At 43.3% G+C, this 57671-nt stretch carries 47 protein-coding genes and 1 tRNA gene (2 of these 48 cut by a window edge); 27 read left to right on the forward strand and 21 right to left on the reverse strand.

The annotated features are described in order from the left end of the window. Together AV939_RS07685 and AV939_RS07690 are read left to right on the forward strand one after the other, a co-directional pair. Window positions 1–2217: the 3' portion of a TonB-dependent siderophore receptor gene (locus tag AV939_RS07685; RefSeq protein WP_061997479.1), read on the forward strand. The gene continues 213 nt to the left of window position 1, outside the view; the window shows 2217 of its 2430 coding nt (coding positions 214–2430); the start codon falls outside the window, past its left edge; its stop codon occupies window positions 2215–2217. 96 nt (window positions 2218–2313) lie between these two features. Then, a complete protein-coding gene (locus AV939_RS07690; protein ID WP_061997480.1) occupies window positions 2314–3396 on the forward strand; it encodes a purine nucleoside permease in 1083 nt (360 codons plus the stop codon). Window positions 3397–3441: 45 nt separating this feature from the next. On the opposite strand, the gene AV939_RS07695 is transcribed toward AV939_RS07690, so the two are convergent. From AV939_RS07695 to AV939_RS07705, 3 genes are all read right to left on the reverse strand, one after another. Further along, window positions 3442–5454 (reverse strand): hybrid sensor histidine kinase/response regulator, encoded by a 2013-nt coding sequence (locus tag AV939_RS07695; protein WP_061997481.1) that lies wholly within the window; start codon window positions 5452–5454, stop codon window positions 3442–3444. A gap of 144 nt (window positions 5455–5598) precedes the next feature. Further along, window positions 5599–6516, reverse strand: coding sequence for a GGDEF domain-containing response regulator (locus AV939_RS07700; RefSeq protein WP_061997482.1), 918 nt, complete (start codon window positions 6514–6516; stop codon window positions 5599–5601). Between the two features lie 136 nt (window positions 6517–6652). Then, window positions 6653–8749, reverse strand: coding sequence for a GGDEF/EAL domain-containing response regulator (locus tag AV939_RS07705; RefSeq protein ID WP_061997483.1), 2097 nt, complete (start codon window positions 8747–8749; stop codon window positions 6653–6655). Between the two features lie 347 nt (window positions 8750–9096). Here AV939_RS07705 and AV939_RS07710 point away from each other — a divergent pair, with 347 nt between their 5' ends. Beyond that, window positions 9097–9447 (forward strand): Hpt domain-containing protein, encoded by a 351-nt coding sequence (locus tag AV939_RS07710; RefSeq protein ID WP_061997484.1) that lies wholly within the window; start codon window positions 9097–9099, stop codon window positions 9445–9447. Window positions 9448–9487: 40 nt separating this feature from the next. Here the strand turns inward: AV939_RS07710 and AV939_RS07715 are convergent, their stop codons facing one another. Continuing rightward, on the reverse strand, window positions 9488–10492 hold the full coding sequence (locus tag AV939_RS07715) for an adenosine deaminase (protein ID WP_061997485.1): 1005 nt from the start codon (window positions 10490–10492) through the stop codon (window positions 9488–9490). Window positions 10493–10780: 288 nt separating this feature from the next. Here AV939_RS07715 and AV939_RS07720 point away from each other — a divergent pair, with 288 nt between their 5' ends. Further along, the gene (locus tag AV939_RS07720) at window positions 10781–12112 is read left to right on the forward strand and encodes an NCS2 family permease (protein ID WP_061997486.1); all 1332 of its coding nucleotides are present in this window, start codon (window positions 10781–10783) and stop codon (window positions 12110–12112) included. A 105-nt stretch (window positions 12113–12217) separates the two neighbouring features. On the opposite strand, the gene AV939_RS07725 is transcribed toward AV939_RS07720, so the two are convergent. Genes AV939_RS07725 through AV939_RS07735 form a run of 3 tightly spaced genes read right to left on the reverse strand, consistent with a single transcriptional unit; the run spans window position 12218 to window position 14102 of the window. Next, window positions 12218–12475, reverse strand: a complete 258-nt coding sequence (locus AV939_RS07725) for a hypothetical protein (protein ID WP_061997487.1) — start codon at window positions 12473–12475, stop codon at window positions 12218–12220. Between the two features lie 51 nt (window positions 12476–12526). Beyond that, window positions 12527–13453, reverse strand: coding sequence for an allantoinase PuuE (gene puuE / locus AV939_RS07730; protein ID WP_057796222.1), 927 nt, complete (start codon window positions 13451–13453; stop codon window positions 12527–12529). Beyond that, window positions 13443–14102 carry a TetR family transcriptional regulator C-terminal domain-containing protein gene (locus tag AV939_RS07735; protein WP_057792606.1) on the reverse strand — a complete coding sequence of 220 codons (660 nt, stop codon included), beginning with the start codon at window positions 14100–14102 and terminating at the stop codon, window positions 13443–13445. Before AV939_RS07735 ends, puuE begins: the two co-directional genes overlap by 11 nt. 308 nt (window positions 14103–14410) lie before the next feature. Between AV939_RS07735 and xdhA the strand changes: the two genes are divergently transcribed. The 7 genes from xdhA to AV939_RS07770 are packed head-to-tail and all read left to right on the forward strand — an operon-like array spanning window position 14411 to window position 22481. Beyond that, complete coding sequence (xdhA, locus tag AV939_RS07740) at window positions 14411–15886, forward strand: xanthine dehydrogenase small subunit (protein WP_057792608.1); 1476 nt, start codon at window positions 14411–14413, stop codon at window positions 15884–15886. After that, window positions 15879–18242: a xanthine dehydrogenase molybdopterin binding subunit gene (gene xdhB, locus AV939_RS07745; RefSeq protein ID WP_057792609.1), complete on the forward strand. Its 2364-nt coding sequence runs from the start codon at window positions 15879–15881 to the stop codon at window positions 18240–18242. Before xdhA ends, xdhB begins: the two co-directional genes overlap by 8 nt. Next, complete coding sequence (gene xdhC, locus AV939_RS07750; RefSeq protein WP_057792612.1) at window positions 18239–19108, forward strand: xanthine dehydrogenase accessory protein XdhC; 870 nt, start codon at window positions 18239–18241, stop codon at window positions 19106–19108. Before xdhB ends, xdhC begins: the two co-directional genes overlap by 4 nt. Beyond that, window positions 19105–19623: a 2-oxo-4-hydroxy-4-carboxy-5-ureidoimidazoline decarboxylase gene (uraD, locus tag AV939_RS07755; RefSeq protein WP_057792614.1), complete on the forward strand. Its 519-nt coding sequence runs from the start codon at window positions 19105–19107 to the stop codon at window positions 19621–19623. Before xdhC ends, uraD begins: the two co-directional genes overlap by 4 nt. Beyond that, window positions 19623–19943, forward strand: a complete 321-nt coding sequence (gene uraH, locus AV939_RS07760; RefSeq protein WP_057792616.1) for a hydroxyisourate hydrolase — start codon at window positions 19623–19625, stop codon at window positions 19941–19943. Before uraD ends, uraH begins: the two co-directional genes overlap by 1 nt. 5 nt (window positions 19944–19948) lie before the next feature. Continuing rightward, window positions 19949–21265 (forward strand): guanine deaminase, encoded by a 1317-nt coding sequence (gene guaD, locus AV939_RS07765; RefSeq protein WP_057792619.1) that lies wholly within the window; start codon window positions 19949–19951, stop codon window positions 21263–21265. Further along, the gene (locus tag AV939_RS07770) at window positions 21252–22481 is read left to right on the forward strand and encodes a urate hydroxylase PuuD (RefSeq protein ID WP_057792621.1); all 1230 of its coding nucleotides are present in this window, start codon (window positions 21252–21254) and stop codon (window positions 22479–22481) included. The genes guaD and AV939_RS07770 overlap by 14 nt, the downstream gene beginning before the upstream one ends. Before the next feature lie 90 nt (window positions 22482–22571). On the opposite strand, the gene AV939_RS07775 is transcribed toward AV939_RS07770, so the two are convergent. After that, window positions 22572–24017, reverse strand: coding sequence for a GGDEF domain-containing protein (locus tag AV939_RS07775; protein WP_082604936.1), 1446 nt, complete (start codon window positions 24015–24017; stop codon window positions 22572–22574). Between the two features lie 340 nt (window positions 24018–24357). Here AV939_RS07775 and AV939_RS07780 point away from each other — a divergent pair, with 340 nt between their 5' ends. After that, entirely contained in the window at window positions 24358–25488 is a 1131-nt protein-coding gene (locus tag AV939_RS07780) for an MBL fold metallo-hydrolase (RefSeq protein ID WP_171008956.1), read from the forward strand. Between the two features lie 167 nt (window positions 25489–25655). Here the strand turns inward: AV939_RS07780 and AV939_RS07785 are convergent, their stop codons facing one another. Together AV939_RS07785 and AV939_RS07790 are read right to left on the reverse strand one after the other, a co-directional pair. Continuing rightward, window positions 25656–27284 carry a hypothetical protein gene (locus AV939_RS07785; RefSeq protein ID WP_423781686.1) on the reverse strand — a complete coding sequence of 543 codons (1629 nt, stop codon included), beginning with the start codon at window positions 27282–27284 and terminating at the stop codon, window positions 25656–25658. A 102-nt stretch (window positions 27285–27386) separates the two neighbouring features. Next, window positions 27387–29252 (reverse strand): alkaline phosphatase PhoX, encoded by a 1866-nt coding sequence (locus AV939_RS07790; RefSeq protein ID WP_061997489.1) that lies wholly within the window; start codon window positions 29250–29252, stop codon window positions 27387–27389. A 387-nt stretch (window positions 29253–29639) separates the two neighbouring features. On the opposite strand from AV939_RS07790, the gene AV939_RS07795 reads away from it, so the two are divergent. Next, window positions 29640–31562 (forward strand): tetratricopeptide repeat-containing diguanylate cyclase, encoded by a 1923-nt coding sequence (locus tag AV939_RS07795; RefSeq protein WP_061998182.1) that lies wholly within the window; start codon window positions 29640–29642, stop codon window positions 31560–31562. A 10-nt stretch (window positions 31563–31572) separates the two neighbouring features. Here AV939_RS07795 and AV939_RS07800 read toward each other — a convergent pair. Both AV939_RS07800 and AV939_RS07805 read right to left on the reverse strand, forming a co-directional pair. Beyond that, window positions 31573–31649 (reverse strand) — tRNA-Val (locus AV939_RS07800). Window positions 31650–31792: 143 nt separating this feature from the next. Beyond that, window positions 31793–32875, reverse strand: coding sequence for a patatin-like phospholipase family protein (locus AV939_RS07805; protein ID WP_082746043.1), 1083 nt, complete (start codon window positions 32873–32875; stop codon window positions 31793–31795). A gap of 257 nt (window positions 32876–33132) precedes the next feature. Between AV939_RS07805 and hmgA the strand changes: the two genes are divergently transcribed. Beyond that, complete coding sequence (gene hmgA / locus AV939_RS07810; RefSeq protein WP_197427702.1) at window positions 33133–34434, forward strand: homogentisate 1,2-dioxygenase; 1302 nt, start codon at window positions 33133–33135, stop codon at window positions 34432–34434. A gap of 320 nt (window positions 34435–34754) precedes the next feature. Next, window positions 34755–35831: a 4-hydroxyphenylpyruvate dioxygenase gene (hppD, locus tag AV939_RS07815; RefSeq protein WP_061997491.1), complete on the forward strand. Its 1077-nt coding sequence runs from the start codon at window positions 34755–34757 to the stop codon at window positions 35829–35831. 130 nt (window positions 35832–35961) lie between these two features. Here the strand turns inward: hppD and AV939_RS07820 are convergent, their stop codons facing one another. Next, window positions 35962–36327: a VOC family protein gene (locus AV939_RS07820; protein ID WP_061997492.1), complete on the reverse strand. Its 366-nt coding sequence runs from the start codon at window positions 36325–36327 to the stop codon at window positions 35962–35964. A 404-nt stretch (window positions 36328–36731) separates the two neighbouring features. On the opposite strand from AV939_RS07820, the gene AV939_RS07830 reads away from it, so the two are divergent. From AV939_RS07830 to AV939_RS07855, 6 genes are all read left to right on the forward strand, one after another. After that, entirely contained in the window at window positions 36732–37121 is a 390-nt protein-coding gene (locus AV939_RS07830; protein ID WP_061997494.1) for an ACT domain-containing protein, read from the forward strand. Beyond that, entirely contained in the window at window positions 37121–37624 is a 504-nt protein-coding gene (locus tag AV939_RS07835) for a PTS sugar transporter subunit IIA (protein WP_061997495.1), read from the forward strand. The genes AV939_RS07830 and AV939_RS07835 overlap by 1 nt, the downstream gene beginning before the upstream one ends. 96 nt (window positions 37625–37720) lie before the next feature. Continuing rightward, entirely contained in the window at window positions 37721–38056 is a 336-nt protein-coding gene (locus AV939_RS07840; RefSeq protein ID WP_061997496.1) for an ArsC family reductase, read from the forward strand. Beyond that, on the forward strand, window positions 38050–39183 hold the full coding sequence (gene dapE / locus AV939_RS07845) for a succinyl-diaminopimelate desuccinylase (protein WP_082746044.1): 1134 nt from the start codon (window positions 38050–38052) through the stop codon (window positions 39181–39183). Before AV939_RS07840 ends, dapE begins: the two co-directional genes overlap by 7 nt. Continuing rightward, entirely contained in the window at window positions 39180–39863 is a 684-nt protein-coding gene (locus AV939_RS07850) for a M15 family metallopeptidase (protein WP_057792642.1), read from the forward strand. The genes dapE and AV939_RS07850 overlap by 4 nt, the downstream gene beginning before the upstream one ends. Window positions 39864–39969: 106 nt before the next feature. After that, window positions 39970–40137 carry a DUF2897 family protein gene (locus AV939_RS07855; protein WP_082605049.1) on the forward strand — a complete coding sequence of 56 codons (168 nt, stop codon included), beginning with the start codon at window positions 39970–39972 and terminating at the stop codon, window positions 40135–40137. 129 nt (window positions 40138–40266) lie between these two features. On the opposite strand, the gene AV939_RS07860 is transcribed toward AV939_RS07855, so the two are convergent. The 7 genes from AV939_RS07860 to seqA form a co-directional block, all read right to left on the reverse strand. Further along, window positions 40267–40593 (reverse strand): heavy metal-binding domain-containing protein, encoded by a 327-nt coding sequence (locus AV939_RS07860; RefSeq protein WP_013784663.1) that lies wholly within the window; start codon window positions 40591–40593, stop codon window positions 40267–40269. A 144-nt stretch (window positions 40594–40737) separates the two neighbouring features. Next, window positions 40738–41139, reverse strand: coding sequence for an HIT domain-containing protein (locus tag AV939_RS07865; RefSeq protein ID WP_057792646.1), 402 nt, complete (start codon window positions 41137–41139; stop codon window positions 40738–40740). Next, on the reverse strand, window positions 41132–42169 hold the full coding sequence (gene astE, locus AV939_RS07870; protein ID WP_057792647.1) for a succinylglutamate desuccinylase: 1038 nt from the start codon (window positions 42167–42169) through the stop codon (window positions 41132–41134). The genes AV939_RS07865 and astE overlap by 8 nt, the downstream gene beginning before the upstream one ends. Before the next feature lie 91 nt (window positions 42170–42260). Continuing rightward, window positions 42261–43562 carry a putative bifunctional diguanylate cyclase/phosphodiesterase gene (locus AV939_RS07875; RefSeq protein WP_057792649.1) on the reverse strand — a complete coding sequence of 434 codons (1302 nt, stop codon included), beginning with the start codon at window positions 43560–43562 and terminating at the stop codon, window positions 42261–42263. 251 nt (window positions 43563–43813) lie between these two features. Continuing rightward, entirely contained in the window at window positions 43814–46291 is a 2478-nt protein-coding gene (locus AV939_RS07880; RefSeq protein ID WP_057792651.1) for a glycogen/starch/alpha-glucan phosphorylase, read from the reverse strand. 217 nt (window positions 46292–46508) lie between these two features. Beyond that, the gene (gene pgm / locus AV939_RS07885; protein ID WP_057792653.1) at window positions 46509–48161 is read right to left on the reverse strand and encodes a phosphoglucomutase (alpha-D-glucose-1,6-bisphosphate-dependent); all 1653 of its coding nucleotides are present in this window, start codon (window positions 48159–48161) and stop codon (window positions 46509–46511) included. Window positions 48162–48188: 27 nt separating this feature from the next. After that, window positions 48189–48926, reverse strand: a complete 738-nt coding sequence (gene seqA, locus AV939_RS07890) for a replication initiation negative regulator SeqA (RefSeq protein WP_061997497.1) — start codon at window positions 48924–48926, stop codon at window positions 48189–48191. 218 nt (window positions 48927–49144) lie between these two features. Here seqA and AV939_RS07895 point away from each other — a divergent pair, with 218 nt between their 5' ends. The 6 genes from AV939_RS07895 to cynS all read left to right on the forward strand — a co-directional run bounded on the left by AV939_RS07895 (window position 49145) and on the right by cynS (window position 56769). Next, window positions 49145–50056, forward strand: coding sequence for an AAA family ATPase (locus tag AV939_RS07895; protein ID WP_061997498.1), 912 nt, complete (start codon window positions 49145–49147; stop codon window positions 50054–50056). A gap of 3 nt (window positions 50057–50059) precedes the next feature. Then, window positions 50060–51139, forward strand: coding sequence for a DUF58 domain-containing protein (locus AV939_RS07900; RefSeq protein WP_061997499.1), 1080 nt, complete (start codon window positions 50060–50062; stop codon window positions 51137–51139). After that, window positions 51136–53163 (forward strand): transglutaminase family protein, encoded by a 2028-nt coding sequence (locus AV939_RS07905; protein ID WP_061997500.1) that lies wholly within the window; start codon window positions 51136–51138, stop codon window positions 53161–53163. The genes AV939_RS07900 and AV939_RS07905 overlap by 4 nt, the downstream gene beginning before the upstream one ends. A 415-nt stretch (window positions 53164–53578) precedes the next feature. Continuing rightward, on the forward strand, window positions 53579–54427 hold the full coding sequence (locus AV939_RS07910) for a formate/nitrite transporter family protein (protein ID WP_057792662.1): 849 nt from the start codon (window positions 53579–53581) through the stop codon (window positions 54425–54427). A gap of 44 nt (window positions 54428–54471) precedes the next feature. After that, complete coding sequence (locus AV939_RS07915) at window positions 54472–56280, forward strand: bifunctional protein-serine/threonine kinase/phosphatase (RefSeq protein ID WP_061997501.1); 1809 nt, start codon at window positions 54472–54474, stop codon at window positions 56278–56280. A 39-nt stretch (window positions 56281–56319) separates the two neighbouring features. After that, a complete protein-coding gene (gene cynS, locus AV939_RS07920; protein ID WP_057792666.1) occupies window positions 56320–56769 on the forward strand; it encodes a cyanase in 450 nt (149 codons plus the stop codon). 133 nt (window positions 56770–56902) lie between these two features. Here the strand turns inward: cynS and fusA are convergent, their stop codons facing one another. Next, on the reverse strand, window positions 56903–57671 hold the 3' end of the coding sequence (gene fusA / locus AV939_RS07925) for an elongation factor G (protein ID WP_057792668.1). It continues 1316 nt past the right edge of the window; 769 of the gene's 2085 nt are visible here — the last part of the coding sequence; its start codon lies beyond the right edge, outside the window — the gene reads right to left on this strand; it ends in the stop codon at window positions 56903–56905.

Raw genomic sequence — 57671 nt, forward strand, 5'->3', positions numbered from 1 at the left:
CCACGTTCTGCATCAACTATTTCTCAAGAACAAATGGAACGTTTCAACGTTTCAGATATTGATGAACTAGTAGCATTTGCACCTGGTACCTTCACTCAGTCATTCTTTGGTGTTGCAGGCTCACTTGATGTACGTGGTACACCTGGTGAAACCTATTTCCGTGGCGTTAAACGCCTAGATAACCCAGGTAACTACCCTACACCTATTGGTGCGTCAAGCCGGATTGATATTGTTCGGGGCCCAGCGTCTCCAATTTACGGCCCGTCTAAAATTGGTGGTTACTTAAACTTTAACCCTAAATCTGCCCGTGCTTCTTCTGGTCAATATTTAGAGAAGCCTGAAGGTCAAATTTCTTATACTACGGGGTCGTGGGATAAGAGCGTGTTAACTGCAGAGGTTGGTGGTCCAGCACAAGTTGGCGACAAAACCGTAGGTTATTACCTGTACGGTGAAGTTGAAAACTCAGATAGCTACTACGAAAATACGCAAACTGACCAAACTATTCTACAAGCCGCTTTCAACGTTGATATTACCGACAACCTTCGTGTTGAATTTGGTGGTATGTACCACGACTACGACGGCAACCAAGTTGCTGGTTGGAACCGCTTAACACAAGACCTTATTGATGACGGTACATACATTACCGGTACTGCGCAGCCGCTAGATACAGATGGCGACGGTTCAATTAGTCATGAAGAGTATGGTGCAGTAAACATTGCGGGTAACAGCTTCTTCTACGTGCCTGGTGCATCATTTACCGATGATGAAGCCACTGCTTTAATGGCACTAGAAAATGTTGGTACTACCACATTAAGCGGCAGCCAAGTATTGGTTGCACCAGATGACCAACTTGGTAACGAAGCTATTACGTTCTACTTCGATACCATCTATTACGCAGACAACTGGGAAATTCGTAACCAGTTCTTCTACGATTCATACGATAACATCAATGAAAATGCGTATGGTTTCTCTCAGTTCCATGATAGCTGGGTTATTGAAGACAAAATTGTTTTCGCTACAGAGTACGAAAACGATAGCTTGCTAGCACAACTTCAAGTTTCTCCGTCAATTCGTTATACCGACTTCTTACACGGTGATGACTTTACGTACGAGTACTTTAACCGTCGTGATTTAACCATGGCTTCTTCAGCATTAGACAGACGTTTGCTTTCTACCCGCTCTGGTACAAACTTCGATAACTACGATGAAGGTAATTACCTTGATTTAGGTATTGGTGTAATGACCGACCTGACTTGGGATTGGGGCTTGAACCTTGTTCTTGGTGCACGTTATGACACCATTGATATTGAAACCACCTCACGTCAAGATCTGTTGTTGCCAGGCGCTCGCATTGAAGGTAATGAAGGTACACCTGTCTATGCAGAGGATACTGTGGGTGGTTGGTCTTGGAATGCCAGTATTTCTTATGAACTACCATTTGGCTTAATTCCTTACATCACAGCCGCTGAACAAGCGACCATTATTGCTGGTCAAGGTGCTGAGATTGGTGTAGGCCAACTTGAAGACGGTGCGTTTGATACTTCTGACCTATTTGAATTTGGTGTGAAAGGTTCACTGTTAGATGACACGCTTTACTTTGCACTTTCATCGTTCGAAATGGAAAGAACTGACTTTAGCAGTCAGAACACCGTAACTAACAACACCACAAACAACAAAGGCACTGAGTTTGAACTTCGCTGGGTTGTGAACGAAAACTTAGTTATGTCTGCGGGCTACACTAACATTAAGGTTATCAATCTTACTGCACGTGAAAATGGAAACCAGTTTGGTTTCTTAGGCGCTGAAGATTTATCTAGCCTAACCGATCCTTCATTGGTATTCGGTGGTAACGTAATTGGCTTGAACTTAATTGGTGAAGGCTTTGCTAACACTGATGCACGTAAAGCGGGTATTCCTGAAAACGTGTACACCGTAACGGCCACTTACGACTTCCAAAACGGTTATGCGGCTAACGTAAGTGTAGTTGACGTTGAAGAAGTAGCGTCAGGTTTCTCTGCTTCAGTAATGCTTCCAGCGTACACACTTGTAAACGCGGGTGTTTCTTACCAAGCTGAAGACTGGACTGTAAACTTCACGGTCAAAAACTTAACAGACGAGCGTTATTTCCGCGCTAACTTCCCTGACTTGTTCGGTAGCCAGGTGGTATTGCCTGAATTACCACGTCATTGGAGCGCTAAGTTCGCTTATAAGTTCTAAGCTACTGTAATATATGTTGTTGTAATACATAACGTTGTAAAGGTAAATCTACCCCCGTAGATTTACCTTTTTTTATACCTAAGAGGACAATTATTAATGCGCTATTTTGCTAATGCTATTCTCGCCCTTTCTTTTTTCGCTTCTGCTGGGCACTGCGCTGAAACAACCGATACTCCCCCTATTGAGATTAAAGCCGTTGTGGTTGCCATGTTTGAAATTGGTGAAGACGAAGGTGATAAACCCGGTGAGTTCCAACTTTGGAAAAAAGGCCAAAAGCTGTCAACCCGCTATGCCTTGCCCCATGCTCACCATGATATTTTTGTTAACGAAGAAACCGGTGTATTGGGCATTGTAACGGGTATGGGTATCGCTCGTGCCTCTGCCGCTATAATGGCGCTTGGGTTAGACCCAAGATTCGATTTAACTCATGCTTACTGGCTTGTAGCCGGTATTGCAGGCATGGATCCTGCCGATGGCACTATTGGCTCTGCTGTATGGACTGACTATGTGGTTGACGGCGATCTAGCCCATCAGATTGACGCACGTGAAATTCCAAGCGATTGGAAAACCGGTTACTTCCCGCTTTTCACTCATTCACCTTATGCTAACGCAGCGTCAGTAAACCCCGAAGAAGCGCCTAACGGTGAAGTCTATATTTTAAATGCAAGTTTAAGAGATTGGGCGTTTAATCTTACTAAAGATACGGCACTACCTAATACTCCCGCTATGGATAAGTTACGTGCTACCTACACTGGATACCCTAAAGCTCTTGGCGCCCCAACTATTATGACAGGCTCACATCTGTCGGCATCGACGTTTTGGCATGGCAAACTACTCAATGACTGGGCAAACGATTGGGTGGAATACTGGACGCAAAGCAAAGGTAACTTTGTTACTTCAGGCATGGAAGACTCTGCCACCCTACAAGCCCTGACTTATTTAGATAATGCTAAATTAGTAGATAAAAACCGTGTGCTAATTCTACGTACCGCAAGTAACTTCACCATGCAGCCAGCTGGGTTAACAGCAGCTAAAAACTTAGAGCTGGAAAGCTCAGGGGAAGGCTACGCAGCACTTCAGTCAGCAGTAGAAGCGGCTTATGCTGTAGGTTCGGTAGTTATTGAGGAAATTATGACAAACTGGGATACGGTGAAAACTGACATACCGGCTAAGAAATAGTAAAACTGCAAATATTCGCCAACTTGTGACAGCGGGCTTCCGCTGTCACTGATGTATTTCTAGTGACTTACTCAACAAGGCTTTCTTAAGCTCTAAGGTGACATTGCGTTGATCGACAGGTTTACACAAGAACGCTGACATCCCCGCCTCTTTACACGCTTTTCTGTCTTCTTCTGACGTATTGGCCGTTACTGCTACAATATTACCTTGGCTGTGCATCAACCCCTCTTCAAGTATGATTTTAGTGGCTGACACCCCATCGAGCACTGGCATGGCACAATCCATGAAAATAAGATCGTAGTCTTTCTCTCTAGTTTTTTGTATTGCCACTTCACCATCTTCAGCTTCATCTGCAATGAAATTGTATTTTTCCAACATGGAAGCAAGCACAATACGGTTAATATCGTTGTCATCCACCACCAGAATAGACAATGGGATAGTAAGTAAACTTGATGATAAGGCATCGTCGTGTTCAAGCAGGCCTTGTTTAACATCAGTTAGGGTAACAGGGAGGACAATATCAAAGCTAGTGCCTACATGCATTTCAGAACGAAGCTCTATCTCGCCATCCATTTTCTCAACTAACTGTTTTACGATAGAAAGCCCTAAACCTGTTCCACTGCCTTTAATGGCCGACTGCTTTTGCCCTTGTATGAAAGGCGTAAATAACGATGTTTTAGTTGCCTCATCCATTCCCTCACCAGTGTCTTCTATGGAAATAAGCAAGTTAGGCACATTAAACGCTTCTCTTAGCGTTAGTTGTATGGAAACGTGCCCTCGTGAAGTAAATTTAATGGCGTTGTGCAATAGTTTGGAAATGATCTGCCCTATTCGATTGGCATCACCATTTATATAGGTATCCTCAGGAAACGACAGTACCGCGAATAACCGAAGGCCTTTTTCTTTGCACAAGGGTTTAAATACATCTATCAACTCTTCTGCCATTGCCCGTACGCAGAAGTCATTTTTCTTCAGTACAAGTTCACCACTGGAAATTTCGGTGTAGTCTAAAACATCGTCTATAAGCGACAATAAACGGTCGGCGCTCTTAAGCGCTAAATCAGTTTTACGCTCGCGAATATTTACACGCTGCTCGAACTTTATCGCCTGTAGCATGCCCGTAATACCATTAAGCGGCGTTCTCAGTTCATGGCTGATACGAGATAACAAGTGACCCCGTTCTTTCAATGCCGCTTCTGCATCTTTTTGTCTAGCCTCTAGCTCTAAGCGAAGCTTTACCGATTTATCAACATTTTGAAACGTACCGAAAAGCCGAACACATTGGCCTTGAAACATTTCAACCATACCGTGGTTTTCTACCCATACTGGGTTTCCCTTTGCGGTAATTATCTGCAAAGTAGCACACCATGGCTCGCCTGTTTCTTTCGCATGGTTAACCAACCTTGTGATTTCATCGCGATCTGTGCCCTCTTTATAAAACTCGATGGCTGAACCAAGTTCTGGCGTATAACTTTGAGGCACTTCATGAATAACACGGGTTTGAGAAGACCAAAAAAGTGCATTCTCGACAATATCAACTTCCCACACACCTATGTTTGCCACGGACTGCAGCTTTGCAAACAACTCAGCATGCTTTATAGAATTATCGTCAGCACCACGTTCTTTTTGTAAAACGCTTTCTAACCAATTATCAAGTAAGGATGACTTCCCTTTATCGTAAGAAGATTCTATATCTTCCATACTGTTTACCAGTATTAACACAACGTGATAGTTACCAACACGGTGAACGCGGCCAATAATGAAGTCTTTTGCCAATAAGTTTTGTTTCGCCCACAGTTTAACCTCAGCGCAGCTTTCTAACTGGCTGGAAGGAAGAGAAGCTATATCAACAGGAAAAGGGGGCAATAGTAATTGATGGGGAGCTAGAGAGGCATCTGCTTTAGCAATAACATCGATATGTTCACACGTAACGTGCAAGAGTATACCTTGCTGCATGGATAAAATGTCGCAACCAGACTTAAGCACTTTTTCAAAGTTAAGTACCGTTGAAGAAACGGAAATAGGATACTGCTCTTTACTATCGAATTGTTGAGACATAGCAAACCGCCATTAAAATCAAGAAGCCCTCTAAGGGAGAGAGGAGCTACTACAGTTTTTAAACTGCTCCATTACGGCAATAATAATGGTTGTTGCAAATAAAAAAAATTAAACAATAGGCTATTATTCTAAGGGAGAAGCGGTTTAACCTATTGCGCGATTACGCCCAGATTCTTTGGCTTCAAAGAGAAAGATATCAGCAGATTCGATAAGTGAAGATACGCCTGTGTCCTGTAATTCAACGGCAGGTCTGACAGCATAGCCCGCGCTAAGGCTTAGCATTCCACCTTTACCGGCATAATGCGTTATGCTTTCACTTCTTATTGCAGCCACAATGTCTTCTGCAATTTTCTTAACCCCATTCACATCGGTATAAGGTAATACCAACATAAACTCTTCACCACCAAATCGAATGGCAGCATCTTTAGGGCGTCGAGCATGTTCAGCAATAAGCCCTGACACTTGTTGAAGGCAGATATCACCTTGAAGATGGCCATAGTTATCGTTGTAGAGTTTAAAAAAATCGATATCAATCATGATGACACCTAGGGTGCCATGGTCGCGAGCAACTTGCTTTACTAATAATGGAATTTCATTACTTAAGTACAGTCGGTTGTATAGACCTGTTAACTGATCGTGAAAGGTCATTTTTTCAAGCAGCTCTGTGCGTAGCTTACCTTGTAAGTGGTTTTTTATACGGTGCACGAGTGTAGAGGCAGTAACTGGCTTTAACACAAAATCGGAGGCACCCACTTCCCAACACATATTTTCAGTTTCAACATCAATAGTGGAAGTAACAAAAACAACCGGTATGTGAGCGGTATCAGCATTGTCTTTTAAGGTACGACAAACCGTAAGTCCATCGACATCAGGCATGTTCATATCTAACAGAATGAGATCGGGCTTGTGCATAACACATTGGCCAATTGCCTCTTCGCCGCTTGAAGCAGAAATGCAAGCAACGAAAGGCTCGAGTATTGAGGTTAAAAGCAGTCTGCTAATAGGCTCGTCATCGACCACTAATACTTTGCATGCCGAGTATGGTTTTAGTTCTAACTGCATAAATTTAACAGGACTATCTTGAGATTGAAGGGTAAATCATAGAAATGTGATTCTACAGCATCCCTTAATAAATATTAAACTAAAAATGAGAAACTTCCATCTTTTCAGGTTTTTAAATTTGCTATTAAATAGTTAGCTATTTTTGATTTAAAAATCGTGAGGTAAATTCATCTTCTGATATAGGTTTACACATGTAGTAACCTTGGCCATATTCACAGCCTAACTGCCTCAGCGTGTGAAACTGCAATTCGGTTTCAAGCCCCTCAGCCACCAAAGTCATGTTAAGACAATTGGCGAGGCGAACGATAGCTGTAACAATATCAAGCGCCTGGGGTTCGTGATCCATATCCTTTACAAAAGAGCGGTCAATTTTAAGTACGTTTAAAGGAAACTGGCGTAAGTAAGATAAACTTGAATAGCCAGTGCCAAAGTCATCTAACGCTAGTGAAAGCCCTAACGAGGAAAGCGCTAGTAACATTTTTCGCGTTTGGTCAAAATCGTCCATTAATGCAGATTCGGTTACCTCTAACTCTAACAGACTTGGGTCGATTCCGGTCGAAATAATAACTTCCTCAACGTCTTTAGCAAAGCAAGGGTTCGCTATTTGCTGGGCAGAAACATTAACCGCAATCACGAGCGGTTTATTTGCTTCAACACACTTAGCAATAAACTCACAGCTTTTTACCAAAACTTGCTTACCTAGCCGATGAATTAACCCCGTTTCTTCAGACAATGGAATAAATTCATCCGGTGAGGTTATATTGCCATCCTCGTCGATGAGTCTCACAAGGCTTTCCGCGCCAACGACCTTGTTTAAATTTAAATCGTATTTAGGCTGGAAAAATACCGCCAAGCCATTGCTATCAAGCGCTGTGCGAAGCTTTACTTCGGTTTCAACCCGCCTGCGCATGGCCAGTTGGAGATCTTTTGAGAAGAAGCTGAACTTGTCTTTACCTGTGGCTTTTGCGCGATACATGGCGGTGTCTGAATGACGCATCATTTCTTCTGCGCTAGAAGCATCTTGAGGATACAAACTTATGCCAATACTCAAACTTAATTGGTGATGCCGACCATCAATATGAATGGGCTCTCTTGCACTTTGCAAGCAACTCATTGCCACCCCGTCGGCACTTAAACCACTACCTACATGGGTCAACAAACATGCAAACTCATCCCCGCCCACCCTTGCTAGTGTTGCTGATGCTCCGCATGCTTGTTCAAGGCGCTTCGAGATAGATAATATAATGGAATCGCCGACTTTGTGCCCAAGCGCATCGTTTAAATATTTAAAATTATCAATGTCTATGAGTAACAAGGCGACACTATGCTGCGCTTTATCGGTGCGATTAATAGACTGAACAATTCTGTCGTGCAAAAGCACGCGATTAGGTAAGCCAGTAAGTTGGTCGTGGTTAGTGACGTGGGTCATTTGAACGGCCATTGCCACCGATTCAGACACGTCTTGAAACACCACAACGGCCCCTCTAACATTGCCTTGCGTATCCAAAATTGGAGATGCCGTATCTTCTACCCTGCACTCTTCACCTTGCTTGCTCACTAACTTTACGTTAAACGCCATTGCAACAGGTCGCTTAACCTTCATGGTGTATAACGCAGGATTAATCATTACTGCATTCGTAGTGTCGTCTCGTAACTCCATGATGTCATCAACCATGCGCCCGCATGCTTCAAATTCATTAAAGCCCGTTAAGCGCTGAGCAACCGGGTTAATAAACGTTACAATACCTTCTGCATCTGTGGCGATAACCCCATCAGCAATAGCATTAAGCGTAATATTTAGCTGCTCTTTTTCTTCAAGAATTCTTTCGTTGTAAATAGCTAACTGTGATTTTTGACGTTGAATTAAAAGGTGATTCTTTACCCGCATCCTGCAAATTTCGATGTCAATGGGTTTAGCAATGAAGTCGATAGCACCCAATGCGAGTGCTTTTCGCTCATTTTCACTGTCGGTAAACGATGTAACGAAAAGTATCGGTGTTTCTCGTAAACCTAAATCTGCCTTCACCGCTCTGCAGATGTCGAAACCTGAGCGCTTGGGCATACTAATATCAAGAATAATTAAGTCGGGTTTGTGTATTTCGATAAGATGAAGGGCTTCTACACTGTCGCTGGTACTAATTACGTTCGCTAAACTGCTTACCGCTGACTCTAAAATGACGATATTGACGGGTTCGTCATCAACAATAAGCACTTTTTGTGCGCGCATATCCATAGCTGTCGTTTTTCCTATTAACTTTTTCTATAAACTCTTTTCTATATCAAGTATCGACCTCCCCATCTTTTTCGTTATTAGCCTTTAGTATATATTCAGCTACACTTATATTGTTAGTAACTTGAATGCAGATTTTCTGCGCACGGTTTTACTGGCAAGTCGACGCCGTAAAAAATGCCATACGATAAACACCACATTAAGTTAAAGCAAAATTTAAATGTAACTTTAAATAAACAGGCGAAACCTTCCTGTAATTGGGTTCACAATTAAGTTTATTTAATATAAAGTTTTGCGAGTAGGCTACCTACTTGCACTTTTCACATAGTTTATAAGGCGAAGATATCGTTATGAATTTTGATAGTACGTCGTTATGGCAACGTGAAAAAGCTTTGCAACGCTTAGCGGGAAACCATGCGCTATTGAAACGCGTTGTTAAAATGTTTGTTGAGCAAATCGATGAAAAATATTTAACGCTTACCACTGCGCTTTCAAATAAAGAGCAAGAAGAAGTCCGCTTTATTAGCCACGCTATTAAAGGTGTATCAGGAGATGTGGGTGCCGAACTGTTGCGTCACAAAGCTTCATCTATTGAAATATTATCTGCATCCGATAATTGGGATGAAATTGAAGTACAGGTTAACGGGTTAGCAGAAGTGATTGATGCCACTAAATCTGAAATGGTTGCCGCCCACGCATAAATGCTATAACAAGCTAAGATACAATGAGCGGCATATCAGCTTAGCTTGTTAAAGCATGTATGTGATCAATGTGTTGTTGCTTAATGTCATCCGGTAAAAAACTCGCCTCGAAACTATTAATAGCCAGTTGCTTCACGTGTGCTTCTGTTACAGGTAGCGCATCACACAAGGCTTTATAATTATCATTTAAAAACCCACCAAAATACGTTGGGTCGTCTGAATTCACCGTAACCATCAAGCCCTCATCAAGAAGCGATAATATATTGTGTTTGGCTAAGTCATCTACCACACACAACTTCAAATTACTTAATGGACACACGGTTAAAGGAATTTGATTGGCCTTAATATAAGCCATCAATTTATTGTCTTCTTGGCACCGTACGCCATGGTCAATCCGGTCTACGTTAAGCAAGTCTAGTGCTTCCCAAATGTATTCTGGGGGTCCTTCTTCACCGGCATGGGCGACTATTTTAAAGCCCAACGCTCGCGCTTCTTGAAACACCCGTTCGAATTTAGACGGTGGGTGACCCAATTCAGAACTGTCTAAGCCAACCGCATCTATTACACTGTAATAAGGCTTGGCAGCTTCAAGCGTAGCGAAGGCGTCGCTTTCTGGTAAATGCCTTAAGAAAGACATAATTAAGTAACTAGAAATACCATACTGCCTTTGTGCATCTTTCATAGCCCGCAAAAAACCGGGCATGAATACATCAAATCCTATACCTCTTGCGGTATGGGTTTGTGGGTCAAACATGATTTCGGTGTGAACGACATTGTCTTCATGACATCGGGTGAAATACGCCCACATTAACGCGTAAAAATCATCTTCATCAATGAGCACGCCCGCACCGGCGTAATATATATCAAGGAAGCTTTGCAAGTTAGTAAATTGATAGGCGGCAGCTATCTCTTCAATGCTTTTATATGGCAACGTGATACTATGTTTACTTGCCAGGTGCCACATAAGCTCAGGTGTTAGGCTGCCTTCTATATGTAAGTGCAGTTCAGCCTTCGGGAGTTTTTGAATTATTGTTGATAGCGACATGGCCCCTCACAGTTAGAAGCGCACCATTTTGATGCATTTTGATCTTAATTAGTGCGCAACTTCTTTTCTAGCGTTGATTTAGTCAGGCGTTGTTATAACGCTTCCGATGTGAAATACACGGTTTTTAAAACCTTTATTAGTTAATTTCACTGGCGTACCACTGACTTTGCGTATTCTGGCTATGATTACCGTAGCACAAAACGCACCAACAAACTGACTAAGTGGTCAAGTTTTTGCTTCATGCAACATCAAATAATGATAAATGACTCAACGCATAGAGAAATCTACATGTCCAATAACGTATTAGAGCGCCTGTTTAAGCTTCAGGCGCATGGAACCACAATAAAAACAGAAGTGGTAGCGGGGCTAACTACTTTCGCCGCCATGTCATATATCTTAGTGGTAAACCCAGGGATCCTTGGTTTAAGTGGCATGCCTATCGAAGGATTAATCACGGTAACCGCGTTAGCTGCCTGTTTGGGTACTTTGCTGATGGCGTTTATGACTAACTATCCCATTGCGCTTGCGCCTGGTATGGGGTTGAACGCATTTTTTGCTTTTACTATTTGTTTGTCGAGAGAAATTCCTTGGGAAGCAGCCCTAGGAATTGTGTTTTGGAACGGTATTTTATTTTTGCTTCTTTCCCTAACTGGGGTTAGGACAAAAGTAGCCGAATCTATTCCCCCTGCACTGAAAATTGGTGTGCAATGCGGCATAGGATTATTCATTGCCTTTATCGGCCTTAAAAATGCTGGGCTAATTGTAGATAACCCAGCTACTTTCGTGAGCCTTGGTGATTTATCTAACCCTGCAGTGATGCTGGCTTTACTAGGCATCATTTTTACCATTGTAATGGTAGTAAAAAAGGTGACCGGCGGTATTCTTATTTCTATCGTATTGCTTACCGTAATTGGTGCGTTTGTGCCCACAGAAAACGGCATGTTAACCGCAACCCCTGAAGCCATTATTGGCTTACCAGAACCTATATCAAACACCTTTATGGCAATGGACTTTTGGTACCCTATTGATCATATCGCTGAAACATGGGACCTAATATTTGCGCTTATGTTCGTGAATATGTTCGACACCATCGGCACCTTAATTGGGGTTTCTCGCCGTGCGAACCTGCTAGATAAGAACGGGAAATTACCTAAGATTGGCCCTGCTATGACTGCAGATGCTTCTGCCAGTGTGGTAGGTGCATTTATTGGTACATCACCGGTCACCAGCTATGTAGAGTCTGCTACTGGGGCTTCAGCTGGAGGCCGGACAGGATTAACCGCGGTGGTCGTTGCGCTGTGCTTCGTGCTCGCATTGTTCCTAACGCCATTAATGAAAGTTATTCCGTTGATGGCAACAACCCCTGCTCTAATTATGGTGGGCATATTAATGATGGAAGCCATACGTCAGATAGATTTCGACGATTTAGGCGCGCTGGCTACCGCAACAGTTGCGCTAATAGCTATGCCACTCACATTTAGTATTAGTGAAGGTATTGCCCTTGGCTTTATTACCTATGTGGGTATTAAGATGGGAACCGGGAAATTCAGAGAAGTAAGCGGGTTAACCTACGCATTGGCAGGTGTGTTTATACTGCGCTATATATTTGACCTAAAATAGTAAACACAGCCCTATGCTTAGCATATAAAAAAACGGTGAAGATAATCTTCACCGTTTTTTGTTTTACTTAACAGATTTAGGCTATTTGGATTGGTCTTGCTAATCCTACTCTAAACCATCGTAATTAAAAGTAACGGCTTTATCGCCCATAAACACTATCTTTACGTGCTTTGCTTCTTCGTTACCCCAAACGCACGACACTGCGCCCATGGTTTTTGCGCAATTATCTGCAGCCCCTATCACCGATGATACTTCATCTTGAGACATACCCATTTTTAGTTTGTCGTAGTTTTCTTTATTTAGCTTCGAACAGCCCGTTAACACGAGCGCTGTTAATAAACATAAGGCAATTTTTACTTTCATTTTTATTTCTCCAGTTTATATAGCGTAGCTTGCTTCTTATAGCTTTACACTTTACTGGGATTTTTCAACTAAAGGATGTTCGGCTAGCCAATGGCGCGCAATGTCTTCACGGGTAGCAAGCCACACTTTGTCGTGAGATTGCACGTATTCTATAAAACGTTTTAATGCTGCCATTCTGGCCGGGCGCCCTAAAATACGGCAATGCATGCCTATTGATAGCATTTTAGGCGCTTCACTGCCCTCGTCGTACAACACATCAAACGCGTCTTTTAGATATTGAAAGAATTGCTCGCCACTATTAAAACCTTGTGGCGCAGCAAAGCGCATATCATTGGTATCTAGCGTGTAGGGCACCATTAAAAGAGGTTTGCTGTAATGATTATCAAAATAGGGTAAATCATCGGCATAAGAGTCGGCGCAGTAAAGTATGTCATCACGCTCAGCTATTAATTTGAGTGTGTTAGGGCTGGTACGCCCCGTATACCAGCCAACCGGCTTCTTGCCAGTAAGCTGCTCATGCAAAATGATAGCGTCATCTATTTCTTTGCGTTCAGTCTCTTCATCCATATCTTGATAGTGGACCCAACGCATGGCGTGACTAGCAATTTCCCATTTGGCATCTAACATGGCTTGTACGGCATCTGGATGACGCTGCATGGCCATAGTGACACCAAACACCGTTACCGGAATATTGTAGCTGGTGAGTAAACGATGAAGTCGCCAGAACCCTGCTCGACTCCCGTATTCGTAAATAGACTCCATACTAAGATGTCTGTCATTAAATGCTTGTGCACCAATAATTTCAGACAAAAAGGTTTCAGAGTGCTCATCACCATGAAGCACGCAGTTTTCACCACCTTCTTCATAATTCAATACAAACTGGAGGGCAATTTTAGCGCCGTTCGGCCAGTTTGCTTTAGGTACATCAGCCCCGTAACCAATAAGATCGCGAGGGTAAGTATGGGAATTATTCGACATCAACATTCTCAATATAACGACTTGGCACTGGCAGGTTGCAACCTCCTAGCACCAATTGAATTAACTGGCGTGTGGCCGTTTCAAAATCGGCCTTAATCATTTTACGACCACGAAGACGGGTAATTTGAGCAGAGAAGTCTGCATAATGCTGGGTACTGGCCCAAATGGTGTAAAGTAAGTATTCGCCATCAAGCTGAGGGAGTTTGCCTACTTTAATCCACTGGTCGATAAGCGCTAAGCGCCCTTCCATCCATTTGGCATGTTCTTCATCAAAGTAACCGGTTAAGTTCTGCGCACCGTTAATAATTTCCATCGCAAATATTTTAGAAGCTTGGGGATGGGTGCGAGATACTTCCATTTTTTCTGTAATGTACGCCGCTAACACTTCAGCAGGATCGTCATCTACAGTGGCTCTGTCGAAATGGGAATTCCACAACGACAATGTTTCTTCTAACACTGCCACATACAATTCTTGCTTCGTTTTAAAATAATAAAGCACATTGGTTTTAGGCAGGTTCGCTTCATCTGCAATTTTTTGAACCGCCGTACCTTTAAAGCCGAACTGGGCGAAACATTTTTCAGCAGCTTGCAGTATGTTTCTTTTATTTGTGGCGCCTACGCCTGCGTCCGTGTCTCTTAATTTGGTCATCGCTATTTTTTTATCCTTCACTACACATCTGGCATCCGTTTGTATTACGTTATCACGGTTTTAGAATAAAACAGAAAACGTAAACACTATACGTTACCTCTACTTAACTTTGTGTTCTCTATATTCAACCTTGCACGATTCTTGCCTGTATTACACCGACAAGTATGCAGTTTTGCTTACCAGATCAGGGGCTATTCTCAGGGAAGCCTTTTTTTTAAAGCAATTATTTGACCAAATGGTCTACTTTTCTATCAAGAATACCGCTATATTAATGGATATATCAATGAAAATAGTGATGAGGTGCGGGTATGATTCGCTTTCTTATTAATCAACAACTCGTTGAATTGGACGATACCCGGGCTGACCTGACGTTACTCCAGTTCTTACGCGAGCACAGAAAACTTACCGGTACTAAAGAAGGCTGTGCTGCAGGCGATTGCGGTGCATGTACCGTAGTGATTGCCGAGCCTACCCAACAGTTCGATGGGTTGCATTACCGTACGGTAAACAGTTGTATCACCTTGATGTCGGCTGTACATGGCAAACAACTCATTGCCGTAGAACATTTAACTCAAGACAATACATTACACCCTGTACAACAAGCACTTATAGACTTTCATGGTTCTCAGTGCGGCTTCTGTACGCCAGGGTTTATTATGTCTATGTTTGCTTTATATCATCAAGATGGCACGCCAAATCGAGATGATGTGTTACATGCGCTATCGGGCAACTTATGCCGCTGTACCGGCTATCGCCCTATTATTGATGCAGCATTATCTGTGTGTGGGAACACGCCTGATGACACCTTCGCGCGTAACGAATCATCAACGCTAAGTTCGTTAAAGCAACTAGCTGGAACGTCAGTACTTGGCACCAATAATTTACTCGTTCCAGATTCTCGCGCTGCGTTGGCCAGTGCTATCGCTCAGCACCCAGATGCGCTCTTGGTAGCAGGCAGCACCGATTTAAGCTTGATGTTTACTCAACAATTGAAAGACGTGAGCACGCTAATTAGTTTAAGTGGCGTAAAATCACTAAATGGATGCACTACAGATGAGCATTCGATCACCTTTGGTGCAGCCACACCACTTAGCGATTTGACGCAACCTTTGCTAGGGCATTTCCCACAATTGGCAGAATTAATCACTCGCTTTGCTTCGTTGCCAATACGCAACCAAGCCACTTTGGGTGGTAATGTAGCTAACGCTTCACCTATTGGCGATATGCCGCCGGTACTGCTAGCCCTGAACGCGGTATTACATATAGATAACGGAACACAAACGCGCACTGTTCCTGTAAACGCTTTTTTTACCGGCTATCGCCAAACGGCCCTACAAAAAGGCGAATGGTTATCTGCCATTGAAATTCCTTACCTAACAGCAAATGAGTTAGTGGCCGCGTACAAAATTTCAAAACGTATGGAAGATGATATTTCTGCCGTGTGTGCCGTGTTCAAAGTAACCTTGAATGAAGGCAAAGTGGAAGATGTTAGCACAGGGTTTGGCGGTGTTGCCGCAACCCCTGCTAGCTGCGAAGCACTGAATAGCGCATTAAGTGGTAAACAATGGGCAAGTAGCGAATGCTTAAATATTGGTAAGCAAATTTTAAGCGAAGCGTTTTCACCAATTGATGATGTGAGAGCTAGCGCAGAATATCGTAAAACTGTACTGGCTAATTTATGGCATCGGTTCTGGCTAGAGCATCAAAACGCTAGCCAAACTGGCAGTGCTACAAGCAGCCATGCAAGCAATAAAATTGAAACTCGGGTGGTGCAACATGCGTAAACTTATCGATAGCGCAAAAGACTCAGCCTCAACTCAGGTTGTTCATACGTCGGTAAAGCATGAGAGCGCTGCAAGGCAGGTTTCTGGTAGTGCGAAATATATTGACGATTTGGTAGAGCCGCAAGGCACGCTTTACGCCGCAATAGGCACAAGCCAGTGCGCGGCAGGTATTATTGAATCTATGGATTTATCTGCCGTACGCGCAAGCGAAGGTGTGGTAGATGTTATCACCATCGATGATGTGCCTGGCCATAAAGACATTGGGCCGGTTTTTGAAGGCGATCCGCTCCTTGCTAATGGCGAAGTGAAATTTTACGGTCAGCCTTATTTTGCTGTACTTGCTACATCGGTACATTTAGCCCGTAAAGCGGCATTAAAAGGTAACATTAAGGTTATTCCTACGGCAGCGGTATTTACCACCGAAGAAGCACACAAACATGAACGTTTTGTGCGCCCTACTCATAGGTTCGGCCAAGGTGATGCAGATACCCAACTTGCCGCTGCACCTTTACGCTGTAAAGGAAACCTTTCTATTGGCGGCCAAGAGCATATGTATCTTGAAGGGCAAGTGTCGCTAGCTATTCCTGACGAAGATGGACGCATGAAGGTGTATACCTCAAGCCAACATCCTAGTGAAGTGCAAAAACTAGTGGCCGAAGTGCTCAATATTAAGCTGCATCATGTGATGGTAGATATGCGCCGCATGGGTGGCGGGTTTGGTGGTAAAGAAACCCAAGCTGCTCAGTGGGCTTGTTTAGCATCTTTGTTAGCTTCTCGCAATCAGTGTGCAGTGAAGTGTCGTTTACCTCGCAGTACTGATATGCACGTAACAGGTAAACGCCATCCTTTCGATAACAGCTTCGAAGTAGGCTTCAATGAAAACGGTAAAATTGTTGCCACAAAAGTAGATATTAATGGCAATTGTGGGCATTCGCCTGACTTGTCTGACGCTATTGTCGACAGAGCTATGTTTCATGCCGATAACGGCTACTTTTTAGGTGCAAGCAACATTGTAGGTCATCGCCTGCAAACTAACATGGTATCGCACACGGCTTACCGTGGCTTTGGCGGCCCGCAAGGAATGATCATGGCAGAAGCTATGATGGACGCCATGGCACGCAAACTAGAAGTAGATCCGCTAACCGTACGTAAACAAAATTTATACGGGCCGGAAACTGGCACTACTACCCCTTATGGAATGGAAGTAGAACATAACTTACTGCCCGAAATGATAGCGAAACTAGAAAAAGACACCGACTACTGGGCACGTAGGGACGAGATTACCGAGTTTAACCGCAACAGCCCTGTGATTAAAAAGGGCCTTGCGCTAACGCCTGTTAAGTTTGGTATTTCCTTTACCGCAAAGCACTTGAACCAAGCGGGCGCGCTGGTACACATTTATACCGACGGTAGCATTCAAGTGAATCATGGCGGCACCGAAATGGGCCAAGGCTTACACACCAAAATTGCCCAAATTGCGGCGAATGAATTCGGTGTGTCGATGGACATGATAGAAGTGACTGCCACCCGTACCGACAAAGTACCGAACACGTCACCAACCGCGGCGTCGAGCGGCACAGACCTAAACGGTAAAGCCGTTCAAAATGCCTGTATTACCTTGAAGGAACGCTTAGCGCTATGCTTTGCTACCGAGCTAGGTATGCCAGAGCAAGCCGAAAAGGTCCAGTTTACTGCAGGTAATCTTGTATTAGGCGAACATCAAAAAGCGTTTAGCGATTTAGTTCAGGTGGCGTATTTCGACCGCGTGTCTTTATCAGCTAATGGATTCTATAAAACGCCGAAACTGCATTACAATCGTGAAACTGGCGATGGCCGACCGTTTTTTTACTTCTCTTATGGCGTGTCGGTTAGTGAAGTGTCTATTGATACCCTAAGTGGTGAGTACTCGGTTGATAAAGTAGACGTTCTGCACGATGTGGGTAATAGCTTGAACCCCGCCATTGATATTGGCCAAATAGAAGGTGCTTTCATTCAAGGCATGGGCTGGTTGACTACAGAAGAACTGGTTTGGAATAACGATGGTCGCTTAACCAGTGAAAACATGGCTACGTATAAAATTCCTGCTATTGGCGATACTCCTAAGCATTTTGATGTGAAACTTTTTGGCAGAGAAAACGCGGAAGACAGTATTTACCATTCAAAAGCGGTAGGTGAGCCTCCGTTCATGTTAGCGATTTCGGTATGGTGTGCTTTGAAAGATGCTATTTCAAGTATTTCTGGTTACAGCCAAGATCCACAATTAGATACGCCAGCAACACCAGAACGCGTATTAAATGCAGTAATGCAATTGCAACAAGCCGTACATGTGCAGAACGCGCAACAGGAACACCAATGAAAGCGAGTACCTGGTATGAGGCAGTAGCGCAGTGTCAGCAAGACGGTGCGCCTTACGTTATTGTAACGGTTATTAGTATTGCTGGCTCTACTCCACGTGAAGCCGGTAGCAAAATGGTGGTTACCGATGCACAAAGCATTGATACGATTGGCGGCGGGCATTTAGAGTTCGACGCTATTAAAACCGCTAGAGAGATGCTAAGTACTGGAACTGGTTCTGTTGGCGAGCAGGGTAAAAATAATGCGAGTACCGAAATACGTTCATACCCCCTTAGCAGTAAGCTAGGGCAATGCTGTGGCGGTGCGGTTAAAGTGTTGTTTGAAGTCTGCAATCGCCATGCGCAGCACATCGCAATTTTTGGCGCAGGGCATGTGGCAAAAGCGCTGGTTCCTATTTTGGCGCAACTTCCCCTTCGCATTTCGTGGATTGATAGCCGTGAAGATTTGTTCAGCCACCCGCTGCCAGCAAACGTTAAAAAGGTGGTAGAAGAAGCACCAGAAACGGAAGTGCGTGGGCTTGAAGAGAACACCTGGTTGGTAATATTGACCCACGACCATCAACTCGATTACCGCATTACCGAGCAAGCCTTGAAATACCCTGCGTTGCCTTTTGTGGGGCTTATTGGTTCACAAACTAAAGCCAAGCGTTTCATTACTAAATTAGAACACCGTGGTTTTAATGAAAGTGATCTAGCGCGATTAGCAACCCCTATTGGTGATACTTCAATACCCGGCAAGCGTCCTATTGAAGTGGCGGTGTCTATTGCTTCACAAATTATTCAACGTTTACACGCCAGTGAAGACAATAATCAAGATACTGCTGTTACTAAAGCCGCGACATTTAAAAATAAGGAACATAATGTATGACCTTAAACGAACTTAATACTCTTTCGGCCAGCACTGCTACCGATTGGTTTCAACAAACCTGCGCAGCACAGTCGTGGATTTACAGCATGGTTAACGGCCGCCCTTTTGGCACCATCAACGATGTAAAAGAATATGCAAAAACCGCATGGTCAAAATGTGGCAACGAAGACTTTTTAGAGGCATTCACCGCTCATCCTATGATTGGTGATGTAGATTCGTTACGTAAAAAGTTTGCCAATACGAAAACCATAGCCAGTGGCGAGCAATCAGGCACTGCCGGTGCATCAGAAGCTACGCTGCTTACGCTAAAAGAAGCCAATCAAGCGTATCTTGAAAAGCACGGTTTTATTTTCATCATTTGTGCCACCGGGCTATCTGCTGAAGCAATGCTTAGCGCCTTGCAAGCACGATTACCAAACAGCACCGATGAAGAAATTCGTAACGCTGCCCAAGAACAAATTAAAATTACCCTGTTACGCATAGACAAAGCGTTAGCTGCCAAGGACGAACATTAATGAATACCTTATCTAGTCATGTATTAGACACTACATCGGGCAAACCTGTTGAAGGCATTGCACTTACCCTTACCTTACCTAATGGCGACGTACTTACCGGTAAAACCGATAACGATGGACGTTTCAATCAATGGGGTCAGAAATTCGAAGCGGGTGTGTATACACTGCGTTTTCATAGCCATGACTACTTAATTGCCACCCATGGAAAGAGCTTTTACCCGCATATAGATATTGCGTTTGAACTTGAGAGTAATGGCGGTCATTACCATGTGCCTTTACTTATCTCTCCTTTTGGCTTCAGCAGTTACAGAGGCAGCTAATTATAATGCAGCTTTTTCGTGCGAATATTGCACACTTCCCAACGCCTAGTACTGTGTCATCTTCTTTTGCTGAAGATATTGCCATTATCCACGATGGTGGATTAGTGATAGAGGGCAAAAAAATTATCGCAACCGGCTCGTTCACAAGCATGCGTGAGCAATACCCTAATGCCGTGCTGCATGATCATAAAGACAGCTGGATTTTACCTGGGCTAATAGACAGCCATTTGCACTACCCTCAAACTGAAAGCATTGCCAGTTATGGCGAACAACTATTAAGTTGGTTGGAAAACTATACATTTCCTACCGAAAAACAGTTTGCTAACGTGGAACATGCCCAGAAAATTGCCAAGGTCTTTTTGCAACAGTTATTGAAAAATGGCACAACCACTGGCTTTGTTTTTTCTTCGGTTCACCAAGGGTGTTGTAACGCCCTGTTTAGTGCTGCCAGTGAAATAGACATGGCGATAGTGGCAGGTAAAGTGTGTATGGACAGAAACTGCCCTGCTGACTTGCAAGACTGCCCAGACACCGCACAAAAGGACAGCGCCATATTAATTGAAAAATGGCATAACACAGGCCGAAATCGCTATGCGATTACGCCTCGGTTTGCGCCAACCAGCTCTGAAGCGCAGTTGGCGGCATTGGGCGAATTAGCAACCCAATACAAAGATGTATTTGTGCAAACCCATTTATCAGAAAATGTAGATGAAATTGCATGGGTTAAAACCTTGTTCCCGAAGGCATCTGGTTATTTAGATGTGTACGACAAGTACAACTTGGTGCGCCCCCGCGCTGTGTTTGGCCATGGTATTCATCTTTCTAGCGAAGAATGGCAGCGTTTAGGCGAAGCAGAGGCTACTTTGGCGTTTTGCCCCACATCTAACCTATTTTTAGGTAGCGGGCTGTTTGATTTGCAAACCGCAAAAGCAAACAATGTGCATGTTGCACTGGCCACTGATGTTGGCGCAGGTACGAGTTTTAGTATGTTAAAAACCTATGGCGATGCCTATAAGGTTAGCCAGTTGCGTCAGGCGCCTATCGATCCTATCGAAGGGTTTTACTTAATGACCCAAGGCGCTGCGGTAGCACATAAACTTGATGACGAAATTGGAAACCTAAATCCGAATACGGTTGCCGATTTTATCATTGTAACGCCCCGTTACGATGAACTCATGGAATTACGAATTAAGCCCAATGCAGAATTTGACGATGTCTTTTTTGCACTTAGTATTTTGGGCGACGACCGCGCTATTGCAGAAACCTGGATAAGCGGTCAATGTTGTTATAATAAGAAGGAAACACACTATGCCATGGCTTGATTGGATAAGCTTATTTGTTCGCTGGTTTCACGTTATTGCCGGCGTGGCGTGGATTGGCGCATCGTTTTATTTTGTCTGGTTAGACAATAATTTGCGCACCCCACCTAAGTGGAAAGAAGATAAAGGCATAAAAGGCGATTTATGGGCTATACATGGCGGTGGCTTTTATGAAGTGGCTAAGTATGCTTATGGCCCAGAAAAAATGCCTGAAACCTTGCATTGGTTCAAATGGGAAGCCTATACCACTTGGCTTTCGGGCTTTGCACTTCTGATTATTGTGTATTACTTTGGCGCTTCGGCGTACTTGATTGACCCTCAAGTTAACGATATGTCGCCCACGATGGCGATATCTTTAGGTCTTGGACTTATTTTTGGTGGCATTGCCATCTACGAATTTGCCTGCAGAAGCCCGCTAGCTAAATACCCTATCGTGTTTGCATTATGTTTAGTTACCCTTATTTGCGTAGTGACCTACCTGTCAACACAATGGTTTAGTGGTCGCGGTGCTTACATTCATGTAGGTGCGTTAATTGGTACCATTATGGTGGGTAATGTATTTTTCAACATAATGCCAAACCAACGTAAAATGGTAGCTGCAGTACAAGCGAAAGAAAGTATCGACCCTCAATGGGGTGCGGGCGCTAAATTACGTTCGATGCACAATAACTACTTCACCTTGCCGTTATTGTTCATCATGATTTCCAATCACTACCCTATGACCTATCAGCATGAGCAAAATTGGTTGGTACTTATAGCGTTAATGGCGGCTGCCGCTTGGATAAGACACTTCTTCAACTTACGTCATGTAGGCAAGACTAAACCATCAATATTAGTCACAGGTGCTATTGCCATGCTTGCGATTGCCCTTTGGGTTTCATGGCCGCAAACGCCAGCAAATGTTGAGGTAACTGGCTCTGGCAATGGATCTGGCAACGAAAATGTGGCTGTGGTAACTGATGAACGCGTGGCCCAGCTTGTGAATACCCATTGTGTGGGCTGTCATTCACGTACCCCTACTGATGATATATTCAAAGTAGCGCCGTTAGGAGTGGTATTAGATAGCTGGGAAGATATAAGCCGTTATGCGCCTCAGTTAGTAAGACGCACTACCGTAACCAAAGACATGCCATTTTTAAATAAAACCGGCATGACGGATGAGGAACGGGCTGAAATAGCGGCGTGGTTTGCCACGACGCACGCGAAGAAAGAAAACTAAACGCTGATAGGGCAATTTAACGTTGCCCTTCATGTTATCGCGTGCCGTTGCACTGCTTTTAGCTTAATTGGGTGAGAGCATGCCATCACCCTAACCCACATTTTGCGCGCCAGTATGTTTTTTATGCTGGCGTTTTTGTTTATACATTGCTTCATCTGCTGCATCTACCCAGTTTTGAGCGGTAACGATATCTGAATCCCACGTACGCCAACCCAAGCTAAAAGACATAGAGGTTCCGGTTCTGGGAATAGTCGTGCTATCGCTTTTAATCTCACTGTTCTCTCTACTGCCTTGGGTAACGCCGGTTTCTGCTATTTCATCTTTAATTTCACCATCTGTTTCGCTGGTAATTTCACTGGCAGTTTCGTCGGCAATCTCTGTGCCAAATTCAATGTAGAATGAGGTTTCTGCTAAGCGGTTAAAAAACACCTCTGCGTCGGTGTCATCTGAACCAAATAAAAGCACTACGAATTCATCCCCCCCTAAACGAGCAAAGCGATCGGTCTCACGTAGGGTATTTTTCATAATTTCTGAGAAGCCCACCAATGCTTTATCTCCAGCTTTATGACCAAAGGTGTCATTGATTTTTTTGAAGTCGTTAAGGTCGATGAATACAAGCGTTGAAGGTTGTTGACCACGGTTCATTCGTTGTATTTCTCTATCTAGCTGAATAAACATTTCTCGTCTATTTGAAATCCCAGTGAGTGGATCTGTTTTAGAAAGGTATTCTAATTTAGAAATTGCTTCTAACAATGCTTGCTGTTGCTCTTTCTCATAAGAAACATCGTCAGCGGTGCCTACCACCAGTATCTGTTGATCGTTTTCATCAAACAGTGGCATACCTCTATCGTGAATATACTTTATCTCACCCGTACTTTTTTTGATGCGATATTGTAAATCCCAGCTTTCTAGCGGTTTCACTTTATAAGCCTTTTCTACTAGCAAGCGATCGTCTTCATGCACATAAGACAAAAATGCATCGGGCTTGGCGTGCAATTCATATTCATCACGCCCGTAAATATTACGATACCCCTCGTTAATGTAATGAATTCGGGTTAATTCTGGATTCGCTACCCACACAAAAGTATGCGCAGAAAAAGCGGCTACTATCTTGCTGAACAGCGCTTCTGCTTTATAGAGCTCAGATTCGATGCGCTTCTTATCATCGATATCTTCAACAACCGAAATAAAATAATCAGGCTCACCGTGCACATCGCGAACTAGGGTAACCGTTAACTTTGCCCAAACGTTATGACCTTTAGCGTGAATGTATTTTTTCTCTATGCTGTAGGTATCTATTTCGCCACGAAGTACTTGATGAAGAAGATATAAATCCTCTTGAACATGTGAGGGTTCTGTAATGTTCTGAAAAGACATTGTGACAAGTGTGGCACTTTCATAACCTAAAAAGTCACTAAGCTTACTATTCACACGGATAAGATCGCCGTGCTGGCTAACATGCGCTAACCCCACGCCACATTGCTCAAATGTTTTTTCGAAAATATCCTTTTCTCTTTCTAGCTCCGAGCTATCCATTCATTACCTACTACCTACGATTTCAATTCAAACCTTCAGTGTAGTCAAAAATTTTAGACTAGGATGAAATATGAAGCCTTTTAGGCTAATAGCTTATATTTTTTGGCCAGTAAGGAGCTATTTCATTTGCCCTTCAATAACCAGCCTTTTGCAACGAAATAAAAATAGCCAGTCAGAGCGTTAATATTGCGTTACTCACTTTAAGGTTAAATAAAAAAGGCATGACAAAATTGCACTGACCAGTTTACTTTTTCCAAAAACACACTAAACTACACCGTGTAGTTTACTTTAATTAAGCTTTTATATGGTTCGAAATTTTTTCACTCTAGGGTTCATACTAATGATTAGCACTAACGCATTGGCGAACAACGGTGTACAAGCAACGATATCTGACGGCAAATTTCAAAATACTGAAATAGAGTATAAGACTGAGTTGTCATCGATTTGGAGCTTTACCAAAGCTTACCTTACCGATGATCGCGAATCGGCAGTACCTGATTTCCCCATCCCCGTTATGCCGGTTACCCGTGATGCTCTACTGAACCTAGACCATGATGCTGTTATTCGGTTAGGTCACTCCAGTTTATTGCTTAAAATTGACGGTGAGTTTGTACTGTTAGACCCCGTATTTAGTGAACGTGCCTTCGCCGTAGAATGGCTTGGCCCTAAGCGTTTTCACGACACCCCTATCAGTATCGACGAATTACCATTTATTAAAACAGTTATTATTAGCCATGATCATTACGACCATTTGGACAAAGCGGCAATTAAAAAGCTCGCTCATATTACAGAGACATTTGTCACTCCCCTTAAGGTAGGAAACCACTTACGGGATTGGGGCGTGCCTGATAAGCAAATTGTCGAGCTAAATTGGTGGCAAAGCACCACGGTGTCATCAATGACATTTACGGCTACTCCTTCCCAGCATTTCTCTGGCCGCGGGCTGTTTGATAAAGACAAAACCCTCTGGGCAAGCTGGGTAATAAAAGGCGAAAACACCAATCTATTTTTCAGTGGCGACTCTGGCTATTTCAGCGGCTTTAAAGAAATTGGCGAGCGCTTCGGTCCATTTGATTTAACCCTAATGGAAACCGGTGCCTACAACCACATGTGGACAGAAATTCACATGTTACCTGAGCAAAGCTTGCAAGCGCATATTGATGTGAAGGGGCACGTTATGATGCCTATCCACAATAGTACGTTTGATTTAGCATTACACAATTGGTTTGAGCCTTTAGAAAAGATTACCCAACTTGCTAATGAAAGGCAGATAACAGTTTCTACCCCTAAATTTGGCGAAGTGGTTAATATCAATCAATTGCCTAAACCACTAGATAGTATTAACGAGCGCAATTGTGCTAACGAAGTGAGCTCTGCGACTACTGAAACAGATTTAGAAACGGCGACGGAAACTAGCGCAGAAACAACTAGCGAAGCACCTCGCCCTTGGTGGTATCCACCAATGATGTAGCCCTTGGGCCACAAATGAGCTAGCGCCTGAGCCAAAAATGGCCCACAAAAACCCTCGAAAGGTTCTTTAGTAGGCCTCATAAAAATCGCAAAAAGATACCGAAAATATTATAAAAAAGCTCGCCGCATTACTGCGGTGAGCTTACTTTTAACAAGAAGTTTTTAGCCTCACTGCCCTGCCACTTCTTCCGTCTCTTTCGCATTCCAGTTTAGACGCATGTCCCATTTAAAGCGGTGTTCTGGCTTCAATGGTGGTTGTGCAGCATCAATATGGCTTAACACATTGGTGGCCTCTGTGAGAGTCGCATCACGACCAAATAAGTAGCTTTGCTCTTGTACAATGGTTAAGTAAGCTTTGTTTAATGCTAATGCGCGTTCGGGGCTTGGCGTTATCAGTTCATAAACAGACGCTGCTTTACTTACTTTTTCAGCGTTTACCATGCCGTTATCATTAAACCACTTCGCTAGCATTTCGCCGTTTTGACGAAATTCATCGCCCCCGCCTACACGCTGCATGTAAGTAAGAAACTCACCTTGCTCTTCGTTTATATTAGGCACATCTTCCATGTCGTGCAGGTTGATATATCCCCAACCATTGCTTCCTGGCACTTTACGCGCAAAAGAGAAGGTTTGATCGAATGTAGAACCAACGGTTTTATGGCATCCATTACAAAACGCGAGTTCTTGATCATGCTGTGCACGTAACTCACCTTGCTCATTTTCAATAAAGCCATTAATAGTCCAGCCAAAACCGTTTTCAATCCCCTGTTCACCTAAATAGCGAGTTTGGGGAAGGTTCTCGAAATGTTTGTCTTTCGCTTCTGCATAATAAGCTGAAGCTAGGCTTTCGCGGCTTCTAAAGCGGTGTTTTTGCATATAGCGCACCTCTTTCATACGCTCAGCATTGTATATATTGCCGTTCTCATCAACACCAATGTAACGTACGGTGTGCAAAAACTCGGTGCCTTCTGGGAACAACATATGCGCTAGTTCAACATCAGCGGCATCGCCAATATAGTTTGGCTGGCGCACCATGGTGGTGACTTGTTCACTTAATGCATTGTCACCGTTTATATCAAGGCCCAGTGCTTTTTCATTAATTCCCAGTACTGGCAAGGTATCGACTTCTTTTAGTGCCATTTCCACTAGGGTTAAATTCGCTATGTAGACATCACGGCTGTATTGCCCTTTAAGTTGCTGAAAGGCTTGTGGCAGTCGAATCATCGCATCGCCCGTTGAACCATTGGTGGGCCAAAAGGTACTGGGGAAAGGTTTATAGTTATACGAAACCCAACGGCTATTATCTTTCGCTAGCCCATCTTCATCAAACGCAGCTGCTCCGGCACTTAAATTTTCGATATGCATATAACTTGGGATAGTGCCATCGCCTTCAATGGCCGCGGTGTAATTATCTTGGGTTATGTATTTTAAAATGGCATCGTCTTTTATGCCTGCTATTAATTCTCGTCTATCAATAAATAGATTTTTCCAGCTGTTGGTTAACCCAACATCTGAGAATTCATAATTACCTTGTAGTGTGCCGTCACCCATTTGATTAGGGCGTTTTTCGCCGCGATCATAACTTTGATGACACGCGTAGCACGGGTTATTTTCACCTTGAGTTTTGGTATAGCACTGAGGCGGGATAACCGATTCAGGATTATAAACTTCGTTATGCTCTATATAGGCTAACGCCGGAATGGCATCACCTTCTTGGTAAGGGTATGTATTTGTTTGTTCTGCTAACACGGCTTCAACTTGCTGGGCAGGTGAACACGCAAACAAAAAAGGCAGCATAGAAGCGGCTAATAAAGGGAGTAATCTACTGTGTATTTTCATAATGGCAACAACGACAAAATCCGGACACAGATGTGCCCGGATGAATTAAAAGGAAAAAACTTACTTATCTGCTGGCTCGTACATCCACAGCGTATTGTTTTCCTGGAAACCATCTTCACCGATAAGAATACGGCCGTCGTTCATCACCACTACGTTATCAGGTTGAGACAGCTGTTCCACATCACAACGCTCTGCTCCAGTGAGGCTTGAACGATACGTACCACCCATCACTACAGGCTCGATGCGCGTAATGTCATAGCCAGCTTCAAGACGTGCGCGGTACACACCGCCACAGTCTTTAACACGAGCTGAAAGCTGAATATCGCCTTCGTCATCAACCATAGTGTTATCTAGGTCGGCTATACCAATGTAGAGGTAAGCATTTTCAACCACTTCGCCGTCAATGGTATCAGTGCCTTCCACGGCTTCTTCTGCGCGTTTAAGGTTAATTGAAATACCTTCAAGCTTACGCCATTCAGCAGTGGCCCCTTTAGCACGAGCAGCAGCACGTGACTCTAAGAACGCAACACGATCGTCCATTGGCTCGCCCGCGGTTTGGCTGCTTCCGCCCTCTTCAACAGTAGGGTAAGTTGCATCACCATTTGCCCATGCTTCTACATCAGCCATCGTAATGTAAGAGCTTTGGCCTTCTACGTAGTCGTCGGTACCAATACCGTTGTATTCATCAACCCATGCACGAATAGTCATGTTGTCGCCGCTGGCAAGTTCAACCCACTCAACCGCAAAGCCTGTGGTTGCAGGGTCGTTTTGGCCAATATCTTGGGTTAACTTAGCGCCATATAGGGTACCCGCTGAAAGGTCTTCAGCAGTAGTCGCAACAAATTTGAACAACACACCGCCAGTGTCATCTTGCGAAAGATATACCGTTTTTCCATCAGGCATAACCGTTGAGTTTTCATGCTCGTAGCGGCCCATGGCTAAGTGCTTAACAATAACAGGCTCATCAGCAAGCGGTTCGGTTACTTCGGCAATGTAACCATAGTTATAAGGGTTTGACGCATCAGGTGCAGTCATTTGCCACATACGACCAAGGCGTGCGTCAGTCGCTACCGCTTCTGGGTTATTCCAGCTTGGTGATGTGGTTGAATCTACAGCAGAATCTACTACCCATTCTTCAGAGGTTAACGGGGTATTCCACGGTGACATTGAGCCAAAACAGTTTGCTGCTGTGCCCCATACTGGCGAGAAATCAAGCATCATGGCTTCGGTAACTTGCCACATGCCAAAGTCATCTTTTTCAACTTTCATTCGGCTCATGCCGCCTGGAAGCTCTTCCCAGTTAGAGAACAAGTAGCCTTCGCCAGTATCGGTAGAAATGAAGCCATTAAAGTCTGGCATATCGTTTTCTAAAACAAGCTCTTCGCCATCTAGGGTATAGATGTGGCCTAGGCCTTCTGGTAATTCAGTACCGAAGGTGTCGCCCGTTTGACCAAGTACTTGATACTGACCAATGGCAGAAACTACCACTTCTTTTTCTTCATCAGAAGCAGGTACAGGTGAGTTAGGAAGCGTAACCGGTAAATTATTGAAGTTAGCACCGGCTAATACACCTACCGTCCCTGTATTAATAGGCATAGCGTTAACGTCATTAGTGACTGAGTTAGTGCCTGAAGGATGTTGAACGTTGAAGAAAAGGTCGCCTTCGTCGGTCAAGAAGATACCAGTGACCTCTGAGCCCAGTGGGACAGTAGCAATACGGGTTAATGTTCCCGCTGTATCGCCGTCTTCGCCTTTATCACCTTGCTCTCCCTGCTCACCTTGTTCGCCAACAGGGCCTTGCTCGCCGACTGCCCCAGCAACACCATCTTCTCCATCATCACCTTCTAATGAACAAGCAGAAATGCCAAAGGCTACCGCTAAAGCTAGCGCCGAATATTTTAAATCGCGTAAACGTTCAATTTTCATCAACTATCCTTTTTATAATCGTTAGGTTGAGACGGAACAACTTTATTCATCTCTGAAATGGTCTTAGCGGCAAACATAGTGATGGAGTTATGTGACTGATGGGTGACACATTATTTACATAAAATTGAAGCTTTCTTGACAGTGGCCAAGTTGCCCAACTAGATATATAACAGCAAACGTGAGGACTGATGAGTGCGAAAAAATCATGTTACTTATAGCGTTCACATTACAAACTAGGTATGTAAATTAACAACCATGATGTAAACAATATCTTTTCATTGAGAATCAATTAAGTAAGTATATTTTTGTAAGCGTCAGTCATTAACTTTTCGGCTAATGCTATAGTGTTAGGAGAAGTAAATATTTACTGGTTTAAAAGTGACAATTATCGATAAAAATGCGCAAAAAAAAGGGATTTTAAAGGCGGGATGGCTTAATGCTTTGGCGATCTTATTCTTTGTGTGCGTAACTCAAACTAGCCTTGCATACGAGAGCGCTTCAAATCCATTTTTAGACGTTCCCGATCGTGAGAGTACACGCAGGATTATTAATGATATTAGACAGTACAAACTTGATTACCTGCGCAATAAAGAAAAGCTAGAAAGTGCATTTCAAATAAGCAAAGAGCAAGACTGGGAACATCTTCATCTAGAAGCTGCAGCGCTATATTCTGAACTCCTCTTTAGGCAAGAAAAATACGCCGAGTTGACGGCTCATTTATCGCACTATCTACATCAAGACGAACTGCTAAAGCGAAAAGATATTCATCTACTTTTTTTAGAGACAAAGCTTAAGTCTTTAACCAGATTAGACGATCCCACTCCTGCAAAAGCGCTTTCTAAAACATTAGAAACGCAAATCTCGCAACACTCTATAAATGAAAAAATTATTATTCTTCGCGCTTTAGCTTATTACTACACGGCTGATGATGCATTGAGAAAAACGCTGAGTGCAGCCTTAGAAGGCCTTGAATTAGCAATGAAAAATGACGACATTGCTTCACAGGGCTACTTTTACAGAAAGATAGCAGATGCCTATGGGTACTTAGAGGAAGATGAAGAAAAAGCGGTAAGTTACGCGAAAAAGGCGGTAGAGACATTCGAGAAAACAAATGATGGGCTTTTTACTGCAAAGGCGTATTGGAGCCTAGGTAATATACTTCTTGAGACTGGCGATTCACAAAATGCGTTAGTCTATCTAAACAAAGCGTTAGCCTACTTTAAAGACGTTAATATGAACAAGGGGCTCGCTTTTGCCCAATACTCAATTGCAAACACGCAATTTCTTCAGGCTAATTACGATAGAGCTTTAACATTAGCAAAAGAAAATATCGAACTTGCTCGCACTGCGGGCATTGGTGATATGCATCTTGCGTCTATGATTTTGCTGTCCAATATTTATATAAAACAGGGCTTTTTAGATAAAGCAGAGCAAGTGAATGACGAGGTTTATTTACTGGTAGATAATTTTAGTCGCAGTATTTATAAAGCGAGTTTTTTCAGTGAGCGCTATACGTTAAAGCGAGAACTTAACCGCATTGAAGAGGCATTTGATGCCATAGAAAAAAAGCTTTTTTATACAGAAAAACACTTTGAGGCCACCAGCGAAAGCAACATTAAAGCCTTGCAGGTAAAGTTTGAAGTAAAGGAGAAAGAAGACACCATTCGTAAGTTAGAATATCAAAAAGATATTAGTAACCTTCAAGCTAAAGAAGAGTACCAACAAAAAATCATTTGGCGGCTGAGTGCCACTATTGCCTCTATTTTAGTTCTGGTGATTCTACTTCTGTTTTATCGACAAGCCTTACAACGGAAAAAATATCATCGTATGGCCTCCACAGATTACCTTACGAATTGTTTCAATCGCAGGGGTATATTGAATACGGCTAACACTAAACTCGCACAACAAAAAATGACTATCGCCATTGTTGATTTAGATTACTTTAAAAAAATCAACGATGAGTATGGCCACGATGTGGGTGATTTAGTGCTAATTGCCTTTGCTAAAGCCGCGAAGGAAACACTGTCTAAAGGTGATGAGTTTGGCCGATATGGTGGAGAGGAATGGTTATTTGTTTTAAATTCGTCGGACGAAAAAGTGGTTAGAGATACATTTGAAAAAGTGGCTGCAACCTATCAAAACTACTGCAACGACATTGATGCCCTTGAAGAAAACTTAAGCATGACGTTTAGCGTAGGAGTATCTCTTGGGGATAAATCTACCAGAACATTAGATACGTTAATTAAGCGGGCGGACAGCATGCTTTATGAAGCTAAAGAAAACGGTAGAAATCAGGTAATAATAAACTGAATAAAACAAGTGGTGCGACTACCCTGATTCGAACAGGGGACCTCTACCATGTCAAGGTAGCGCTCTAACCAACTGAGCTATAGTCGCAAATATGCTTCGGCAGAACTGCCTGAAGGACGGCGAGCATAATAGCGATGCGCAGTGCGTCCTGCAAGCATATTTTGTGTTTAAGATGTGTGTTTGATTGATTTGCCACCATTTATTGAAAAAGTGAGCATATTTACACCGAATTATACGTTCTGGCGCGGCACAAATGGCAACGGTTTGATTTTATCAACAATACTGCTATCACTCGCTATCTTCATAAAGTACTCCCCTAACCTGTCGGTTTCTTGTAATACCGTTTGCCAATATTTAATACGGGTAGTGGCATCAAGTTGCTCAAAATCTTTCCGATCTGGAATTTTACCGTATGGCAGGCTTGCAACGAACTCGGCAGATGGCACAAGCATGACCACATTGTCGTAACTATTTTGATGTGCAACGCGACGTTTTAAGCCTTTGTCGAACCACCCCGGAATAGGCTTAGGATAAAAATGTGGATACAGCACCAAGCCCTTTTCAGGGCCAAACTCTAGGTCAAAATGATAATCAACAATACCGCCATCGCGATACATAGCTTGCGGGGCACCTGCAATATCTCGAATTCCTTCAAGTACAACAGGAATAGCGCCAGAGGCAAGCAGTGCATTGTGGATATTTTCGTTATTCAATTCGTAATGTTCAGTGGGAAGTTGGTAAGGATCTTTTACTGAAAACTCAGTATTAGGTGAAGAAAAAATACAGCGTGTGTAGTACCTACCTAAGTTTTTTCGCGTAATCGCGTTAGCCGCAGCACTCATGGCAAGACCCGATAATTGCGAAAATTTATGTTCGCGACGGGTAGCCCCTAAACATTTGGCCACAAAGATGTGCGCTTTAAATCGCTTGTTTGCCAAGACTTCCTTTTTTCCTTCACTATTTACCATTTCTTCTACTAATGCTTCGGCCTTGCGGGTTATTTCCGCAGGTGTAGGCTTATCACTATAGGTAGTAGTTGAATAGGAAGTGGCTAGCCGATTTATGGCAGAAAGCGGGTCGTTTTGTACTGCGCAGATAGCCCTGAAAGCCCCCGCAGAAGATCCTATAACATGTATTTGATGATCGACATTTTTGAACCACTCTGGAAACAGTACTCTGTCTAATCCTGCCAATGAAAACCATTTTGGACCGCCTGAAGCGCCGAGAAAATAACTAAATATTTCAGGGTGAAAGCCTTGTTGCTTAATGGTATTCATTGCCCCATTGCCGGCATAAATTTCTAGCGGTGCCACGTGTTGTCTCTATTATCATGTTTGCGCCTAATTTATCAGTAAAAGCCGTAAAATCAATGGGCCGTCCATCACCTTTATGAAACCACTACTATAAGTGGGCGCTTATGTAGGAAGTTGCCGCCTGTGTAAACAAATCATCACACATCACCATTTCATTGTAATCCTATCGACACCACACAATTGATTTACTTATTATTAATATTTACGCTACATAAATAGTCGCGTTAAGCATCAGTAGTATTTGAAAGGTGGGTATGGTGAATCAACTAACTTATTTATCGGGTTTTAATAATGAGCATGAAACTGAAGCCTTACCCAATGCACTGCCCAAGGGGCAATTTAGTCCACAGAAAGTCAATTATAAACTTTATGCAGAGCAGTTCAGTACCAGCGCTTTTACCGCACCTAGAGCCGAAAACAGACGTACTTGGACTTATCGCATACGGCCTTCTGTTGCCATGGGTGATTTTTCACCCTATGAAAATACACTGCTTAAAACTGGACCTGAAAGCAATTCGCCATGCCCTCCCAATGTGATGCGTTGGGATCCTCTCCCCCTAATTGATGAGAGTAGCAACATAGATTTTATTGAAGGTTTAGTGACCATAGCCACAAATGGCGATGCTAACCAGCAAACGGGTATGGGTATTCACTGCTACAGTGCGAATGCCGCTATGGAAAACAAATCCTTTTACTCATCCGACGGTGAGATGTTGTTCGTTCCACAGCATGGAAACATGGAGGTAAAAACTGAATTTGGCAAATTACACCTATCCACGGGTGAAATTATGGTAATTCCTCGTGGGGTACGTTTTAGCATTACTCCTATTGATGGCGCCATTCGTGGGTATATTTGTGAAAACTATGGGCAGGTATTTACTTTACCAGAACGAGGCCCGGTAGGCGCGAATGGATTTGCTAATCAAAGAGACTTTTTGTACCCCACTGCGTGGTTCGAGGATGTAGACACGCCCCATGTCATTATTAACAAGTTTTGTGGCCATTTATACCAAGCACCACTTTCACACTCCCCCTTTGATGTAGTGGCCTGGGTGGGAAATTCAGCGCCTTACAAATATGATCTTAAGAATTTTAACGTGATCAACACCGTCAGTTTTGACCATCCTGATCCTTCCATATTTACGGTACTCACCTCGCCTTCTGAACTTGAAGGCACTGCCAATGTTGATTTTGTCATATTCCCCCCACGTTGGATGGTGGCCGAGAACACTTTCCGCCCGCCATATTTCCATAGAAATATAATGAGTGAGTTTATGGGCTTAATAGAAGGCAGTTACGATGCTAAAGAAAAAGGGTTCATGCCTGGCGGTATGAGTTTGCATAATTGCTTTACTCCTCATGGTCCCGAAGCCTCTGTGTTCGAGGCAGCATCACATACCGAGTTAGCTCCCCAGAAATACGAAAATACACTGGCATTTATGTTTGAATCCCGCTTTCCCATCGCCCCCACTGAGTTTGCACTGAATACCCCGCTTCGCCAAACCGACTATATCGATTGTTGGAAAGGGTTAACCAAGCATTTCGACGGAAAAATATAGGCGCCGAGCTGCTGGGTGTTTTCTTAAAATGTACTAATAAATGAACATCAACTCGCCACGCTCAAATAAAAATAAAACATTTAAATACAGTATTTTAGGAATTTGAAAACGAATTGAAATTGCGTTTTATTACAACTGAAAACTAAACGTTACACTGAATATGCAGCAGCATCTCGCATCATATTTTAACAGTCTATTGCCCTTATATTTACCTCGCTATTACAATCGAATCTTCTATTTATAATCGCCTTTACATGGGTTCAATAACAAAAACGAGTTAGCTGACGCAAAGGCACTGACTTCAATAAGCGAGAAAGAAAATGGCAGACGTATTTGAAAACCCAGTTGGGTTAGATGGTTTTGAGTTTTTAGAATTTACCGCGCCTGAAAAAGGTTTATTGGAGCCTATGTTTGAAGCTATGGGGTTCACACGAGTAGCAAGGCACAAATCAAAAGATGTAGAGCTGTGGCGCCAAGGCGATATCAATCTTTTAAGTAACTATGAAAAAAACTGCCATGCTTCTTATTATGCCGAAGAGCACGGCCCTTCAGCGTGTGGCATGGCCTTTCGCGTTAAAGACTCTCAGCACGCGTACTCTGAGGTACTAAAGCGGGGCGCACAGCCTATGGACACCCACACAGGTCCTATGGAATTGAAACTACCAGCTATTAGAGGTATCGGTGGTGCGATGCTTTACTTAATCGATCGCTATCAAGGTGAAAACACCATTTATGACATCGATTTTACTTGGATTGAAGGTGTAGACAGACATCCTGTAGGGTGTGGTTTTCATACGCTAGATCACCTTACCCACAATGTGTATCGCGGACGAATGAATCATTGGGCAAAATTCTACGAATCTTTATTTAACTTTCGCGAAATTCGCTACTTTGACATTAAGGGTGAGTACACTGGACTACTGTCTAAAGCCATGACTGCACCTGATGGAAAAATTCGTATTCCGCTCAATGAAGAAGCGGTTGGCGGTGGCGGTCAAATTGAAGAATTCTTAATGCAATATAATGGCGAAGGTATCCAGCATATTGCCTTTGCCTGTGACGACCTTATCAGCTGCTTAGATAAACTTAAGGCCAAGGGCATGAAGTTTATGACCCCACCTCCTGATACTTATTACGACATGTTAGAAGAGCGCTTACCCGGCCACGGTGAGCCAGTTGGTGAATTTAAACAACGAGGTATTCTGCTAGACGGTACCACTGAGGGCGAATCTCCTCGTTTACTACTGCAAATTTTCTCAGAAACTGTTTTTGGCCCGGTATTTTTCGAGTTTATTCAGCGCAAAGAAGATGATGGATTTGGAGAAGGTAACTTTAAAGCGTTATTTGAATCGATTGAACGGGATCAGGTAAATCGCGGCGTGTTAAGTAAGAAGTAGCCCAACGCTTTCTTACCGATTTACACATAATGGCGTTAGTGGTGTCAGCCCCTTAGCTTCAGGCTGACACCACCTGTGTATTGTTAACATATCTTTATTTTATTCCTGTCTTATCCTCGCCATACGTATATCAATCTGCGCCTTGTTCATAAAGCGCACAACACGCCCCTGATGGGTCTTTTATAATGCAAAATCGTGAAGTGCCATGGTGACGAATGTCCCCAATTTGCTCTCCACCAGTACTTTTAGACGCGGCTAATGCTGCGTCTAAGTCGGCTACCGTGAAATACGGCACCCAACCGCCAGGAATATTGCTATTGCAGCCTCGCTTATGGCATATACCGCCAGCTGGGCTTCCGTCTTCTTTCATCATGACATAATCGTTATAGCCACCCATGTCGAAGGCTTCTTTTTTCCATCCCATCACATTGACGTAAAAATCAGCTAATTGGTCAGCGTCATCGGTGGTGATATCCATCCATAAACTATCGCTCATTTCATTCCCCTTTTGAGGTTTGGCATTAGTAGGTTATCAATTGCGTATTTAAAACTGAGTACTCGTTGATAATTGCACAGCCATTGATAAAAAACCACGTAGCGATCGAGTTTATTACGTTGGATAAAAGACACCAGTGTCAAGACAAGAAATTGCAAAATAAGCAGAACAATTTTTAAATATGTATAGACAGAGGCTGTGGAAAATGCTTGTGAATAGGTAAATGTTATCCACTGACTATTGTTTGTACAGTTTATTTTATTGTTTATTTTCATAAGGTTAAACAAAAGCCCCAAACTACTCAACAAACTTATCCACAGATTAAGTGGATAACACGTAGCACTTAACCACAGATAGTGTTTTAATGTGGATACTTTGATTGAAACCTTTTTTTCCGGTTATTCATGCCAAAACAAACACTCGCAGTGCTTCCTCAACCATTTACGATCCACAGCCTAGATGGCGACAGTGCAATTCCTGCAAATGTACTTCAAAGCCCACTTTTTTTCCTAGGCAAAACAGAAGATGAATTGTCTATTGTTATCCCATCGACTGTGGATGTAGATTCACTCGATTCTGACGAAGGCTGGCGCGCACTTGAACTGCTCGGCCCACTACATTTATCTATGGTAGGTATTATGGCGCAGATAGGCGCTGTGCTTGCTGCAGTAAAAGTCTCTATCTTTGTTGTATCAACGTTCGAAACCGACTTTTTTCTTGTAAAAGATAATAAACTTGCTGATGCAACAAAGGCATTAAAAGATGCAGGCTATACGGTTCTTGAGGGCAAGTAGTGTTGATAGAAAAGCAACTCACCGCGCCTCCTGAGCAATTTAAAAAAGCCATTCCTATTGCATCACCGGTTTCAGGCCAATGTGTTTTATTGCAACACGTTAATGATGACTTAATAAATGTTGGTGCGTGGGGGCCGGGTTTAGCGCTTGTTACTGCTTCAAGTAAAGTGGTATCCCCCTTTAATGCAACAGTAATGAAAATAGATCCTCTCGACTATTCAATTGAAATTAAATCTTCTTTTGGGCTTAAATGTCGAATCAAATATGGTTTACACACCCAAATGCTGTGCGGGGCGCAGTTTTTTAGCCCGTTAAAACAAGGCCAGCAGATTCAAGCCGGCGCTATGTTATTTAGTGTAAATTCTGCGTGGCTGAAACAACAAGGCGTGGAAAATATTTGTATAATAACCCTATTAAATGCCAAAGCCTTATTAGGCGTTTTACCTACGCATCAAAAATTTGTTGATGCAGGTAGCGACACGCTGTTAACCCTGTATATTTAGACAAATTCGAACCCTTTTTGAAAATGTATAATAACGCGCTTATTATGCACCTATACTAACTTCACGCTGTAACGGAGTATCCTTTTGAGTACAACAATGTATGGCATCGCAAATTGCGACACGATTAAAAAAGCCAAGAAATGGTTAGCTGAGAACAACATCGAATTTACTTTTCACGACTATAGAAAAGACGGCATAGACACTGAATTTCTTGCCGACGCTGAAGCCAAACTTGGCTATGAAGTGATGTTGAACAAACGTGGTACTACCTTTCGCCAACTTGATGACAGTGATAAAACAGATATCACCCGCGAAAAAGCGTTAGCTTTGTTATTGGAACACCCTGCGATGGTGAAGCGCCCTATATTAAATCATAACGGCACGTTTCACATTGGCTTTAAACCTGCGCAGTATGAGGAAATATTTTGTTAAACGATAACGTAATAGACATTGCTAAGAACCTAATGAATAGGCGTTCGGTTACCCCCGAGGATGAGGGCTGCCAAGAAGCCATGAAAGACTTCTTAGGTGCCTTAGGGTTTAACAATGAAACCATGGTATTTGACGATACCACCAACCTTTGGTCTCGCCGTGGCAGCGAAGGTCCAGTTTTTTGCTTTGCTGGTCACACCGACGTGGTGCCTAGTGGCCCAGAAAGCGCATGGAAAACTCCGCCTTTTACGGCTACTGAAGTAGACGGGTATTTACATGGCCGTGGTGCTGCCGATATGAAGGGTAGCTTAGCGGCAATGTTAGTGGCAACGCGTCAATTCGTGGCCGACTACCCTGATCATAAAGGTAGTATCGCGTATCTTATTACCAGCGACGAAGAAGGCCCGTTTATTAACGGTACTACTCGTGTCATTGATACTCTTGAAGCGCGAAACGAAAAAATTACTTGGTGCTTAGTGGGCGAGCCATCTTCTACGGATGAAGTGGGCGATATTGTCAAAAATGGCCGCCGTGGATCATTAACTGGCGATCTCACTGTTAAAGGTATTCAAGGCCATGTTGCCTACCCACATTTAGCTAAAAACCCGGTTCACTGTGCCACACCTGCATTAACTGAATTGGCACAGTCTCATTGGGACAACGGCAACGAGTTTTTCCCGCCCACCAGCTTTCAAATTTCAAACATAAATGGCGGCACTGGCGCAGGTAATGTAATCCCTGGCGAACTTCAAGTGTGCTTTAACTTCCGGTTTTCAACCGAAGTAACAGATCAAGAGCTAATTAAGCGTGTTACGACCATCTTGGATAAACACGAACTTGACTACGATATAAAGTGGACGTTTAACGGACAACCTTTTTTAACCGATTCAGGCCCCCTGCTGACTGCCACTGAAAAAGCGATTGCCGATGTACGTGGTAAGCCTACTATTTTATCTACCGCGGGCGGCACATCTGATGGGCGCTTTATCGCACCAACAGGAGCCCAAGTTATTGAACTTGGGCCAGTAAACGCCACCATACATAAAATAGATGAATGCGTAAAAATGAGTGACTTAGAGTCTTTAAGCGACATGTACTACGGTATTTTGGTTAATCTACTCGCATGAACCCCGCTATCTGGTTAGGGCAAGATAATCCTCACCTTGTTGATGCAGGAAATGGACATTTCCTGCATGCTAACGTGCTACCCGCCTTTGTTAATATGCAACAAGCTGCCCGCCACGATGGTATAGATTTGTGCTTAGTGAGTAGCTTTCGTCAGTTTGATAAACAGTGCGCTATTTGGAATAGAAAATGGTGCGGCGAAGCGGCGCTGTTAGATGGCAAAGGTACCGCATTAAACCCAAATACACTATCGGACGTAGAAAAACTACATGCAATTCTGATGTGGTCAGCGTTGCCTGGCGGTAGTCGACATCATTGGGGGAGTGACTTTGATGTGTATGACAAGCACGCGGTTGAACAATGGGACGGTAAGTTTTCATTGGTTGACAGTGAATACCGTGAAGGCGGGCCTTGCTTTGCTCTGGCTAAATGGCTTGAAGCGAACATGCGCACTTTTGGTTTCTTTCGCCCGTTTAGTGAAGATAAAGGAGGCGTTGCGTGTGAGCTTTGGCACCTGAGCCATAAGGGGGTTGCCACTGAATTTGAACAGGCGCTTTCGCTGACAGCACTGACTGGTGCTATTGAATGCAGCAGCATTGAAGGTAAAGCCGTTGTGCTTGAGCACATTGATGAAATTTACTTTCGCTACGTGTTAAATCAAGGTACGGCGTGGGAGCGATAAGCTCATACATTATTGTATACATGAGGCTCATACAGAGCTGTATGCACGTCAAAGTATGTAGAAGTGCATATAGAAGCTTAAGAAAGAATAACTCATGGAGACAGGGATGAATACGCTTTGGGTCGTCATTATTATCGTTATTGTATTGGGCGTGGTCGTTGGCAATATTACGCTGTTAAAATACAGTGCTAAATTTAAATTCCCAACGCCGCTTAAAAAGAACGACGATAAGCAAAAGAAGAATGGGTTTGAAGATGAAGAGGACGACTGGTAAAACAGTCGCCCTGCTGAAAGGGTATCCATATTCAATCTGCGTATTTTGAGATTGAACGGGGCTGGGCTTGAACTCGGATCTGGGCTAAAACGAATCAGACCTTAAATTCGTTTTAGCCTATCGGCTACTTTATAGCGGCGACGTTTTTACTGCAGTACCGCTAATACTCACCATCAACATACTGCCTTTGTCACCAATAACTTGGTAATCAAGATCTATTCCCACGACCGCGTTAGCACCCATGCTACGTGCCTCATGTTCAAGCTCAGTAAACGCTAGTTTTCTTGCCCGCGTTAACTCTTCTTCATATGAACCAGAACGGCCACCTACAATGTCACGAATAGAGGCAAATAAATCTTTGACTATGTTAGCGCCCATTACGGCTTCGCCGACCACAATGCCATAGTAGGCTTCAATTTTTTGGCCTTCCAAAGTAGGCGTAGTTGAAATTATCATGGGTTGCTCCTTGCTGAGTTGTTATGAAAATTGAGTTTATATTTTGGTCTTATAGTAGACCCTAAGTTATTCGCTGAAGTGCTATTCACGACAGTGCTAGTCGCCTAGTACACAATTAATCTAGCACACGGTTACCCTAGCCTATCAAGACAATGCCTGTTTCAGCTCATCTACCAATTCAGCCCCTTTATCTTCAGGGTAAGCCACAACGGCTTGTGCGCCCCAAATTGGCTTTGGCCATGCGATATCACTTTTATACCGTGCTACATGGTGAATGTGCAACTGACTAACCACATTACCAAGTGCTGCTACGTTTAATTTATCTGGTGAAAATTTCGATTGTAGCAAACGGCTCACCTGTGCCGATTCACTTAGATATTGTTGTTGCTGCGCGTCAGTCAATTCAATGATTTCAGTTACCCCGTCTACACGAGGCACTAATATTAACCATGGAAACTGGCTGTCATTCATCAGTAATACGCGGCATAAGGGTAAATCGTGAACGAAGAACGTATCAGCCTCTAGTCTTGCATCTAATTTAAACACTGAGTTTCTCCAGCTTTGTAGGTACAACCGTTAATAAAGCGCGCTGCCCTATTGCCACATTCGCATTGGGAAACACTATGGCTTCTCCGTCTTGCTGTGCAGTGTAGGTAGCGCCGGTTTCAGTAGCCAATACCGTACCTTTAGCATAATCGGTAAAATTAGGCGTATCGTCATCGAAATGCAATGTAAAATCGTCTTGATGGCGATTGATAACTTGGTTCACCCGATAAATATCTAGCGAATCGATATCTACGTCAGGCCTAAAGTCATCGTCACAAATAAGTGCGGTAATGGATTGTTTTGCTGCTTCAAAACGGCTCATGTCGTTTTGACCAAATGGCTGCACTTTACCCAATTCAACGGTAAAGGCATGCGCTTGATGCTGCACAGAAGAAGAGTAGCTAAACGTTGTGGTCGCTGACTCAGATAGCAAGATAGTTTGAATACCGCACGCGGCTAAAAATCCAAGCTGGCTTTTACTGTGTGCTTTGCCATGTAAATACGGGTACACCGCAAACTTTTCATTTTTAGACTCTCGAATAGCCGTATGTAAGTCATAGTGATATTTCTCATCATCAGGACGTACAACAGCGAAGAAATCCGTTATCGCGTCTTCTAACGCTTTAGCGCGTTTGCGCTCGCTGTTGTTGCACCCTTCTCCTTTCGAATGCTCGCCATTAAACAACCGGTTCATGTTTTCTTCTACAAACCTTTCGGCAATATCCATGGCGGGTAAGTTACCAAACAGGAAAAGCACCCGATGACTAAGCGTTATTTTACCGGTAAGAATATGCTGTACCAGCTCGTCGCATATTTCGATAGGGGCAGTTTCATTTCCATGAACCCCACTTGATAACACAACATGCTTATTGACAGACGCTTTCGGCGTTGGCGTGAAGGCGATAATACCCGGGGCGGTAATAGCAACGTCAGTACCATTGTCTAACGTAAATTGAATTGAAGAGGTAAATAACTCAGGTTGAGTTCTAGACAAAGAAAGAAAATTTCCTTGTTCGATAAGTTGTTGCATACATAAACCAGAAGTAGCTCGAATAGCACTAGTTTAGCGATTCAGCCAAGCGAATGCACGTAATGCCACTTGCAAACAGGGGGTATTTTACTTACGCACGTAAAGGAGAGTTACCGACAATAATTTCTTGCTGCGCTAGAGTAATAAAGTCATTTAGCGGAATGGCTTTTGAAAACAAGTACCCCTGCCCTATGGTTACACCCACTTCTCGAAGTATGTGCAGTTGGGCGATAGTTTCTACGCCTTCGGCAATTACATCGCAGTTCTTTGCATTACCGATGATTTTGGCAGCTTCGATAATAGCGCGATTAACAGGATGTTTAGCTAATTCTATAACAAAAGTTTTATCTATTTTAAGGGCGCTTAAATCAAGATCTCGGATATAAGCGAGGTTAGAGTAACCTTTACCAAAGTCATCCACCGAAATTGCAACGCCTAGAGCGCGAAGCTCATCAAGTTGTTTTTTCACCATAAGAGAATTAGACAAGGCTACATCTTCGGTCAGCTCTAACTCTATGCGAGTAAGCGGCATGGCGTAAGACTTACTTAGCATCTTCAATGAGGGTATAAGATGATTATCATACAACTGAGTGGGCGATATATTAACGGATAAGGTTAGCGATAGTCGGTGAAAATCAAAATCAACTAAACTTCTAAACGCTTGCTCTAACGTCCAATAGCCCAGCTCATTCATCATGTTATATGATTCTGCCGCTTCAATAAGCGGGCCAGGAAATAACACGCCGTCTAACGGGTGATTCCAGCGAAGTAAGCACTCAGCACCTATAACTTCAAGGGTTTGCAGGTTAACTTTAGGCTGATAATAAAGCTCTAATTCATTTTGCGATAAGGCGCGCTTCAAATCAGCTTTTAATGCAAGGCTACGACCTGTGTCTGTTTTGTCTTGCATATTATAAAGGCAAAAGTTTTCGTACTTATTTTCTTTTGCTTGCTTTAATGCGGCTTCACCACGAGACACAAAAGCCGTAATTTCAAAGGCTTGACTATCTGATGTCACCACACCCACATTGAAATCTGCAATGAATGCATGATCATCATGATGCATGGGTGTTTTGAAGTGTTCTATGAGTCGTTCGAACATATCTCGCATTTGACTGGCACTTCGCATGCCGGGAAATGCGATACCAAATACATCACCACTAATTCTGCCAAGGCGGATATCGCCTCCAAATAGAGATTGAATGCGGTTAGCAATCTCTAGTAGAAACCTGTCACCAATATTGATACCTAAGCTGGTGGTTACATCTGAAAAACGGACTACATCCACTAACATTAGTGATAATGATGGATGCAATACACCACACTTCGAAACTGTGTCGATAAACGCAAATCGATTAGGAAGTGTAGCCAGCGAATTATGATGTTGGCTCATGACGGTTTCCTTGCACTAAACGGCGGCTAGGTGCTTAAAATAAGCAAGCAGTAGTTCAACACGACTTACCACTAAGCGCAACGGGCTATAAGTATGTAAATCGACACCTAATTATAGATTGCAGACCTTTTTTCTTTTGACTCGGCTACTTATTGATTTTTAATTTATTTTTGGCTTAAGCGGATAAATATATCACAACAAAAAGCCCGGAAAGCTTAGCATTTCCGGGCTTTTTTTGAGACTAGTTGAGACTAGTTTTCAATTTTACACGGTGAAAGTTTCCAAATACGTTCTACATAATCTTTAATTGAACGGTCTGAGGTAAACTTACCCATTTTAGCGGTATTGATAATTGCCATTTTAGCCCAGCGCGCTTTGTCGCGGTACGCCTCATCAATAGCAATTTGTGCATCACAATAACTGCGGAAGTCAGCAAGCACCATGTATTGGTCGCCATGATCTAGCAAGCTTTGCTTAATAGATACTAAAGCACCTGGTTTGCCCGGGGTGAAATAATCGGTTTCAAGCCAATCTAGTACCGCTTTAATTTCAGGGTCGCGGTAGTAGTAATCATAAGGCTTGTAGCCTTTCTCTTTCAGTTCATGAACCTCTTCAACGGTTAGTCCGAAGATAAAGATATTGTCGTCGCCTACTTCTTCAGCAATTTCTACGTTTGCCCCATCAAGGGTACCAACGGTTATTGCGCCGTTCAGTGCCAACTTCATGTTACCGGTACCTGACGCTTCTTTACCTGCAGTACTGATTTGCTCAGACACATCTGAAGCTGGGATCATTTTCTCAGCAAGAGACACGCGGTAGTTCGGCAAGAACACCACTTTAATCTTGTTGTTTACGCGTGGATCGTTATTGATTTTATCTGCCACTTTGTTGATGGCATAGATAATATCTTTCGCTAACTTGTAACCCGGTGCAGCTTTCGCTCCGAAAATGAATACGCGAGGCACCATATCGTAATCAGGGTTTTCAAGCAGTCGACGATACAAGGCCATAATATGAAGCAAGTTCAAGTGCTGACGCTTGTATTCGTGAAGGCGTTTAATTTGCACATCAAAAATAGCATTAACGTCTACTTCAATGTCTAACGACTCGCGAATTTCGTCAGCAAGTAGTTGCTTGTTGTTTAGCTTCACTTGCATGAATTGCTTTTGGAATGCCTTGTTATCGGCGTACTTTTCTAGCGCTTCTAGTTTGTATAAGTCTTTCGGCCAATCTGAGCCAATTTTCTTATCAATCAGCTTAGAAAGTTCCGGATTACATGCCTTCAACCAACGACGTGGCGTAATACCATTCGTAACATTAGTTAATTTGCCTGGCCACAATGCATCGAACTCTGGGAACAAATCAGACTTCACAAGGCGAGAGTGCATTTCAGCTACGCCGTTAACCGCGAAAGAACCAATTACCGATAAATGGCCCATACGTACCATCTTCTCGTTACCTTCTTCTATAATAGAAAGCTTCGCTTTAATGCGGTTATCGCTTGGCCATTTTTTATCGACTTCAGCCATGAATCTATGGTTAATTTCATAGATGATTTCCAAATGGCGCGGTAGGATTTTTTCAATCATACGTGCGGGCCATTTTTCTAGGGCTTCAGGTAATAATGTGTGGTTAGTGTAAGCAAACACTTTGGTGCTGATACCCCATGCTTGATCCCAATCTAATTCAGCGCGGTCTACTAAAATACGCATAAGTTCAGGAATAGCGATGGCTGGGTGTGTGTCATTTAATTGAATAACAACCTGATCAGCAAAACGGCTCCAGTCATCACCGTGGGCACGCTTGTAACGACGAATGATGTCTTTTAGTGAACACGAGCAGAAGAAGTATTGCTGAATTAAACGAAGCTCTTTACCCGCTTCAGTTTCGTCGTTCGGATAAAGTACTTTTGAAATGGTTTCTGCTTGTACGTTTTCACGCTGCGCATCTACATAACCACCAGCGTTAAATACATCCCAGTTAAAATAATCAGATGAATCTGACTGCCACAAACGCAATACGTTTACGGTTTTACCTTCATAGCCAACAACAGGAATATCCCAAGGGATCCCTTTTACAATTGAGCCAGGGTGCCATTCTTTTTGGATACGGCCGCTTTCGCCGTATTTGGTTTCAACATAACCAAATAATGGCACTTCTTGAATTGACTCTGGGCGGCAAATTTCCCACGGGTTACCGTAATCGCGCCAGCTATCTGGGCGTTCTATTTGCGCGCCACTCTTAATTTCTTGACGGAAAAGACCATGCTCATAATGAATACCATAACCAATTGCAGGCAATTCCATAGTGGCAAGTGAGTCGATAAAGCACGCTGCTAAGCGGCCTAGCCCGCCGTTACCGAGTGCCATGTCTGGCTCTTCTTCCATGATGTCGGTAATTTCAACACCAAGTTCTTTTAACGCGCCACTAGCCACATCAAACAAACCTAAGTTTTGAAGGTTGTTCGACAACAATCTGCCCATTAAGAATTCGGCAGAAAAATAATGTACTGCACGAGTATCATTGAAGTAGTGACTTTTTTGGGTTTTGCGAAGGCCTTCAAGTACCTGAGCCTGAATGGCTGCACAGGTGGCTTTCCACCATGCGTGGTTGTTAGCCTTATTTTCATCCGTACCTAGCGTACAGTGAAGGTGCTTAACAATAGCAGCTTTAAATTCTGCCTTGTCTAGCGGTGAAGAGGGTTGCGTTTTGGCAGCTTTTGCGTTCATTTTGCGTCTCACTCTGGTTGATGTGTGCAAAGGCACACTCAATGTGTAATTTAATTACAGAAAAAATCAACGATATGAGAGCAATATAGCAGTGCTTAAACGATTATGTTGTGATAATTTTGTTAAAATAACAAAAAACCGGATGAAAACGTATGCAATCATCCGGAATTTAACTTTTTAGTAACAATGACCAGCTTTGGCTGATTATTTTTTAATCTTACTTGATGATTTTCCCTACTAGCGCTTCCGCTTCTTTAATCAATTCTTGTAAGTGAGTTTCACCTTTAAAGCTTTCTGCATAAATTTTGTAGATTTGCTCTGTTCCAGAAGGGCGTGCTGCAAACCAACCATTTTCAGTCGAAACCTTTACCCCACCAATAGCGGCATTGTTTCCAGGCGCGTGGGTTTGTACGGCGGTAATGGGTTCTCCAGCTAATGTATCGCTGGTGACTACCGAAGCATCCATAGCCGATAGCTTCTGCTTTTGCTCTAAGGTAGCAGCCACATCTACGCGGTTATAAACCGGCGATGAAAATTGCTCAGTTAATGCCTGATAGTGTTCACCTGGATCTTTCTTAGTAACCGCAAGAATTTCAGCAGCTAACAAACACAAAATAAAGCCGTCTTTATCAGTAGCCCAGGTTTCGCCATCACGTTGTAAGAAAATACCACCGGCACTTTCTTCACCGGCAAAACCAATTTCACTATTAGACAACCCCTCTACGAACCACTTAAAACCTACTGGCATTTCAGCAAGCGGTTTGTTTAAGCTATTCGCCACGCGGTCAATCATGCTGCTTGAAACCAGTGTTTTACCGATTTTAAGTGACGCTGGCCATTGTGGTCTGTGGGTATATAAGTATTGAATTGCCACCGCAAGATAGTGATTAGGGTTCATTAAACCTGCGCTCTTACACACAATACCGTGGCGATCGAAATCTGGGTCGTTGCCCCATGCTAGGTCGAAATCATCTTTTAATTCAATTAATCCCGCCATGGCGAAAGCACTTGAACAGTCCATGCGTAGTTTGCCGTCTTTATCGCGACGCATGAATCCAAATTGAGGGTCGACAGCAGGGTTTACCACCGTAATGTCCAATCCGTACTTTTCAGCAATACGTGACCAATAGCCAATACCTGCACCGCCAAGAGGATCGGTACCTAGTTTCAAGCCAGCGTTAGCAATAGCCTGCATATCGATAACCTGAGCTAGGTCATCAATGTAAGGTTCCATGAAATCTTCTTCGCGAACTAAATTTTTGGCTCTTACCGAACGAATATCGATGCGTTTAACGTCTTTATTACCTTCGGCAATAAGCTCATTCGCTCGGTTTTGAATTTTCGTAGTAACGTCGCTATCTGCCGGGCCGCCATGAGGAGGGTTGTATTTAAAGCCTCCATCTTCAGGTGGGTTATGTGATGGGGTTATTACTACCCCGTCAGACTTAGCCGCCGCGCTTTCACGGTTATAACGAATAATAGTGCGGGAAATTACCGGCGTGGGGGTATAGCCCAAACTTTCGTTGTCGCTTCGCTGAATAACCACATCAACACCGTTGGCACTGAGCACTTCAATGGCGGTGATCATGGCAGGTTCAGACAATGCATGGGTATCTTTACCTATAAATAGCGGGCCGGTAATATCTTCTGCTTCACGATATTCAACCAGTGCTTGGCAGATTGCACTAATATGGGTATCGGTAAAAGTATAATTTGACGCCGATCCTCTGTGCCCTGAAGTACCAAAACTTACTGCTTCAGTAGGGGCAGCGGCGTCTGGTTTGTAGCTGTAATATTGGCTAACAAGTTGTGCCACATTAATCAGTTGTTCAGGTGCAGCTGGCTTACCAGCCTGCGGATGTAAAGCCATGAAAAGTCCTTATTTTAAGTTAAGCGTTTATTTGCCCTCTGGGGCGAATCGACTTACTACCGTTTCGACGACATCGGGCTCATACCCTAATGTACGCAAAACTTGTTCCAGCATGTTTACTTTCTTCGCGGTATTGTTGTTGGTGACTACCCAAAATGGGCTATCTGGAATGGCTTTCGGATTAGTACTGCTGCCATTTTCTAACAACGCCTCTTTGCTTGTAGCAAAATAGGTACGATTTTTACCAATAATCGATTTAACATTTTCAAAGGTATCGCTATTTAACTTATGCGCAGCACTTAAAATAAATAAGAACTGGTCAACACGTTTGGTAAATGTCGATAACGCATCTTTAGATACCATACCCACAATATCATCTTTATTGTGATTTTCTATTTCAGTCACCACTGGCGCGGCCACGTCTTTCTTAACAGGCGCTTTGGCAGGGGGTGTTGATTTTGCAGCAGCTGATTTCGTCACTGCCGCTTTGGCAGCCGTTGTTTTAGGTGCCGCTTTAGTCACCGGTTTAGTGGCGGGTTTCGCTTCTGCTTTTTGCGCCGAAGCGGCAGCAGTAGTGGCAGTAGCAACCGGTGCTGGCGTCGTTTGTACTGACTCATCAGGTTGGGAGGCATTGCTTGCACCCTTTATTTCACCATCTTCAGGCAATAAAAGCCTACGTAAAATTTCTGATGCGCTTTCGCCTATATGTTTTGTTTGGCTGGCGATAAAGGCATACAAATCATCATCTATTTCAATGCTTTTCATAACTACTTCCTTAACAAGATGCCCCATTATAGACAACCGATACGCACAGCGCAGCACTATTTCTAACCTAGCCCTAAATTCGTTAAAACCAACATTAAAATGATGCTTTTAAGGTGTTAAATAACCATGCCCATACCTTTGTATGGGAACCAACTGCTATTTCAGTACTTTAGTTGCTACTATCAATATATAAGGGGTTTAAAAGGTAACGTTTTATCATGCGAAAAGAGATTCAATTAGTGCATGACGCGCTAAGTCAGAAGATTATTGGCAAATCTGAACAGCTAAAACTCGCGGTGACGTGTTTACTAGCTCATGGTCATCTCCTTATTGAAGATTTACCAGGCATGGGTAAAACCACACTTTCCCACGCACTTTCCCATGTATTTGGACTTCAATATTCGCGTATTCAATTTACGTCAGACTTACTCCCATCAGACATGCTTGGCGTGAATGTTTATCAAAGTCACAATGGTGAATTTCAATTTAGGCACGGCCCCATATTTAGCCAAGTTGTTCTTGCCGATGAGCTAAACCGAGCAAGCCCTAAAACACAAAGCGCCTTGTTAGAGGCGATGGAAGAACGCCAAGTGAGTATTGATGGCACCACCCACGCGCTACCTTCGCCCTTCTTTGTTATTGGCACTCAAAACCCGGGTTATCAATCTGGCACCTATCCGCTGCCTGAATCACAACTAGACCGCTTTTTTATGCGTATATCACTAGGCTTTCCTAATTGGGAAGCCGAAAAAGCCATGCTGCAGCAATCAACCGACGTTCAGCAGCAGACAGTGTCATGTTTATCGCAGACAGATTTGATCACGATGCAAGATGCGGTTACCCATGTGCACGTTAGCGATGATGTGATTAATTATATATTGCGATTAGTGACAGAGAGTCGCCTACAAGGGCGCTACCCTACCCCATTATCACCACGGGCTAGCCGAGCTTTGTTGCAGGCAGCCAAAGCTTGGGCTTATATGCACGATAGAGTCTTTGTTACTCCAGATGATGTGCAAGCTATTTTCATTGCCGTTACAGAGCATAGGCTTAGTGCAAATACCCATGAACATACGGGCCCGTCATTAAGTCAGCACTTGTTGGATAGTATCGATCCGCTGGCGGCTTAATCCATGTTTAAAAAGGTATTACACAAGCCTTGGCTTGCTTGGCTAGATAAACGTATTCCGCCTAATCCTTCACATGCACTGAATATGCGTTCGGTGTTTATTTTACCAAGCCGTTTTGGCTGGGGATTTATCGTGATGTGTATGTGCTTGTTTCTATTAGGCACTAACTATCAAAATAACCTCATGTTGTTATTAAGCTATTTGTTACTTAGCGTAATGTTACTGACGTTGTTTTACAGCTATCAAAATTTTGCGGCTATTGCCCTTAGCGTGTCGCCTCCAAAATCCGTTTTTGCCAATACGTCAGCACACCTTACTCTCGATCGGGTTAAGCACTCCAACTACCAAACCAAACCTGAAGGTTTATTGCAGATCCAGTGGCTTCAATTCCCGAAGCTCAAAGATACAACCTCAATAATCTTTGATATTGGTAATCAAGAACAACGACTGACTATTCCGTTGTTACTTCATACTAGAGGTGAGCACAAACTACCCCGTATAACGCTAAAAAGTGCCTACCCCTTCGGGTTATATAATTGCTGGACTCACCTAGATTTCGACGTAAAGGTTATGGCATATCCAGAGCCTAAAGCTGGGAAACTTGGTGAAGTGGTTCACCACACGCAAGACACTGCTGGAAGCAAAGAAGATGAGCGACAAGGTAATGAGGACTTTTTTGCCCTTACCGATTTCATTGAAGGCGAACCATTAAACCGGGTAGCGTGGAAACAGGTCGCTAAAACGGGAAACTGGGTGGTAAAGCAGTTTAGTGAACAAAGAAGTGATGACGTGTATTTGAGCTTACCGACTAACATTCCACTAGAAGAAGGATTAAGTGCATTAACCCAAAAAATAGTGTCGATGCAATCGCAAGGTGTGCACTATGGTTTAAAACTAGGTAGTACAACTTTTACGCCCAATAATTCTATTGCACACATGCATCAATGCTTAAGTGCACTGGCGACTTACCCCAACACACCTTTTACGGTCAGCCATGCTTCTGCCACTCCAGCTGCCGCGCCCTCGGCCACATTGGCAGCCCAAGTCGCAGATAATAGCGTCTCGAAAGGCTTTAGCAAATGAACAATAAAGCAAATATGCTGCTAGCCACCTGCTTTATGGTATTAACGCTTAGCCTTCTTACCCCATTACTAACTTGGGTGGTATTGCTCGCCATATGCGCGGTTATTATGCAAAGCGCATTGTATTTTAGGTGGCAAGAATATAACCCAAGTAGCCGCACCGTAAATTTGTTAGCGGTACTGTCCTTAATAGCGCTAGGTTGGTTCGGTTCTTCTATTGGTTTACTTAATAGCATGATTAATCTTTTAGTCATCGCCTGCTCATTGAAGCTTATGCTGCTTTCAAGAACAAAAGATTTTTTACAGCTTTTCTGCTCCTGCATATTTCTTGTGGGCTGCGGTTTTATTTTTGCGTTAGGTATAGAAGCATGGGTAGGTTATGTCGCGGTAATTGTTCTTTTGTTTACTGCATTATCATTGGTATACGCCCCCGCTAGAAGCTTTAGGGTGTCTATGCGTAAATCGGCGATAATACTGCTGCAAGCATTTCCTTTGGCTGCACTGTTATTTGTAGTTATGCCGCAGCTTCCACCTTTATGGCAAATGCCGACGTCTAAATCGAATGAAACGGGTTTATCAGACTCGGTCACGCCAGGAGATATTGCTTCACTGGCGAGATCGTCCGATTTAGCTTTCACTGCAACCTTTGAGCAAAGCCCGCCTTTGGCCGAACAGCGATATTGGCGCGCCATGACGATGGAAGCCTTTGATGGTAAAACGTGGACAATTAGCCCAAGACGAAAACAAGCTGAAGCACAGCTTAAAACCATGGGCCGAAGTCTTGCGACGCCCTCACCTAATGGATCACTAACACCCTCAGAAAACTATCAGTTGATTGTAGAGCCAAGCAATCAGCGCTGGCTATATTCTCTTGATGTGTCGGCTGAAAACACAGATTTAGACAACCCTGAGATGTGGCGTCAGTTTAATTATGCACTACGAGCAGCACGTCCAATTGTAGGTAAACGAGCGTTCTATTTAAGCTACTTTCCAGATACGCCACTTGTCAGTGAGATATATGATTTTGATTATCAGCTTAATATTCAATACCCAATAGACAGTAATCTACGTACTCAAGCGTGGGTAAAGCAGCTAACGGCAAATGCAAAAAGCGAGCAAAGTATTGCCGAAGATATTTTACGTCACTTTAAAACCGGTGGGTTTAGTTACACCCTACAACCTAACGCTATGCCGAACTCGCCTATAGACACCTTTATGTTTGAAGCAAAGGCAGGATTTTGTGCCCACTTTGCCAGCGCCATGGTATTTGCCCTTCGGGTTGCGGGTATTCCTGCTCGTATGGTGACAGGTTATCAAGGTGGTGAGTTATTAAGTGATAACGTAATACAAGTTCGCCAATATGATGCCCACGCTTGGGTAGAAGCGTTAATAGACGGCGTTTGGGTGTCGTACGATCCTACCAGTATGGTGGCACCATCACGCATTACCTTTGGGTTAGAACAAGCGTTAGCCGATTTTAACGAAACCCGCAATGAAGGCATGTTTAAAGATTTAGGTTCTGCTGAACTATTTTTATCTATCAGAGGGTGGTTTCGCCAACTGGATTATCAGTGGAGTAGACTAGTACTGGGTTTTGATAATCAAACACAAACTGATTTATTAAAAAAGCTTCTTGGCGATTTAACCTCTCAAAAAATGACGCTCTTCTTTTTAAGCGTACTTGGAATAGTGAGTATTTTTTTGCTGGTGTTGTTCTTCCCTGTTAGAAGAAAGTCGACCCTGCCTAAACATCAACGCATTTATTTAAACGCCGTTGAGTTGGTGTCGAATTTCACTGAGATAGCGAGAAAGAATAAAGGAAGCACTGCCTACTTCAAACAAGTGAAACCTTTTTTACCAGTACATGCAGCGTCGCTATTTGGCACGCTTACTCAAGATTTTGAACATGCACAGTATCAAGGTGCCACAGACGGAGGTCGCGATGGCCAAAAGCAAAAAGAACGTACTATGGCAGATACACTTGCTGCGTTACAAAAAGACTTAAAGCGAACAAAAGCTAATTAACGCAGTGTAATTGTTCCGCTTTAGTGTCCACTATAGTGAACAGTGAAAAACGCGGAAGTACATTTTGGTTTAATATCCACCAATTCAGTGCATCTTAGCACTTTACTTGCACCATTGTGGTTTGAAGCTGATCATTTCAGTAATACATAAGCTTAACTGAATAATATTAAGATATTGATTTTATGCAATTTTAAATAAAATCGCCTTTTTGGCACTATTCTCGCTAATCATTTAATAGCACGAGTCGGTTTGTAAACTGGCTAACACAATCTATCGAATTGGATAAAGACGTCCACAACCTTCTTTGGAAACAGGGAATGGTGTGGACGTTTTTTTTTGTTCGTTTGTTCTATCGATGAAAGCAGTGATGTGGCTCGTTATTTTAAATATAAATTACAAATCAGGGTGATTAATTATGGCTTATTTACTTCCCGCCGAGTTTGCTACGAAAATGGTAGATGCCGGTGAATCTAAAATCTACATGTCTACACGCGATACACTTATTCGTGCGTTTATGGCTGGTGCAATATTAGCGCTAGCCGCCGTATTCGCCATTACTATTGCCGTACAAACAGGCATCTTCTTGCTGGGAGCGGTATTGTTCCCGGTCGGCTTTTGTATGCTGTATTTAATGGGATTCGATCTGCTAACCGGCGTATTCGTACTTACTCCACTTGCGTGGCTTGCTAAGCGTCCCGGTGTTACCCCTAAACAAATTTTACGTAACTGGGGTCTAGTGTTTTTAGGTAACTTTGGTGGTGCACTAACTGTTGCCTTTATGATGTCTTTCATTTTCACCATGGGTTACAACGTTGATGGTGGCGCTATTGCTGCTAAAGTGGCTAGCATTGGTGAAGCAAGAACATTAGGTTACGCCGAACATGGCACTGCAGGTTGGTTTACCATTTTTATTCGCGGCATGCTGTGTAACTGGATGGTATCGCTAGGTGTAGTTGGCGCTATGATCTCTACTCATGTAAGCGGAAAAGTACTGGCCATGTGGATGCCTATTATGCTGTTCTTTTTCATGGGCTTCGAGCACTCTGTTGTTAACATGTTCTTATTCCCATTCGGTCTTATCATGGGTGGTGAATTCTCTATCATGGATTACTTCGTATGGAACGAAATTCCAACAGCCCTTGGTAACCTAGTGGGTGGTTTAGCGTTTACTGGTTTAACTATCTACAGTACACACGTTAAAACTGCACCTAAGCGTAAAATCGCTGTTGCTGAAAAAGCACCAGCTAAAGTCGCTGCAGTATAATTTATTAAGCCCGATACGCTTCCTCTGTATCGGGCTTTTTTCTTATGCAGATACAGTCTTTATCACTTCACTATAGCGAATGTAGCAGCGCTGGCGTTAAGCCTATAAATCAAGACGCTTGCGATGCATTCATTCCCGCTAACACTAGCCCAGCATTAACATTAAAAGGCGCCGCCTTTGCGCTTGCCGATGGCATAAGTAGCAGTACTGTTAGCCAAATAGCCAGTGATTTAGCGATTAAAGATTTTATAAAACAATACTTTTGTACCCCTGAAACTTGGGGAGTAGCGCAAAGCGCTAAAACTGTTATACAAAGTATTAATGCCTCTTTATATACCAAAACCCAGCAAAGCCCTTTTTGCTATACCCCTGATAAGGGCTATGTATGCACTTTTTCTGCGGTTATCGTTAAAGGCGATACAGCACATATATTCCATGTGGGTGATGCTAGAGTGTGTTTGTACACTGATGAAAAGCTGCAAGTACTTACCCAATCTCATCGAGTGAACCACTCACAATACGATTCTTACCTCGCCAATGCACTGGGCGTGCATGCTAATGTCGACATCGATTACCTTACGGTACCGTTAAAAGCAGGCGATACCCTTATTCTAATGACAGATGGCGTTTATGAGTATGTTTCTTCCCTCGCGATTGCTTCACTGATATCGACGGTACACGCATCTGAGAATGATGCTTCTGTTCATGACAATTCTATTCAAGAAACTCCCACTCGGAACAAGAAGGCCACACCTCTCGCGCAGCGCCTGGTAGATTTGGCGCTAGAAAACGACAGCGATGACAATGTTTCTTGCCAATGTATAACGGTAGCGAGCGTGGGCGATGGCAAGTTCTTAACACCTGAATATGCGGTTGATGAAACGTCACTTCCTATTATTAAGCAGTTAACTGTAGGGGAGATAATAGATGGCTACCGCATTGAACGACAGCTCTACCAATCGGCTAGAAGCCATGTTTTCTTAGCGTGGGATGAAAATACCCATGCCCGTATTGTTATTAAAATACCCTCTACTGAACTGGCACAAGATAGCAATTACCTAGAACACTTTGCGTTAGAAGAATGGCTAGCACGGCGAATTAAATCTAACCACGTGATTAACGTACCTGCCCGTACGAAGCCGCCTTCATGTATGTATACCATTAGCGAATATATTGAGGGGCAGAACTTAACGCAGTGGCTAACCGACAACCCTAAGCCAGATGTTGAAAAAGTACGAAGTATTATTGAGCAGGTAGCCCAAGGTTTAATGGCTATGCATCGAGAAGGGCTACTTCATCAAGATATTCGCCCTGAAAACATCATGATCGAAGCGTCAGGTAACTGCAAAATAATAGATTTAGGTTCGGCACGTGTTGCAGGTATTAGTGACGCATTATTTGAACATGAAAGTGACATTATGGGCACGGCAGCGTATGTTGCCCCTGAATATTTCCTAGGCGATAATGGCTGTGATCAATCCGATCTTTATTCCCTTGCCGTTCTAACCTATTACTTACTCAGCGACCGTTTTCCCTATGGAACACAGGTAGCCAAAACCCGTACCGTTGCAGCGCAGCACAAACTCAAATACCAATCGGTACTTGATGATAGACGCCCCATCCCCGCATGGATAGATGCAACGTTAAAACGAGCGTTACAGCCTAACCCTGAAAAGCGTTTTACCAGCTTATCTGAGTTTACCTATCATCTTCGCCAGCCTAGCCCCGCTTTTCTTAATCGCGTGACAGCCCCGTTAATACAACGTCATCCGCTCAAATTTTGGCAAGGATTATCCCTGCTGTTAGTTATTAGCAATTTAGTTACCTTCTTACTGCTTTTTGGCAGTCACTAATTACAATCAATAACCTGTATCACTGAAAAAGGAAATGCAATGATTACCAATCGAACTCAAGTTACCGACATGATCCAGTCTTCAAAAATTTCTAAAGGCATTAAATGGAGTGAGATTGCCCACGCTGTTGGGCAGTCAAAAGAATGGAGTACCGCTGCGTGCCTAGGCCAAATGGCCATGACTAAAGCGCAAGCCACTGCCGTGGGCGAAATGCTTGAATTAAGTGATGAAGCCATTGCTTGGTTACAAATTGCGCCTTACAAAGGTTCGTTGCCTACCGAAGTGCCCACCGATCCGCTTATCTACCGCTGGTACGAATTAGTCAGTGTTTACGGTACAACACTAAAAGAACTTATTCACGAAGAATTTGGTGACGGCATTATGAGCGCTATTGATTTTTCAATGGACTTGCAGCGCGAGAACGACCCGAAAGGTGACCGCGTAAGTGTGGTGATGTCTGGAAAGTTCCTACCGTACAAGATGTATTAATTAGCCAACGCACTATCTGAACCAGTCCAAACAGATATAAGCGCTTAGTAACAAAAAAGCCCGTCAGATAAATCTAACGGGCTTTTATATTTTTAAAAGCATTAATAAGCGCTAGCGCTTATTGAGCAGCTAATTACTTAGCTGCTTTACGTGCTTTAGCTTCTTCCATTACTTTGTCAGCTACGTTTTGTGGACAAGCTGCGTAGTGTGAGAACTCCATAGAGAACTGACCACGACCAGATGTCATTGTACGTAGTGAACCGATGTAACCGAACATTTCTGATAACGGAACGTCTGCTTTAATGCGAACGCCAGTTAAACCAGCTTCTTGGTCGCTTAGCATACCACGACGACGGTTAAGGTCACCAATTACGTCACCAACGTGATCTTCCGGCGTGAATACGTCAACTTTCATGATTGGCTCAAGAAGTTGTGCACCCGCTTTAGGAATAGATTGGCGGAAAGCGCCTTTAGCAGCAATTTCGAACGCGATTGCAGATGAATCTACTGCGTGGAAACCACCGTCAAAAAGTTCAACTTCAACGTCTAGTACTGGGAAGCCAGCTAGAACACCTTCGCCCATCATTGACTTAAAGCCTTTCTCTACTGCAGGCCAGAATTCTTTCGGTACGTTACCACCAACAACAGATGATGTGAACGTAAAGCCAGAACCAGCTTCGCCAGGCTTGATGCGGTAGTCGATTTTACCGAACTGACCAGAACCACCAGATTGCTTCTTATGCGTGTAGCTATCTTCAATTTCTTGAGTGATAGTTTCACGGTAAGCAACTTGAGGTTGACCAACAATAAGGTCTACACCGTAAGTACGCTTAAGAATGTCTACTTTGATGTCTAAGTGAAGCTCACCCATACCTTTAAGGATGGTTTCGCCTGAATCTTCA

This window comes from Alteromonas sp. Mac1, from assembly GCF_001562125.1.
Lineage (GTDB): Bacteria > Pseudomonadota > Gammaproteobacteria > Enterobacterales > Alteromonadaceae > Alteromonas > Alteromonas stellipolaris.

Coding starts and splice junctions, on each gene's coding strand:
- AV939_RS07690 (WP_061997480.1), top strand. CDS start 2,314: ATGCGCTATTTTGCTAATGCTATTCTCGCCCTTTCTTTTTTCGCTTCT.
- AV939_RS07695 (WP_061997481.1), bottom strand. CDS start 5,454: ATGTCTCAACAATTCGATAGTAAAGAGCAGTATCCTATTTCCGTTTCT.
- AV939_RS07700 (WP_061997482.1), bottom strand. CDS start 6,516: ATGCAGTTAGAACTAAAACCATACTCGGCATGCAAAGTATTAGTGGTC.
- AV939_RS07705 (WP_061997483.1), bottom strand. CDS start 8,749: ATGGATATGCGCGCACAAAAAGTGCTTATTGTTGATGACGAACCCGTC.
- AV939_RS07710 (WP_061997484.1), top strand. CDS start 9,097: ATGAATTTTGATAGTACGTCGTTATGGCAACGTGAAAAAGCTTTGCAA.
- AV939_RS07715 (WP_061997485.1), bottom strand. CDS start 10,492: ATGTCGCTATCAACAATAATTCAAAAACTCCCGAAGGCTGAACTGCAC.
- AV939_RS07720 (WP_061997486.1), top strand. CDS start 10,781: ATGTCCAATAACGTATTAGAGCGCCTGTTTAAGCTTCAGGCGCATGGA.
- AV939_RS07725 (WP_061997487.1), bottom strand. CDS start 12,475: ATGAAAGTAAAAATTGCCTTATGTTTATTAACAGCGCTCGTGTTAACG.
- puuE (WP_057796222.1), bottom strand. CDS start 13,453: ATGTCGAATAATTCCCATACTTACCCTCGCGATCTTATTGGTTACGGG.
- AV939_RS07735 (WP_057792606.1), bottom strand. CDS start 14,102: ATGACCAAATTAAGAGACACGGACGCAGGCGTAGGCGCCACAAATAAA.
- xdhA (WP_057792608.1), top strand. CDS start 14,411: ATGATTCGCTTTCTTATTAATCAACAACTCGTTGAATTGGACGATACC.
- xdhB (WP_057792609.1), top strand. CDS start 15,879: ATGCGTAAACTTATCGATAGCGCAAAAGACTCAGCCTCAACTCAGGTT.
- xdhC (WP_057792612.1), top strand. CDS start 18,239: ATGAAAGCGAGTACCTGGTATGAGGCAGTAGCGCAGTGTCAGCAAGAC.
- uraD (WP_057792614.1), top strand. CDS start 19,105: ATGACCTTAAACGAACTTAATACTCTTTCGGCCAGCACTGCTACCGAT.
- uraH (WP_057792616.1), top strand. CDS start 19,623: ATGAATACCTTATCTAGTCATGTATTAGACACTACATCGGGCAAACCT.
- guaD (WP_057792619.1), top strand. CDS start 19,949: ATGCAGCTTTTTCGTGCGAATATTGCACACTTCCCAACGCCTAGTACT.
- AV939_RS07770 (WP_057792621.1), top strand. CDS start 21,252: ATGCCATGGCTTGATTGGATAAGCTTATTTGTTCGCTGGTTTCACGTT.
- AV939_RS07775 (WP_082604936.1), bottom strand. CDS start 24,017: ATGGATAGCTCGGAGCTAGAAAGAGAAAAGGATATTTTCGAAAAAACA.
- AV939_RS07780 (WP_171008956.1), top strand. CDS start 24,358: ATGATTAGCACTAACGCATTGGCGAACAACGGTGTACAAGCAACGATA.
- AV939_RS07785 (WP_423781686.1), bottom strand. CDS start 27,284: ATGCTGCCTTTTTTGTTTGCGTGTTCACCTGCCCAGCAAGTTGAAGCC.
- AV939_RS07790 (WP_061997489.1), bottom strand. CDS start 29,252: ATGAAAATTGAACGTTTACGCGATTTAAAATATTCGGCGCTAGCTTTA.
- hppD (WP_061997491.1), top strand. CDS start 34,755: ATGGCAGACGTATTTGAAAACCCAGTTGGGTTAGATGGTTTTGAGTTT.
- AV939_RS07820 (WP_061997492.1), bottom strand. CDS start 36,327: ATGAGCGATAGTTTATGGATGGATATCACCACCGATGACGCTGACCAA.
- AV939_RS07830 (WP_061997494.1), top strand. CDS start 36,732: ATGCCAAAACAAACACTCGCAGTGCTTCCTCAACCATTTACGATCCAC.
- AV939_RS07840 (WP_061997496.1), top strand. CDS start 37,721: ATGTATGGCATCGCAAATTGCGACACGATTAAAAAAGCCAAGAAATGG.
- AV939_RS07850 (WP_057792642.1), top strand. CDS start 39,180: ATGAACCCCGCTATCTGGTTAGGGCAAGATAATCCTCACCTTGTTGAT.
- AV939_RS07855 (WP_082605049.1), top strand. CDS start 39,970: ATGAATACGCTTTGGGTCGTCATTATTATCGTTATTGTATTGGGCGTG.
- AV939_RS07860 (WP_013784663.1), bottom strand. CDS start 40,593: ATGATAATTTCAACTACGCCTACTTTGGAAGGCCAAAAAATTGAAGCC.
- astE (WP_057792647.1), bottom strand. CDS start 42,169: ATGCAACAACTTATCGAACAAGGAAATTTTCTTTCTTTGTCTAGAACT.
- AV939_RS07875 (WP_057792649.1), bottom strand. CDS start 43,562: ATGAGCCAACATCATAATTCGCTGGCTACACTTCCTAATCGATTTGCG.
- AV939_RS07880 (WP_057792651.1), bottom strand. CDS start 46,291: ATGAACGCAAAAGCTGCCAAAACGCAACCCTCTTCACCGCTAGACAAG.
- pgm (WP_057792653.1), bottom strand. CDS start 48,161: ATGGCTTTACATCCGCAGGCTGGTAAGCCAGCTGCACCTGAACAACTG.
- seqA (WP_061997497.1), bottom strand. CDS start 48,926: ATGAAAAGCATTGAAATAGATGATGATTTGTATGCCTTTATCGCCAGC.
- AV939_RS07895 (WP_061997498.1), top strand. CDS start 49,145: ATGCGAAAAGAGATTCAATTAGTGCATGACGCGCTAAGTCAGAAGATT.
- AV939_RS07900 (WP_061997499.1), top strand. CDS start 50,060: ATGTTTAAAAAGGTATTACACAAGCCTTGGCTTGCTTGGCTAGATAAA.
- AV939_RS07905 (WP_061997500.1), top strand. CDS start 51,136: ATGAACAATAAAGCAAATATGCTGCTAGCCACCTGCTTTATGGTATTA.
- AV939_RS07910 (WP_057792662.1), top strand. CDS start 53,579: ATGGCTTATTTACTTCCCGCCGAGTTTGCTACGAAAATGGTAGATGCC.
- AV939_RS07915 (WP_061997501.1), top strand. CDS start 54,472: ATGCAGATACAGTCTTTATCACTTCACTATAGCGAATGTAGCAGCGCT.
- cynS (WP_057792666.1), top strand. CDS start 56,320: ATGATTACCAATCGAACTCAAGTTACCGACATGATCCAGTCTTCAAAA.